A 57,671-nucleotide genomic window follows, 5' to 3' on the forward strand; every position below is an offset into this window, starting at 1 on the left:
GGTCGACGACGTGCTGACCACGGGCGCAACGGTCAACGCCGCCTCGCGCGCCCTGCTCCGGGCCGGCGCCAGCGCCGTCGACGTGCTGACCTTCGCGCGGGTCGTGACGGATGGCCGGGAAGTCACTACATGAGGGGCATCGCAACCTAGAGACGCCTCCTCATGCCGCCGGTCACGATCTACACCACCTCCTGGTGCCCTTACTGCAAGGCCGCCAAGGCCCTGCTGACGCGCAAGGGCGCGGCCTTCACCGAGATCGATGTCGACGGCAAGCCGGAGTTGCGCCAGACCATGACCGCCCGCGCCGGCGGACGCACCTCGGTGCCGCAGATCTTCATCGGCGAGCAGCATGTCGGCGGCTCGGACGACATCCACGCGCTCGACGCCCGCGGCGAACTCGACAAGCTCCTCGCCGCATGACGCTCTCGGCAGACCCGATTGCTTTGGCGGCTCCATGCCACCATCTATGACGACATGATCCGCTACGCCCTCATCTGCGACAACGCCCACCAATTCGAGAGCTGGTTCGCCTCCTCGGCCGGCTTCGAGGATCAGGTCAAGCGCGGCTTCGTCACCTGTCCTGTCTGCAACAGTGCAAAGGTCGAGCGCGCGATCATGGCACCCAATGTCGCCCGCAGCGATCTCGGCCCGAAGGCGCCGCAGCCGGCGCCGGAAGCGTCCGCCCCCGCGGCAGCGGCGCCTGCACCGGTCGCGCTGATGAGCGAGAAGGAGAAGGCGTTCCGCGAGATGGTGACCGCACTGCACCGCCATGTCAGCGAGAATGCCGAGCATGTCGGTAAACGCTTCGCGGACGAGGCGCTGAAGATCCATCACGGCGAGGCTGAAGAGCGCGCGATCTATGGTGAGGCGACGCCGGACGATGCGCAGATGCTGCACGAGGAGGGCGTCGATTTCCTGCCGCTGCCGCGCCTGCCGGGCTCCGGGAACTGACACGCGCCCTCGCCGGTTCTGATCACGAAACCGCGCTTGCATCGACTTTTGCCGGTGCCGACATGACGGTCTTGATAGCTTTTGCGAGGTCGCCCGGACGAAAATTTTCGGCGCGGCGTCTTAGCCTTTTCCGTTTTGGAACAAGGCGCTATCAGCCCGGCATCTCCCTCAGGGAGGCGCAGATAAGTCGCCTATGCGCCCTGCCCTCTTCCGTCCCGGATTAACTTTCTGTTAAGGAATTCGCGGTTCCTTGCCGGCAATCCCGGTTTGCCGCCTTCGGCGATCATGGGTCCGGAACTCTGGAGGTTGCCGCATGAAGCGGACCGCGATCGCTGCGCATGGTCTTTTCTCCGGTGAGAAATCCCGGCATGGCAGCAAGGCGATCCCGCTACTGATTGCGCTGGCAGCCCCGGCGCTCGGCGCCTGCAGCCTGTCTCCGGTCGAGACGGCCGCGACCTCCGCCGCCGCCGCTCCCGCCGTGAAGGAGCCCGCCAAGGCCCGCCGGCACGCGGTCGCGCTGGCCAAGGCCGATCCGCGCGAGAAGGAATGCCTCGTCCGCGCGATGTATTTTGAATCGAATCGCTCGAGCGAATCGGGCTTGCTCGGCGTCGGCACGGTCGTGATGAACCGGGTCGAATCGGCGAAATATCCCGAGACGATCTGCGGCGTCGTCGGCGCTCCCCGCCAGTTCGCCGCCGGCGTGCTGACCCGTCCGATGACGGACAACGTCTTGCCGAAGGTCGAAGCCATCGCGGAGGACATCCTCAATGGCCGCCGCAACGACGCGGTCGGCGCGGCCAAGCATTTCCACATGGCCGGCCTGCGCTTCGGCTACAAGAACATGCATTACGTAACAGTAGCCGGCGGCAACGCCTTCTACGTGAAGGGCGAGCGTCCGGAGCGCCGCCGCATCGAGGAGCCGGCGATCCAGCTCGCCTCGGCTTCCACCACCATCCCGCTCACGACGGCGTCCTCGTCGGCAACAACGGCGACCTCCTTCGCCTCGGCCCCGCTCGCCTTCGCGCCCGAGGCGCCTGCGCCGAAATTACCCGCGCTCGAGAGCCCGATCGCCACGCTGATCAAGAACGCGCCGCTGCCGCCCGGCCGCCCGCTCGATCTCGACCTGCCGAAGGCTTCCGCCCGCGCCTTCGTGGCGCCGCCCAGGGACGACCGCCGCGTGGCGCTGCTGTCGACGGCGGATATCCGCGGCAGCCTCTCCTCGCGTTCGCGCTGAGGGCCTCCGAGGCCACGGAATCAGTCAACGCGCTTCGTCCCAAGATGCAGCCTGAGCGGGGGGCCAGCCCAAAAGGACCTTCGTCAGCCTAACGTCGCACGGGACATCGCAGAAGCTCTGGCGTTATCTTCGCCGCAGTGCAACATTCAGATTGCTCTGCAATACGGGGAAGCGCCATGACCGCGACGGAACGAGGCGGCCGGGAAACGGCCCAGCGCGACAAGCCATGGATATTCCGCACCTATGCGGGCCATTCCGACGCGGCGGAATCCAACAAGCTCTACCGGACCAATCTCGCCAAGGGCCAGACCGGGCTCTCCGTCGCCTTCGATCTGCCGACCCAGACCGGCTACGATCCCGATCATGTCCTGGCGCGCGGCGAGGTCGGCAAGGTCGGCGTGCCGATCTCCCATCTCGGCGACATGCGGGCGCTGTTCGACCAGATCCCGCTGGCGCAGATGAACACCTCGATGACGATCAATGCGACGGCAGCCTGGCTGCTCTCGCTCTACATCGCCGTCGCCGACGAGCAGGGCGCCGATCGCAAGCTTCTGCAGGGCACGACCCAGAACGACCTCGTCAAGGAATACCTGTCGCGCGGCACCTATGTCTTCCCGCCGCGCCCCTCGATGCAGCTCACCACCGACATCGTCGTGTTCACGGCCAGAGAATTGCCGAAATGGAACCCGACCAATGTCTGCTCCTATCATCTTCAGGAGGCCGGGGCCTCGCCGGTGCAGGAACTCTCCTTCGCGCTGGCGACGGCGATCGCCCTGCTCGATTCGATCCGCGTCCGGCCGGAAGTCTCCGCCGAGGAGTTCCCCGGCACGGTCGGCCGCATCTCCTTCTTCGTGAATGCCGGAATGCGCTTCGTCACCGAGCTCTGCAAGATGCGGGCTTTCGTCGAGCTCTGGGACGAGATCACGCTCGGTCGCTATGGCATCGCCGACGAGGCGATGCGGCGCTTCCGCTACGGCGTGCAGGTCAATTCGCTGGGGCTGACCGAGCCGCAACCGGAGAACAATGTCTACCGCATCCTGATCGAGATGCTGGCGGTGACGCTGTCGAAGAAGGCGCGCGCACGCGCCGTGCAGCTCCCCGCCTGGAACGAGGCACTGGGTCTCCCCCGTCCCTTTGACCAGCAATGGTCGCTGCGCATGCAGCAGGTGCTGGCCTATGAGACCGACCTGCTCGAATTCGGCGACATTTTCGACGGCTCGACCGTGGTTGATGCCAAGGTGGCGGCGCTCAAGGCCGCCGCGCTGGAGGAGCTCGCGAAGATCGACGACATGGGCGGCGCACTCGCCGCCGTCGAGAGCGGCTACATGAAGCAGGCGCTGGTCGAGAACGGCGCACGCCGCATCGAGGCGATCGAGCGCGGCGAGCAGGTCGTCGTCGGCGTCAACAAGTTCACCAACAGCGAGCCCTCCCCGCTTTCGGCGGGCGACGGCGCCGTCGTCACGGTGCCGGATTCAGTCGAGATCGAGGCCATCGCCCGGCTGAAGGCCTGGCGCTCGGCCCGCGACGCGAAGGCGGTAGAGGCGGCGCTCGCCGCGCTCGCCATCAGCGCACGCGAGAATCGCAACGTCATGCCGGCCTCTATCGCCTGCGCCAAGGCCGGCGTCACCACCGGCGAATGGGCGCAGACTCTGCGCGAGATTTTTGGCGAGTACCGCGCGCCGACCGGTGTCGACACGGCGAAGCTGGGTGACGCGACCGGCCTCGCCACGGCGAAGGCGGCGGTCGAGAAGGCCACAGAGCGCCTCGGCCGCGCTCCCCGGTTCCTCGTCGGCAAGCCCGGCCTTGACGGGCACTCCAACGGTGCCGAGCAGATCGCCGTGCGCGCCCGCGATGCCGGGATGAGCGTCAGCTATGGCGGCATCCGCCAGACGCCGGAAGAGATCGTCAGGGAGGCCCGCGAGCAGCAGGCCGACATCGTCGGCCTCTCGATCCTCTCCGGCTCGCATCTGCCGCTGGTGCGCGACGTCACCGCCCGCCTGCGTGTCGCCGGCATGGACGTGCCGGTCGTGGTCGGCGGCATCATCCCGCCCGACGACGAGAATGCGCTGCGCAACATGGGCGTGGCACGGGTCTATACGCCCAAGGATTTCGCGCTGGACGGAATCATCGCCGATGTCGCTGGGCTGGCGGCGAAAAGCAGCTAACCGCGGTCATCCCGCACGCGCTGCGGCGAATGACGTTGCTGCGCAGACGCGGGATGGCGTCCTTAGACCATCCCCACGCTCTTGAGCTGCTGATACGCCTTCAGGATCTCCTGAAGCGTGCCCTCACGCGAGCGATCACCGCCATTTGCATCCGGATGGAAACGCTTCACCAATTCCTTGTAGCGCGCCTTGATCGCAACGGAATCGGCAGTTTCGTCGAGGCCGAGCGCGTCCAGCGCCTTGCGCGCCACGATGCCAACGCGTGATTCCGGTTGGGCCGCCTGCTGCTTGTTGCGCGCGCCGAAGAGATTGAAGGCATCGTGCATGTCGGCGCCGGCTTCGCCATTGGCCTTGCGTCCACGCTGCGCCATCCGCGCCGCCTTGGAATTGACACCGAGCTTCCAGGTCGGCCGGTGGCCGATCTCCTCCTGCTTCTGATAGGCGGCCAGCGCCTCGTCATCCATGCCGGCGAAATAATTGTAGGTCGCGTTATAGGCCTTCACATGATCCATGCAGAACAGGAAGAACTGACCCTCGCGGCCACGGCCCTTGGGTGCCCGGAACTCGCCACCGCGCACGCAACCCGAATGATCGCAGCGCGGCGCATCGCTTTCCAGCGGGGCTTCCGCCTCGGAAGCCCCGATTCTGATGCTGTCGAAAAGGCGTGAGTTGATGTTCATCGTCGACGGGTTATGAGACGCAGAGAGTGGGCCGGCAAGTGCGATGCGATGCACCGCCGAACCGACAGAACAATCATGGCAACGGTGGCGCGATCATGACCTCGATCAGTGAAAGAATCACGCAAAAGCTGACCGCGGCCTTTGCGCCACAGGCGCTGAGGGTCATCGATGAATCGCACCAGCATCAGGGTCATGGCGGCTGGCGCGAAGGCGGCGAGACTCACTTCAGGGTCGATATCGTGTCGGAAGCCTTCCTCGGCAAGTCCCGGCTCGAACGCCACCGCCTCGTCAACGCTGCGCTGGCGCAGGAACTGGCAGACCGGGTGCATGCCCTGACGATCGCTGCAAAGGCGCCCGGAGAGGGCTGAACTATGGCGGCGCGGAAGCGGCGGCCTTCGGCTCTCCCGGTGCTGCGACGTAGATGGCCAGCGCCACGGCGAGCGTGACCCCCATGAAGGCAAACAGCCAGCCGAAGGTCGCCTGCGCGCCGTAGCCATGCCCGTCGAGAGCGTTCACCAAGCGGCCCGATAGCCATTGCATCACGCCCGCCCCGCCCATGAAGACGAAATTCATGAAGGTGACGCCGCGGCCGATCTCCTGCGGCGTCATGAAAACGCGCGCATGCGCCATCACCACGGCATAGGTGACGCCGAACAGGCCGATGACGATAAGCAGGCCGACCGCAAGGCGGGACGATGCTTCCCCCCACAGAGCCAGTGCGAAGCAGGCGAGAACGACGGCCACGGCACAGGCGATGACCGTAGGTTTGGCGCCGATCCGCCGGTAAAGCGGCAGCACCAGCAGAGCCCCCACCGCGATGATGCCTCCCATGGCCATCGCCGCATAGCTCGTCGCCGCAAGATCGAAGCCGTGCACCCTCTGGAGATAGGGCGCGATCCACAAGCCGCGAATCGAGATCGTCACGCCGTAGCTGACGAAGGTGAAGGGGAAGATCAGCCAGAGCGGCCGCTTCACCACGATCTGCTTGATCCCGCCCAGCAGCGAGACATGCTGTTGTGGCGCGTCGGGCAGCGGCGGCGGGTCTTTCAGCAGCAGCAGCACCAGCAAGGCGATGAACGCCACGATCCCGGACAGGCCGAACACGGTCGCGCGCCAGCCATAGGCTGCGAGGAAATAGGCGAGCGGCGCACCGCTCAACGGATCTCCGATCGACCCGAACCCGATCAGGAAGGACGACATCGTCGCGAAATGCCGGGGCGAATAGAGCCGCGCGGCTAGATAGAAGCCGGACATCAGGATCGGTGCGCAACCGATGCCGATCAGCGCGAGCGCCGTCAGGGCGGATAGATAGCCGCGCGACAGGCCGAAGATCATCGTCCCGGCGAAGGCGACCAGCAGGAAACCGGCCAGCGTCCGTCGCGGCCCGATCCGGTCGAGCGCATAGCCGACCGGGAATTGCGAGAGCGCGAATGCGATCAGCCAGGCTGCCTGCAGGCTGCCGAGCTGGCCCTGGTCGAGGCCGAGATCCCGCGTCAGGTCACCCGAGATCACCGCCAGGAAGGCGCGGAAGAACTGGCTCAGGATATAGGCCAGCAGCAGGACGACGAAGCTCGTCACGAAGCGTCGCTTTCGCTGAGATCATCGCGCGGCCTGTCGGACGCGATATCGATGATCTATCACATTGTCATCGCATCGGATCTGTCCGAAAAGCGGCTTTCGCTTCTCGGTCCGGCGCTATAGCGGCCTGCGCTTCGGCAAGACCCAGTTCGCAAGACAGGATCCTGGACGTTATCCGCCCTGGAAGCCCGCCTCACTTGATCCGTTCGAGCACGGAAACGTAGTTGGCGACCGCCGCTCCGCCCATGTTGAAGATGCCGCCGAGGCGTGGGCTGTCGAGCTGCATGCCTTCCGGCGCCTCGCCGGTGAGCTGCATGGCCGAGAGCACATGCATGGATACGCCGGTGGCACCGATCGGATGGCCCTTGGCCTTGAGGCCGCCGGAGACGTTGACCGGCAGCTTGCCGTCCTTCTGGGTCCAGCCTTCCTTGATCGCACGGGCGCCGTCGCCTTCCTTGGTCAGGCCCATCGCCTCGTATTCGATCAGCTCGGCGATGGTGAAACAGTCATGTGTCTCGACGAAGGAGAGATCGTCGAGCGTCACGTTCGCCTTGGCCAGGGCCTTCTTCCAGGCGAGCGCGCCGCCCTCGAACTTCAGGATGTCGCGCTTCGACATCGGCAGGAAATCCTGGACATGGGCCATGCCACGGAAGCCGACGGCGCGGCGCATCCTGAGCGCGGTCTCCTCGTCGGCCAGCACCAGCGCGGCGGCGCCGTCCGAGACCAGCGAGCAATCGGTGCGCTTCAGCGGCCCGGCGACATAGGGGTTCTTCTCGCTCTCCTCGCGGCAGAAGGCGTAGCCCAGATCCTTGCGCATCTGCGCATAGGGGTTCGCGACGCCGTTCTTGTGGTTCTTCGCCGCGATCATCGCGAGCGCGTCGGACTGGTCGCCATGGCGCTGGAAATAGCCGGCCGCGATCTTGCCGAAGACGCCAGCGAAACCGCCCTGCACCTCACCATCCTCAGGCAGGTAGGAAGCCTTCAGCAGGTTCTTGCCGATCTCGGGGCCAGGCGTCTTGGTCATCTGTTCGACGCCGACGACGAGCACGACCTTGGCGTCGCCCGCACGGATCGCCCGCACGCCCTGATGCACCGCCGCCGTGCCGGTCGCACAGGCGTTCTCGACGCGGGTCGTCGGCTTGAAGCGCAGCGCGGGATCGGCCTGTAGCACCAGCGATGCCGTGAAATCCTGCGCCGAGAAGCCGGCATTGTAGTGGCCGAGCACGATCTCGTCGACCTCGGCGGCGGTGATGCCGGCATCGACCAGGGCGTCGGTCGCCGCCCGCACGATCAGGCTTTCGACGGTCTCGGCATCCTGCTTGCCGAACGGTGTATGGGCCCAGCCGACGATCGCAGCGCTCATGGCGAAATCTCCCTTACTGTGCAGCTACACGTTATCTTGGCAGCCTCGCGCCGCCGGGCAAGCCGGTATCCGCGCATGGTGGCCGTGCATGGATCGGCTCGCGACGCCTTTATCCTCAGAACTAGCCGGCCCCCTGCCTCATCGCAACGCCAGTGAGAGCAGCAGCCCGACCCCGCCGACGATCATCGCCATACCCAGCATTTCGCGCCGGCTCGTGCCCTCCGCGAAGAGTTTCCGCGAGGCGATCTGCGCCAATGGCACCTCGATCAACGCGAGCGTCCGGACATTGGCCGCAGTGGTCAGCGAAAAGCCGATGAACCAGAACTGCGAGGCGGCAGCGCCAAGGAAACCGGCCGAGAGCGAGCGGCGCCAGCTCTTCAGGCTGAGGATCAGCGCCTGCCGGTCGGCAACGAGCATGTAGACCACCAGCAACAGGGTCTGGAGCCCGAGACCGAGCACGAGGATCGTGGAGGCGCGGATCAGGAACTCGCCCTCCGGCAGGGCCTGGATGCCGCCGCGGAAGCCGATCGCCGAAAGCGCGAAGAAGGCGCCGGAGACGATGCCGAGCACGGCCGGCCGCAAGCCCGCACGGGTCAATTTTTCGCCGGGCTTCCACGACACCACGATCACGCCTGCCGTTGCGATCGCGATCGCCAGGAACTTCATCGGCGTCAGCGCGTCGCCGAGCAGCAGCGCGCCGAACAGCGCAACCTGCACCGGCTCGGTCTTGGTATAGGCGGTGGTGACCGCGAAAGAGCGCTCGCGCATCGCCGCCAGCATCAGGGCGGTCGCGGCGATCTGCGTCAGCGCGCCCCAGAGCGTATAGCCGAGAGAAACCATGCCGATTGCAGGCGGTAGGCGCTGCAGGCCGAGGCAGGCGAGCGCCAGGAACAGCATCGCGAAGGGCAGGCCGAACAGAAAACGCACCTGCGTTGCGCCGACGACGCCGATGATGTCGGTGAGCGAGCGCTGCGCCAGGTTGCGCGCGGTCTGCAGAAGCGAGGCGGCGATGGTCGCCGGAATCCAGAGAAGGCCGAACACGCGACAAAGCCTCGGAAAAGCGAAGGAACCCGACGCTTGTGGACCGGCCGCCGCAGCTAGGCAAATCGCTCCGCAAGGGGTAGGTATGCATTCACGGGCGGGCGATTGTGGCGGCCGTCTCGAAATTGCCGCATGCGTCGCGTTGAACCCTGCGCCATCGCTATCGGCAAGATGCTATCCGCCCGCTTCGAGCAAGACAGGTTCAGACCCGCCCGATGATCGCTACCCGCCTCGCAGCCGCCCTTGTCCTCGGTACCGCCTTGATCGGACCGGCCTATGCCGGCACCAGCCTCGTGGTCGATGCCTCCAGCGGCGCCGTCCTGTCGAGCGAGAACGCGAACCAGGCCTGGCGCCCGGCCTCCACGACCAAGATGATGACGATCTATCTCGCGCTGAAGGCAGTGCGGGAAGGGCGCCTTGGGCTGGAAACCGCGATCCCCGTCTCGAAGCTTGCCGCCAGCCAGCCGCGCGTGAAGGTCTATGCCCGGCCGGGTTCGGAGATCACGCTCGACAACGCACTGCGCATCATGATGGTGAAATCGGCCAACGACATCGCCTATGTCGTGGCCGAGGGTGTCGGCGGCGACGTCCCGACTTTTGTCGCCATGATGAATGCGGAGGCGCAGCGCCTCGGCATGCGCGACACCCGTTTCGTCAATCCCAATGGCTGGGACCATCCCGACCAGCAGACCAGTGCCCGCGACCTCGCCGTGCTCGCTATGGCGCTGATGCATGATTTCTCGCAGTATTCCGACTACTGGGGCACCTCGGCCGTGCAGCTCGGCAAGCAGGTGATGCACAACACCAACGGGCTGGTCGGCCGCTATTCCGGCATCGGTGGCATGAAGACTGGCTTCACCTGTGCGTCCGGATTCAACGTGGTCGCAACTGCGAGCCGCGGCGGCCGCACGCTCATCGCCGTCGTTCTGGGCTCGACCTCGGGCACCGACCGCACTGTCAAGGCGGCCCAGCTCCTCGACGAGGGCTTCGCCGCTTTGGGCGGCACTGGCTACGGCGTCGCTTCAATGCCGCCGAGCGGCACCCGCGCGCCCAATATCTGCGACGAAGTCCGCAACCGCGGCGGCGGCGTCGCTCTCGCCGATGATGCCGACATCTCCGGCCCGATCGCCGCCGGGGCTTCCGCAGGCGACGCCAACTCGCCCGATGGCGGCCGCTTCGCCATCTTCAATACCCAGTCGGCCCCGCAATCCTCCGGTTCGGTCGCGACCCGTTCGCCGCGCGGACGCGTCGTGCTCGGCCCTCGCGCCGAGACTGTCCCGGTGCAGGTGTCCTTCGGCCGCAGCGCCGGCTCGGCTTCTGCCCCGCTCGCGGCCAACGCGACGGCGCAGCCGAGCTCGCGCGTCGCCCGCAGCACTCCCACCATCGAGCCGGAAGCGCCCGTGGCCGCCGGCCTCGTCGTGCCCCCGACCCGTCGGACCGCGTCCAGCAATGGCGCGATCCCCCGCGGCACCACCGCCTTCGCGCCGGCAACTGCGCCGATCCAACCGTCGACAGACGCCTTTGGTGACGGCCCGCTGCGCCTGCAGGGCTCCGTGCAGCCCGGTGCGGCCAATGCGGCAAGCTTGCGCCCCGGAGCAGCTGCCGGCATCAAGCCGGCTACGCGCAACGCCGGCCCCGAGAAGGCGCAGGCGGCCAAGACGCGACCGGCGAAGGCCCAGCCTCTCAAGACTCCGCCGGCTCGCACCCAGCCGGCCAAGCCCAGGCCCTCACAGGCTGCCGTGAAGCCGCCTGCGGCCAAGCCGGCTGCCGGCGCCAAGGCCAAGCCCGCCAACGGCGCCTGAGGCCGGATTGGACCTGAGGCGCCTTGACCGGGGTCGAACGAAAGAACGCCAGGGCCTTCTCCTGGCGCTTGCCTCGGCCGCTGCTTTCGGCACCAATATCGTCAGCGCCCAGATCGCCGGCCAGGCCGGCCTGAGCGGGCCGCTCCTCGTCTTCTACCGCGTCCTGCTGATGCTGGCCCTCGCCGGTGGCGTGGCTCTCGCCTGGCGCGCCTCGCTCGCCCTGAAGCGCGACGAGCGGCTGCCTGTCCTGGTTTTCGGCCTTGCGACGGCGCTGGTCGGGATCGGCTATCTCTCCTCGGTGGCCTTCGTCCCCGTCTCGGTCGCGGCCGTCGTGTTCTACACCTTCCCGATCCTGATCGTGCTGGCCGAACCGGTGCTGACCGCAGCTCCCTTCCGCGTCGACAGGCTCGCGGTCGCGCTCGCCGCCTTTCTCGGTATCGCCCTCGTGGTGGGACCCGATCTGCACGGTCTCGATCCGCGCGGTCTGGCGCTCGCGATGCTCGCGAGCATCAGCGCGGCCGCGCAGTTCTTTGCCGCCGCGCGCTGTGCGGACACGCCGACCTTGCCCAAGCTGTTCTGGTCGCATGTCGTCATCCTGCCGGTAACAGCGCTGGTGCTGCTCGCCACCGGCGGCTTTCTGCCACCGCAAACCTTCCTGCTCGCGCCCATCGCCGTCGCCATCACCTATGGTGGGTATGTCGTCGGCTTCCTCTTCCAGATTCTGGCGCTCGCCCGCGTCGCGCCCGGCCCAGCCGGCCTCGCCTTCTGCGCCGAGCCCGTCTTCGCCGTGATCATCGCCGCCTTCGTCCTCGCCGAGCGACTGGGCGCGCTGCAATATGCCGGTTGTGCCCTTGTCATCGCCGCAATCGCCATTAATGTAATATTAGAACAAACGAGGCGGAGCACCGTGCCTGCCTAGATCATCCCGCGCCGTTCAGGCACGGAAAAGGTGGTCGACCCCTTTGATAGGCCATCGGCGGGATCCGATGCCCTAGAGGCTCTGCGAACATGTCCGGCGACCCTGCCCGCCCCCTCCCCGTTCCGCTGACCCTGCTCACCGGCTTCCTCGGCGCCGGCAAGACCACCTTGCTGAATCGCCTGCTCAAGGACCCGTCGCTGGCCGGCACACTCGTACTCGTCAACGAGTTCGGAGAAATCGGCCTCGACCACCTGATGATCGAAGGCGTCGAGGAGAACATGATTCTCCTCGAATCCGGCTGCCTGTGCTGCACCATCCGCGACGATCTCATCGTCACGCTGGAGGATCTGCTGCGCCGCCGCGACAACGACCGCATCACGCCCTTTTCGCGCCTGGTCATCGAGACGACCGGCCTTGCCGATCCCGCCCCGATCCTCAACGTCCTGATCAACCACCCCTATCTCGCCATGCGCTTCCGACTCGACGGGGTCGTGACACTGGTCGATGCGGTCAACGGGATGGCGACGCTCGATTCCCATGAGGAGGCCCGCCGCCAGGTCGTTGCCGCCGACCGGCTCGTGCTGACCAAGGCCGAGCTCGCCACGCCCGAAACCGCCGCCGCCCTGCGGCAACGGCTCGATAGCCTCAATCCGGGAATTGCCATCCTGCAGCCGGACGCTCCTGCCGCCGACCTGATCGGCGCCGGCCTCTACGATCTCGCGAAGCAACCGCACGCACTGCGCCACTGGCTGGCCGAGGACGCGCTGCCCTGCCACGGTGACCACGACCACCACCATGGTCACGATCATCACCATGCCCATGACCAGAACCCGCATGACGTCAACCGCCACGACGCCTCGATCCGCGCCTTCGTCCTCGCCGCCGAACAGCCGATCGCCCGCACCACCTTCGACCTGTTCTGGACGCTGCTGCGCTCCATCCACGGCCCACGCCTGCTACGATTGAAGGGGCTGGTGGACATTGCCGGAGAGCCCGGCCGGCCACTGCTCGTTCACGCCGTCCAGCAGATCCTGCACCCCCCCATCCAGCTCGATAGCTGGCCGGATGCCGACCACCGCTCCCGCCTCGTCCTGATCGTCAAGGATATCGAGGAGGACACCGTACGCAAGCTCTGGTCGGCTTTCCTCGGGCAGATGTCCGCACAACCGCAGACCGCCTGAACCTCGGCCCGTTTCTTGAACCCGGCCCTGCGAGCTGGCAGGCGCGCCCGCGCGCCTGGCCATTCCGGTACAGCCATGTGCCGGAGCGATCCAGAAAGGTACGGGCAGATGAGCACGATGACGGCTCTGGCGACGACCGACGGCATTGCAGCCATGGCTCGGCCACCCCTGCCGCTCCCTCGTCCGGATGCAGCGATCTACAGCGAGCTTCGCCCGCTGGGCGCCTGCGATTCCATCCGCCCGGAATGGGCCGATCTCGCAAGCCGCGCGCTTGAGACCAATCCCTGTCTCGAGCCGGGCTTCGCGCTGGCTGCCGCGCAACACCTCGTCTCGTTCCACGATACCGAACTGATGCTGCTCTGGCAGGGCGACCCGGGCTCGGAAAGGCGGCGCCTCGTCGGGCTGGTTCCCTGCCGAACGAGACGCCGGCTCTTCGCCTTCGATACGCTGGAAGGTTTCGCCGATCCGCGCTTGCTGAACGGTACGCCGCTGCTGGACCGCACCTTCGCTGCCCCCGCGCTTGCCGCCTTCCTGCGCGGTTGGCACAGGCATAGCCATCCCTACGAAGCGTTTTCCCTGTCTGGAATCGATCCGGCCGGCGCATTCGCCACGACCCTTGCCCGCGTCGCCGACAGCCATGGCGTCGCGCTCGACTGGAAACCTCTCGTCGGGCGCCGGCTCGAACTGCCTCCCACCGCTCGCATCGCCACCTCCGACGAAACCCTGCGAGACAAGGGCCGCCTGGTCCTCGCCGAGGCCATGAACCAGGCCGACCGGCGCGACGCCGTCGAGATACTGCTCGCAATCGAGGCGTCCGGCGCGCGCGGCCGGGCAGGCAAGGCGACATTGCAGGACACTCGCGAGGTTGGCTTCCTGCGCAGCATGAGCCGCGATCTCGGAAGGCAGAGGCTCTGCCGCATCGCAGTTCTGGTGTTGGACGAGCGGCCGATCGCTGCCGCGCTCACGCTCGGCAAGGGCGCGACCTGCTGGCTCTATCACGGCGTCGGCGACGAGGCCTTCGCCGCGCTGGAGCCCTTGCCGATGTTGCTCGCCATGATGCGCAAGCAGCAACCCTCCCGGCAGATCCTGCTGCCCGGCGGTCTGCCCTTGTTCGGCGCTCGCAACGAGGCCTTCGGCACGATCAGCCTGACCCGGCGCCGGGCGCGAGGAACGCGCCGGCCGGCCGACCTTGCCGCCCGCATGCGCGAGAAGCTCGCGCACTCGCTGTTCAGGCTTCGGCCCGCAGCAGCCGACGGATGATCTTGCCGGTCGTCGTCAACGGCAGCTCGTCGCGAAAGGCGATCTCGCGCGGATATTCATGGGCGGACAGCCGGGACCGCACGAAGCCCTGCAGCTCCGAAACGAGCGCCTTCGAACCGTAGTGCCCGGGCTTCAGCACGACGAAGGCCTTGACGATCTCGGTGCGGAGGGGATCGGGCTTGCCGACGACCGCTGCCAGCGACACCGCCGGGTGGCGCAGCAGGCAATCCTCGATCTCGCCCGGCCCGATGCGATAACCCGAGGAGGTGATGACGTCATCGTCGCGGCCGATGAAACGGACATAACCGTCCTCGTCCGCGACGCCTTCATCGCCCGTCGTCATCCAGTCGCCGACGAATTTGGCTGCCGTCGCCTGCGGGTTACGCCAGTATTCCAGGAACATCACCGGGTCGGGCCGGCGCACGGCGATCTGCCCTTCCTCGCCGGCCGCGCAGACCGCGCCACCCGGCCGGATGATCGCGACCTCATGGCCCGGCACCGCCTTGCCGATCGCGCCGGGACGGCTGACGCCGATCGCAGCACACGACGCCAGCACCAGATTGCATTCGGTCTGTCCATAGGCCTCGTTGATGGTCAGCCCAAGCGCCTCGCGTCCCCATTCCAGCGTCTCGGCACCGAGCGCCTCGCCCGCAGCAGCGACCGCCCGCAGGTTGAGCTTCCAGCGCCCCTGCGGGCTGCCGGCGCCGCGCATCATCCGGAGCGCCGTCGGCGGCACGAAGGCGTTGCGGATGCCGAGATCCTGGATCAGCCGATAGGCTTCCTCCGACTCGAACCGCGTCACCGGCCGCGCCACCACCGCGACGCCGAAATGCAGCGCCGGCAACAGCATGTTGAGCAGGCCACCGGCCCAGGCCCAATCGGCCGGCGTCCAGGCCAGATCACCCGGCCGCGGCAAGAACTCGTGCGGCATCTGCACGCCCGGCAGATGGCCGGGCAGGACACGGTGGCCATGCAGCGCGCCCTTCGGATTGCCGGTCGTGCCCGAGGTGTAGATCATCAGCGCCGGATCGTCCGGCGTGGTCTCCACCGGACTGAAATCCGCGCTCCCCTCCGCCAGCAATGCATCCCAGCCCTCCGCCGCGCCGTCGGCGCCATCGATGGAGATACGCAGCGCGAGCTCCGGCAGCGGCTGATCGATCTGGGCGAGCTTTCCCAGTCCGCCGGCATTGCTCACCACGGCCTTCGCGCCGGAATCGATCAGGCGATAAGCCAGCGCATCCACGCCGAAGAGGGCAGCCAGGGGCACAGCGATGGCGCCGAGCTTGTAGGCCGCAAGATGCGCCGTCAGGACCGCCCGCCCCTGTGGCAGCAGGATGGCGATGCGGTCGCCGCGGCCGACGCCACGTGCCTGCAAGGCATTGGCCAATCGATTGGAGTGCTCGCGCAGCCAGCCGAAGCTGACTGGCGTCACCTGCCAGTCCGTGGAGACCTCTATGATCGCCGGGCGCTCAGGCTCGACCGCGGCCCAACGGTCGCAGACATCGACGGCGATGTTGTAGCGTTCCGGGATGGACCAGCGGAACCGCTCGCGCATCGCGGTGTAATCAGGCAGGTCTGGCAGGATCAAAATAACTGTCCGGTGGGAGGCGCGGCACGATAGGCAGGCCGCCTCCCCCTGTCACGCGTGTCTTGCGTATCCTCTCTCAGCGTAAGGATGCGCTCAGAACATGCGTTCGCCTGCCGGCGGCAGATAGGCATCCGTAAAAGCATCGCCCGCCCGCACCTTGTCGCGGAAGCTCCCCGCCAGAGCGAGCTGATCCAGCGCCTGCACCCAGCGCGCGCGGTCGACCCCACCCAGACCATGCGCGCGTACATAGGGCGTCAGGATGTTGCGTTCGATGACGGCGGCGAGCTTGTCGCGCTCCACCTCGATCTGAGCGCTCTCGTTGCGGCGCAGAACACCTTGCGCGGCGACACCCGGATTGACGACGGTATCGCGGATACCACGCATGACGGCGCGCACGAGCCCCCGCACCGCTTCGGGCTTGGCGTCAGCGAACTTTCCGGAGACGACCACCACGCTGCCATAGAGCACGATGCCGTGATCGGCCATTTCCATCAGCACGATATCATCGGCCGGTACGCCGCGCGCTCTCAGCGAGACGGCGGTGGGAGGGCCGAACGCGAAGAGGGCATCGATCTCCCCTGAGGCGAGCATCGGCTCACGAACCGGCAGGCCAATGGTCTCGATCCGGATCTTGCCGTCGTCGATCTTGTTGAAGCTCTTGAAGATGGGCCATTGCGCGAAACTGGCATCGATGCTCGCCGTGCCGAGCTTGCGGCCTTCCAGGCTCGTTGGCGCGGTCGTGATCCCCCGGCTCTTGCGGCCGACCAAGGCATAGCCCGGCCGGTCATGGACGATCATCACCGCCTTGAGATCGGCGCTCGGATTCTCGTCGCGGAAGCGAATGAGCGCATTGAGATCACCAAAGCCGGCATCCTGCTCACCGGCTGCCAGGCGCTGCAACATGGCGCGTGTGCCATTCCCGGGCTCGATCACGGCATCGAGCCCTTCGGTGCCGAAATAGCCCTTGTCCTGCGCCACCAGAAACGGCGCGGTCAGCGCATCGAACCGCCGATCCAGCGCGAAGCGGACGGGGGTGTTACCCTCGGCCTGAGCCGCCGCGCCCCCGGCGAGGCAGGCAACCGCGGCTCCTGCCGCCAATTGTCCGAACCCGCGCCGGGATGGCACCGAGAGACGAGAGGGCGAAACGATCGGCATGTCTAGCCTCCGGCGCCTTGCTGGCTTCAGCACGGGATGATCGTGCGTCCAGTCTTCCTGACATCATAAGATGTTGAAATGCCGTCAACACGATGGAAGTTCCGTTACGTTTTCGGGCCAGCGCCGGTCCTGCCCCCTTCCGATGGAAGCCCACACCAATTTTGCAGCGGATGGGTCTCAATCCCTCCTGCAAACGAAGGAGGGCCGAAAAGCCTCTCTTCCTGCCGCTTCGCTTGCCGAAGGAAGAAGGCTCAGGCGGCACGATAGCGCGCCAGCCAATGCGCATAGGGCGCCGGCAGCGTCGCCCAGGCCGGGTTCTCGACGCCGAGCGCCTGCGCTGCGGCATAGGGCCAATGCGGATCGGCCAGCAACGGCCGGCCCAGCGTCACCAGATCGACCTTGCCTTCACGGACCAATGCGTCGGCTTGCTCGGGCCTGCTGATGTACCAGCTCGTCGAGGCCGGCAGGCCGGTCTCACGGCGCACCCGCTCGACGACGGGCGCGAGAAAAGCCGGTCCCCACGGAATCTTCGCTTCGTTGGTCGAGAAGCCGACGCTGACGTCGATGAAGTCGAGCCCCTCGTCCTTCAGGCGCCTCACCAGTTCGATCGCCTCGCCGAGCGTCTCCTCGTCGCGCCCGTCATACTCGATCACGCCGAGGCGGGCAGAGAGCGGCCGGTTTTCGGGCCAGACCTTGCGGACGGCAGCCAGCGTCTCGATCAGGAAGCGACTGCGGTTCTCGAAGCTGCCGCCATAGGCGTCGTCGCGCTTGTTGGCATGCGGCGAGAGGAAGTTCTGCGCGAGATAGCCATGGGCGAAATGCAGCTTCAGCCACTCGATGCCAATATCGCGGGCGCGCTCCGCCGCCGCGGCGAAATCGCCGCGTACACGCGCGATATCAGCGGGGGTCATCGCACGCGGCATACGCCCGAGCCCACCGCCATGCGCCACGGCGGAGGGCGCGATCGTCTCCCAGCCCCGCTCGTCATTGGCCGGGATATGATCGTCGCCTTCCCAAGGCAGGTTGGCGCTGGCCTTGCGTCCGGCATGGCCGATCTGGATGCCCGTGACCGCGCCGGCCTTATGCATCTCTGCGACGATCGGCGCCAGCGCTTGCGCCTGTTCGTCATTCCAGAGCCCGAGGCAACCCGGCGTGATCCGCCCTTCCGGCGAGACGCCGGTCGCCTCGATCACCACGAGCCCGGTGCCCCCGCGCGCGATCCCCGCGAGATGTGCCCGGTGCCATTCGTTGGCAACGCCGTTCTGCGCCATGTACTGGCACATCGGCGAGGCGACGATACGATTGCGAAGGGTGACGTCCTTCAGACTGAAGGGTTCGAACAGGCCAGGCATGATGCGGCTCCGCGCAGGTGGATTCCTATTGTTCGATAGTTCGATATTTTTCGAATTTTGGCAAGTTCAAAACCCTGTGATAGGTTGCCAGCCATGCGTCATGCCCGTCTGCCCGCCTCCGAACACATCGCGCTCGAGGACGTCTTCCACGCGCTGAGCGACCCGTTCCGGCTCGGAGTCGTCCGCCGGCTTGCCGTCGAGGGCGAGCAGAGCTGTCAGGCGCTGGAGGGCGACCGGCCGAAATCCAGCGTCTCGCATCATTTTCGCGTGCTGCGCGAGGCTGGATTGATCCGCACCCGCAACGAGGGCGTGACGCGGATGAATGCACTGCGCCGCGACGACATCGAGCAGCGCTTTCCCGGCCTGCTCGACTGCGTGATGTCCAGAGCGAACGATTGATCGTCTGGCGGTTCCGCTTGGCGCAGCATCGCCCTATGCTCGCGCCATGAGCCTTCCTTACCGCCCCAATGTCGGCATCGCCCTGTTCAATGCGCAGGGCCTGGTCTTCGCCGGCCGCTCGCATAGTGCCGGCCCCGAGATCGTCCTGCCCGGCCTCGAATGGCAGATGCCGCAAGGCGGCATAGACCCGAACGAGGACATCGTCGCTGCCGCCCGTCGCGAGCTGGAGGAGGAAACCGGCGTCACGCAGGCCGATCTTCTGGCCGTGACCGATAACTGGTGGAGCTACGATTTCCCGGCCTATGACGGTCCCTGGCACAAGCTCGCCGCCTTCCGCGGCCAGCGCCAGCGCTGGGTCGCCTTCCGCTTCACCGGCAGCGAAGAGGCCATGAATATCGGCAAGCCCAATGGCGACGAGCCACCGGAATTCAGCGAATGGCGCTGGCGCCCCCTCGCCGAAATGCCGGAACTGGTCGTCCCGTTCAAGCGGCCGGTCTACGAGAAGGTAGCCCAGGCCTTTGTCGCTTTCGCGACACCCTGACGACCAAGCTCCGGAAACGAAAAGGGCCGCTCGCGCGGCCCTTTCGCGTTCCGAAACTGATGGCGGATCAGGCTGCCTTGCGCTGCTCGAAGACGTGCTTGAACTCGCGCAACTGTACCAGCGTCTCCTGCAGGCGCTTCTTGTCCTCGTCCGAATGCGAGCCGGCGAGACGGGTCTCGGCCGTCAGGATCTCGGCATCGAGCACGGCGGTGTCGACGTCCTCGATGAAGCGGCCCTGCTCGGCCAGAATCGTCGTCGACGTCTGGTTGACCTCGACGAGGCCGCCATTGACGAAGAATTCCTTGCCGTTCTGATCCGTCGTCTGGACGAAGACGATGCCGGCCTTGAGCGTCGCGACGAACGGCGCATGGCCCGCGAGCACGGTCACCTCGCCCTCGACCGAGGGGATGATAACGCTGACGACATCGCCCGAGAACAGGATGCGCTCCGGCGAGACGAGTTCAAACTTGAAGGTGGCCATCGCCTGTCTTTTCCTCCGACGTCACCCCGATCGCCGGACAGCGTCGGGGGCCATGCCAGATTTCTTAACAATCCATGCCGGGCATGGTTCCGGGCGGCCGGAGCCGCCCGAAAGGAAGGATGCGCGAAACTTACGCGGCCTCGGCGGCCAGGCGCTGGGCCTTCTCGACAGCTTCTTCGATCGAGCCGACCATGTAGAAAGCCGCCTCAGGCAGGTGATCGTACTTGCCCTCGACCAGGCCCTTGAAGCCCTTGATCGTGTCTTCGAGCGAGACGAGCTTGCCGGGCGAGCCGGTGAAGACTTCCGCGACATGGAACGGCTGCGACAGGAAGCGCTCGATCTTGCGGGCGCGGGCGACCGTCATCTTGTCGTCTTCCGAGAGCTCGTCCATGCCCAGGATCGCGATGATGTCCTGCAGCGCCTTGTAGCGCTGAAGCACCTGCTGAACCTGACGGGCGACGGCGTAATGCTCCTCGCCGACGATGTCGGCCGAGAGCATGCGCGAGGTCGAGTCGAGCGGGTCCACCGCCGGGTAGATGCCCTTTTCCGCGATCGAGCGCGAAAGCACGGTCGTGGCGTCAAGGTGAGCGAACGAGGTCGCCGGCGCCGGGTCGGTCAGGTCGTCCGCCGGCACGTAGATCGCCTGCACCGAGGTGATCGAGCCCTTGGTCGTGGTGGTGATGCGCTCCTGCAGATTGCCCATGTCGGTGGCGAGCGTCGGCTGATAGCCCACCGCCGAAGGAATGCGGCCGAGCAGCGCCGAGACTTCCGAGCCCGCCTGCGTGAAGCGGAAAATATTATCCACGAAGAACAGCACGTCCTGGCCCTGGTCGCGGAAGTTTTCGGCGACGGTCAGGCCCGAGAGGGCGACGCGCATGCGGGCGCCCGGGGGCTCGTTCATCTGGCCGTACACGAGGGCGCATTTGGAGCCGGCGGTCGAGCCGTTGTTCTCCTTCGGGTCCTTGTTGACGTTCGACTCGATCATCTCGTGATAGAGGTCGTTGCCTTCACGAGTGCGCTCGCCGACGCCCGCGAACACCGAGTAGCCGCCATGGGCCTTCGCGACGTTGTTGATCAGCTCCATGATCAGCACGGTCTTGCCCACGCCGGCGCCGCCGAACAGGCCGATCTTGCCGCCCTTGGCGTAGGGAGCCAGCAGGTCGACGACCTTGATGCCGGTGACGAGGATCTGAGCCTCGGTCGACTGCTCCGAGTAGGCCGGGGCCGGCTGGTGGATGCCGCGGGTGGCGGTGGTCAGGATCGGGCCCGCTTCGTCGACCGGCTCGCCGATGACGTTCATGATACGGCCGAGGCACTCCTCGCCGACCGGCACCGCGATCGGGGCGCCGGTATCGGTCACGGACTGGCCGCGAACCAGACCTTCGGTCGAGTCCATCGCGATGGTGCGGACGGTGTTCTCGCCGAGATGCTGGGCGACCTCGAGGACGAGGCGGTTGCCGAGGTTGTCGGTTTCGAGCGCGTTCAGGATCTCCGGCAGAGCGCCGTCGAACTGCACGTCGACGACGGCGCCGATGACCTGAGCAACGCGGCCGGTGCCGGTGTTGGCGGGCTTTTCGGCGGTCTTCTTGGTGGTCTTGGTAGCGGCTTTGGCCATGGTGGAACCTCGGGACTAGCGCATTCGGATGTAGCGGCTGCCGGCGGCTCGCGCCACCGGCGAAGATTAGGCGGTTAGAGCGCTTCCGCGCCGGAAATGATCTCGATCAGTTCCTTCGTGATCATCGCCTGACGCGAGCGGTTGTAGAGCTGCGTCTGCTTCTTGATCATCTCGCCGGCGTTGCGCGTGGCGGAATCCATCGCCGACATGCGCGCGCCCTGCTCGGAAGCAGCATTCTCGAGCAGCCCACGCAGAATCTGGACGGTCAGGTTGCGCGGCAGCAGCGCTTCCAGGATCTCGCCTTCGTCCGGCTCGTAATCGTAGACGGCATCGCTCTGCTTCGTCCCTTCCGGGATTTCGGCCGGAATGATGCGCTGCGCCGTCGGGATCTGGGCGATCACCGAGCGGAACTTCGAGAAGAACAGCGTCGCGACGTCGAACTCGCCATTGCCGAAGCGGGTGAGCACGTTCTGAGCGACGGTCTCGGCATTGACGAAACCAACCTGCTTGAACTCGCGCAGGTCGATGAACTCGATGATCTCAGACGCGAACTGGCGGCGCAGGATATCGTAGCCCTTCTTGCCGACGCAGATGATCTTGACCGTCTTGCCCTCGGCTTTCAGCGCATTGGCCTTGTCGCGGGCGAGGCGCGCGATCGAGGAGTTGAAGGCGCCGCACAGGCCGCGCTCGGCGGTCAGCACCAGCAGCAGATGCACCTTGTCCGAGCCCGTGCCCGCAATCAGGCGCGGCGCGCTCGAACCGGACACGCCGGAAGCGAGGTTCGCCAGCACCGTCTCCATGCGCTCGGCATAGGGGCGCGCGGCCTCGGCGGCCGACTGCGCCCGGCGCAGCTTCGCGGCCGCGACCATCTGCATGGCCTTGGTGATCTTCTGCGTCGCCTTCACCGAGGCGATGCGGTTGCGTAGGTCCTTAAGGGACGGCATCCGATCTTGATCCCCTACTCGTCAGCCGCGACGGACGCGGCAACGAAGCAATCCAGAGAAGCAGCGCGGCTGAGCGTTGGGCTCGGCCGCGCCGGCAATGACGATCAGGCGAAGGACTTCGCGAAGCCCGCGACGATGTCCTTGAGCTTGGCGGCGTTGGCGTCCGACAGGTCCTTCGACGAGCCGATCTCGTTGAGCATGTCCGCATGCTTGCCGCGCACCAGCGAGAGCAGACCTTCCTCGAAGGCCCGAACCTTGGTGACCGGCAGCGCGTCGAGATAGCCGTTCACGCCGGCATAGATCACGACGACCTGCTCTTCCATCTTCAGCGGCGAGAACTGCGGCTGCTTCAGGAGCTCGGTCAGGCGGGCGCCGCGGTTGAGCAGACGCTGCGTGACCGCGTCGAGGTCCGAACCGAACTGGGCGAATGCGGCCATCTCGCGATACTGGGCGAGCTCGCCCTTGATCTTGCCCGCGACCTTCTTGGTGGCCTTCGTCTGCGCCGAGGAGCCGACGCGCGACACCGAGAGGCCGACGTTCACGGCCGGGCGGATGCCCTGGTAGAACAGGTCAGTCTCCAGGAAGATCTGACCGTCGGTGATCGAAATCACGTTGGTCGGGATGTAGGCTGACACGTCGTTCGCCTGCGTCTCGATGACCGGCAGCGCCGTCAGCGAGCCAAGGCCGGCGGCCTCACCCATCTTCGCCGCGCGCTCGAGCAGGCGGGAGTGGAGATAGAACACGTCGCCCGGATACGCTTCGCGGCCCGGCGGGCGGCGCAGCAGCAGCGACATCTGACGGTAGGCGACAGCCTGCTTGGAGAGGTCGTCATAGATGATGACGGCATGCATGCCGTTGTCGCGGAAGAACTCGCCCATGGCGCAGCCGGCGAAGGGCGCCAGGAACTGCATCGGGGCGGCGTCCGAGGCGGTGGCCGCGACGACGATCGAGTACTCGAGAGCGCCGCGCTCTTCCAGGACCTTCACGAACTGGGCAACGGTCGAGCGCTTCTGGCCGACGGCGACGTAGACGCAGTAGAGCTTCTGGCTCTCGGGAGCGTCGGCGCCGTTCAGCGACTTCTGGTTCAGGATGGTGTCGAGCGCCACGGCGGTCTTGCCGGTCTGGCGGTCGCCGATGATGAGCTCGCGCTGGCCGCGGCCGATCGGGATCAGGGCGTCGATCGCCTTGAGGCCGGTCGCCATCGGCTCGTGCACCGACTTGCGCGGGATGATGCCGGGCGCCTTGACGTCGACGCGGGCGCGCTTGGCAGCCTTGATCGGGCCCTTGCCGTCGATCGGATTGCCGAGGGCGTCGACGACGCGGCCGAGCAGCTCCTTGCCGACGGGGACGTCGACGATGGCGCCGGTGCGCTTGACGGTCTGGCCTTCCTTGATGTCGCGGTCGGAACCGAAGATCACGACGCCGACATTGTCGCTCTCGAGGTTCAGCGCCATGCCGCGCACACCGGTCTCGAACTCGACCATCTCACCGGCCTGAACCTTGTCGAGGCCGTAGACGCGGGCGATGCCGTCACCGACGGAGAGAACCTGACCGACTTCGGTGACCGAAGCTTCCGAGCCGAAGTTCGAAATCTGGGCCTTCAGGATGGCGGAGATTTCAGCGGGGCGGATGTCCATCAGCCGACCTCTTTCATGGCAAGACGAATTGAATTGAGTTTGGTTTTCAGCGAGGCATCGACCATGCGGGAGCCCATCTTGACGATGAGCCCGCCGATCAGGGTCGGGTCAATCTTGATCGAAACGTCGACATCCTTGCCGGCGACGCCCTTCAGCGCCGCGCGGATCTCGTCGACGCGCTTGACCGTGGGCTCCTCGGCCACCGTCACCTCGGCGGAGACGATGCCCTTGGCCTCGGCGACCAGACGCTTGTAGCCGGCGATCATGCCCGGCAGCGCGAAGAGACGGCGCTTGCTGGCGACGAGGCCGATGAAATTGGCGGCGATGCCGGTGATGCCGGCCTTCTCGAGCACAGCCTTGATCGCCGCGACCTGCTCCTCGGCCGTAAAGGCCGGGCTCTCGATCAGGCGCGTCAGGTCCGCGCTCTCGGCGAGCAGACCGTTGAAGGCATCCAGAGCGGTCGCGACGGCGTCGATCGCACCCGCTTCCTCAGCCAGCTCGAACAGAGCGGTGGCATAGCGCTGAGCTACGCCCGACACCAATGTCCCCTGCGATCCGCCTTCAGCCACGCTTTCCGTCTCTCGTTTCAAGGAACCACACCGGCGACCTTCGGAACGAAGGTGGAGTGCATGGTCCCGGCGCTGCGAGTATCATAGGCGCAAAGTCGGCAAGACGACTTCGCGACCGAAATGTGGCGGTGCACTAGCATGCGGTTCCGGGCCGCGCAATCGCTGATTGGCCTTCATAAGCGGCGACTTTGCCGCGCCTTTCAGCTCTTCAAAGGAAGCTTTGCGGATCGACGTCGACCGCGACCCGGACAGAACCCTTGGGCCGGGGCGCCCGTTTCAGCCAGCCGCGCAGGTAATCCTGCAGGTTGATTTCGCGCGCCGTCTTGACGATCAGACGCATGCGATGGCGCCCGCGCAACACCGCCAGAGGCGCTTCCGCCGGCCCCAGCACCACGATTCCGTCATTTGCCTCGGCGCAGCGCGCCAAAGCCCGCGCATGGCTTTCGGCCTCGGCCTGGCTGTTGGCCGAGACGATCAGCGCCGCCAGCCGCCCGAACGGCGGCAGGCCGGCCGCCTCCCGCGAGGCCTCCTCTGCGGCATAAAACCGCTCCGGGTCGCCCGAGACCAGGGCTTTGAGCACGGGATGCTCGGGGTCATGCGTCTGAAGCAGGGCGCGGCCTGGCTTTTCGCCCCGCCCCGCGCGACCCGTGACCTGACGCAGCGCCTGGAAGGTCCGTTCGGCCGCCCGCGGATCACCGGATGTCAGGCCGAGATCGGCGTCGATCACGCCGACCAGCGTCATACCCGGGAAATTATGGCCCTTCGCGACGAGCTGGGTGCCGATGACGATGTCGAATTCGCCTTCGGCCACGGCCATCAGCTCCGTCTTCAGCCTTTCCGTGCCGCCTGGAAAATCGCTGGAGAGCACGATCGAACGCGCCTGTGGAAAAAGCGTCGCGACCTCCTCGGCGAGACGCTCCACCCCCGGCCCGCAGGCGACGAGGCTCTCCGGCTTGTGGCAGGCCGGGCACTCATGCGGCCGGCGCTCGACATGGCCGCAGTGGTGGCAAACCAGCGCCCGCCGGAAGCGATGGTCGACCAGCCACGCCGAACAGTTCGGGCATTGGAAGCGATGCCCGCAATCGCGACAGAGCGTCAGCGGGGCATAGCCGCGCCGGTTGAGGAAGAGCAGCGACTGTTCCTTCGCCTCCAGATTGGCCTCGACCGCCTTGATCAGCGCGCCTGAGAGCCAGCGTCCTCGCTCCGGCTTGTCGCGGCGCAGGTCGACGAGGCCGAGAACAGGCAATTCGCGCCCACCGAAGCGTTCGGGCAGCTTGAGATGCGTGTAGCGTCCGCGCTCGGCATTGACGCGGGACTCCAGCGAGGGCGTCGCCGACGCCAGCACGACCGGCGCATTCTCGATTCGGCCCCGCACCACCGCCATGTCCCGGGCATGATAGGAAACGCCGTCCTCCTGCTTGTAGGCGCTCTCATGCTCCTCATCGACGACGATCAGGCCGAGATCGCTATAGGGCAGGAACAGGGCCGAGCGCGCACCTGCCACGACCCTGGCCTCGCCTGATGCGATCGCCGCCTGCAGGCGCTCGCGCTTGCGGCCGGTCACGGCCGAATGCCACAGGCCTGGCCTGACGCCGAAACGCGCTTCGAACCGGTCGATGAATTGGGCGGTCAGCGCGATCTCCGGCATCAGGATCAGGCTCTGGCGTCCGAGCCTGATCGCCTCCGCCACCGCCTCGAAATAGACTTCGGTCTTGCCGGAGCCGGTGACGCCCTCGAGCAGCGAGACACCGAAGGCCTTCGCCTGCACCGACTTGACCAGCGCCCGAGCGACCTCGCCCTGCCCGTCCGAGAGTTCCGGCACGGCATGGTCGGGATCAGGCCGGGCCGCGATTGCCTCACGCGGCAGAGGCTCGACGATGAAGGTGCCGGCATCGACGAGGGAATCGATCACCGCCGCGCTGACCGAGGCCGCTTCTGCCAGCGCCGATTTGCCGATCAGCAATCCGCCCTCGGCAGCCGCGATCGCCCGCGCCCGCGCCGGGGTCATCCGTGCGGGAGGCGGACCGGCGAGCCTGACCCCGAGCTTCGGCCGCTCGGGCGTGTCGTCCGGTTGCCGGCGCAGCGCCAGCGCCAGCACGGAGCCCTTGGGCGCCAGCGTGTACCAGGCCACCCAGTCGACGAGCTTACGCAAGGCTGGATCGAGCGGCGGCATGTCGTATTTGCCGGTGACCTTCTTGAGATTGCCGCCGCGCCCGCTGCCGACATCCCAGACAACGCCGACGGTCTCGCGCGGGCCGAGCGGCACCTGCACGACATCGCCGGGCTTGAGCACGAGCCCGGCCGGCACGGCATAGCTATAGGCCTGGTCGAGCCCGAGCGGGATCAGCACGTCGACCGTGCCGCCTTCGATCATGTCCGCCGTCTCATCCATCGCGCCAGTGTCTAGCATCGATTCGGCTGGTGTTAAGGCAGGAGCGTCATGCTGCCGCGATGAGCGATTTCGACTCCTTCCGGCGCGACTGGCTTTCGCATCTCGCGGCCGAGCGGCGCCTCTCGCCGAAGACACTGGAGGCCTATTCCCGCGACCTCGGCCAGTTCCATGCTTTCCTGACGGGACATCTCGGCGGCGCCCCCACCCTTTCCGACATCGCCGCGCTGAAGCCCGTCGACCTGCGTGCCTTCCTCGGACAGCGTCGGCGCGACGGCGTCGGCAACCGCACCCTGATGCGCCAGCTCGCGGCGCTCCGCTCTTTTGCCCGTTTCGGGGAGCGCCGGGGCACGCTCACGGCCGCCGCCTTCGCCGCAACGCGCGGACCAAGGCTCGGCAAGTCGCTGCCGCGCCCGCTCGAACCCAGCGCTGCCCGCGCTGTCACCCAGGCCGATACCCGCGCCGGCGAGGAGCGCGAGCAATGGATACTTGCCCGCGATGCCGCGGTGCTCGGCCTGCTCTACGGTAGCGGGTTGCGCATTTCGGAGGCGCTCTCGCTCGCCCGCACTCAGGCGCCGCTTCAGGCGGGCGATACGCTGACCGTCATCGGCAAGGGCAGCAAGACGCGGATGGTGCCGGTTCTGCCCGTAGTGATCACGGCGATCGCCGAATACCTCAAGCTCTGCCCCTGGCGCCTGCCGCCGGAAGGGCCGCTTTTCGTCGGTGCCAAGGGCGGGCCGCTCTCGCCGCGCATCATCCAGCTTGCGGTCGAGGGCTTGCGCGGGGCGCTCGGCCTGCCCTCCTCGGCGACACCGCATGCCCTCCGCCATTCCTTCGCGACGCATCTGCTCGGACGCGGCGGCGACCTGCGTGCGATACAGGAACTGCTTGGCCATGCCTCGCTCTCGACGACGCAGATCTACACCCGCATCGATTCGGCCCGCCTGATGGCGGCCTATGACGCCGCCCATCCGCGCGCCGGACGCTGATGTCCTCTTGCTGCCCCAACGGAAAGCCTTAAACAGCGCCGCCACCATGGCCCTGCGAGGTGATTCGTGTCAGGCTCCGTCGAAACATCCCAGGGCAGCAACAAGCGCGTCGCACTGCTGATCGCGCTGCTCGCGCTAACCCTCGCCTTCTCCGAGATCGGCGGCAAGAATGCCGAGCAGGAAGCCGTCGCCAAGAATATCGAGGCCTCCAATCTCTGGGCCTTCTTCCAGGCCAAGACGATCCGCGGCACGACAGTCCGCACCGCGGCCGAAGCGATGGAGACCGAGCTGGCCGGCGTCACCGAGGAAGCCGCCCGGCAGCGCTTGGCCAAGCGCATCGAGAGCTGGAAGCAGACCGTCATGCGCTACGATTCCGAGCCCGAGACCAACGAGGGTCGCAAGGAGCTCGCCGCCCGCGCAAAGACGGCCGAAGCCCAGCGCGACATCGCCGCCGCCCGCGACGACAAGTTCGATATCGCCTCGGGCCTGATCCAGATCGCCATCGTGATCTCGTCAGCCGCGATCATCACCGGCGTCGGCCTGCTCGCCGTCACCGGCGGGCTGCTCGGCCTCGCCGGCATCGCGCTGATGGCGCTCGCCCAGTTCGCGCCGACCGCCTTGTTCTGAAGGCTCTACCGGCTGCGACGCAGGCGCGGGTCAACCGCGTCGCGCAGGCCATCGCCGAGCAGGTTGAAGCCCAGTACGGTCAGCGCGATCGCGACCCCCGGAAAGATCGCAAGCCAGGGCTGCGCCGCCATGAAGGTCTGGGCCTCGTTGAGCATCCGCCCCCAGGACGGGTTCGGCGGCTGCGTGCCCAGCCCGAGATAGGACAGTCCGGCCTCGGCCAGCACCGCGAGCGCGAACTGGATCGTAGCCTGCACCACCAGGATGCCGGCAATGTTGGGCAGGACATGGCGCAAGACGATCTGCCGGTTGCTCAAGCCCGCCGCCCGCGCCGCCTGGATGAAATCCTGCGCCCAGATCTGCAAAGCTGCCCCACGCGAAAGACGCGCGAAATAAGGCAGGTTCAGAACGGCAATCGCGACGATCGCGTTGAGCATGCCCGGCCCCGCGATCGCGGTCATCATGATCGCGGTCAGCACGGCCGGGAAGGCATGGGTGAAATCGGCCGTGCGCATGATCGCATGATCAAGGATGCCGTCGCGCCGCACCGACGCGGCGAGCCCCAGCACCGTCCCGGCGATCATGCCGATGCCGACCGCGCCCAGCCCCACAGCGAGCGAATTGCGTGCGCCGACCATGATCATCGAGAAGACGTCGCGGCCGAACTGGTCGGTGCCGAACCAGTTCGTAGCTGAAGGCCCCTTGAGCCGGTTCAGGATCATCATCTGCGTCGGCTGGTAGGGCGTCCAGGCATAGGAGAGGAGCGCGGCGACGATAACGAGCGCCGCCAGCACCGCCCCGATCACGAAGGATGGCGCGAGCCACCAGTGCCGCTTGCCGCCCGGCGCCTTGTCCTCGACCGCGCTCATGACTGCCTCAAGCGTGGGTCGATCAGCCCGTAGAGCAGTTCGACCGCGAAATTGATCAGGATCGCCAAGCCCGCGAAGAGCATGACGAGGTCCTTGACCACGATCAGGTCGTGCTGGGCGATGGCCTGGAACACCAGCCGCCCCAATCCCGGCAGGGCGAAGACGTTCTCGATGATGATGGCGCCTGCGATCAGCACCGAGAATTGAAGGCCGAGGATCGTGACCACCGGGATCAGCGCGTTGCGCAGGGCGTGCCGGCGCATCGTCGTGCCTTCGCTCAGCCCCTTGGCGCGGGCGGTACGGACGAAATCCTCCTGCAGTGTGTCGAGCATCGAGGAGCGCGTCACTCGCGCGATGATCGCGGCCTGCGGCAGCGCGAGCGCCAATGCCGGCATCAGGAGGGCTTTCAGCGACACGCCTATTCCCGCTTGCCAGCCCGGAAAGCCACCGGCCGGCAGCCAGCCGAGCCCGACCGCGAAGACGAGCACGAGCAGGAGGCCGAACCAGAAATTCGGGATGGCGAGCCCGGCCTGCGCGAAGGCCATCACGCCGGCATCGGCCAGCCGGCCATGGCGCGAGGCGGCGAGCATGCCAAGCGGGATGCCGATCGCCATCGCCAAGGCGATCGCCATCAGCGCGAGCGGCAAGGTCACCGCCATGCGCTCGGCGATGAGCTGCAGCACCGGCACGCGATAGGTATAGCTCTGGCCGAGATCGCCGGAGACGAGCCCGCCAAGCCAGATGAAGAAGCGCAGCACCGCCGGCTTGTCGAGCCCCATCTCCGCCCTGAGCGCGGCGAGCGCCTCCGGCGCCGCATTGAGGCCGAGCGTCACCGCCGCCGGATCGCCCGGCAGGATTTCGAGCACGACGAAGATCACCAGCGCCGCGGCGAGCAGCGTCAGCGCCAGCGCGGCGAGCCGACGCAGGATATAGCCGATCATGATGGCCTGCCGGTCGCCGGCGGCGTCACCGCCAGCGCAGCTCCGCCAGCGGCGTCACCGGCAGCGGCCAGTCGGTCCACATGCCCTCCAGCGCGGCGTTCGCCACCGTGATCTTCGGCAGGATGAACAGGAAGCCGTTGACCGCGTCCTGAGCCAGCTTGCGCTGTGCCTGCTTGTAGAGCTCGTTGCGCTCGGCTTCCGGCAGGGTCACCGCGATCTTGGCGATCAACTCCTTGAAGGCGGGATCCTTGTACTGGAAGTAGTAGCCGTCGCGGGCGTAGATATCGATGTCGAGCGGCTCGGTATGAGCGATGATGCTGAGATCGTAATCCTTGTTGCGGAACACACGCTCCAGCCATTGCGGGAATTCCAGCGGCTCGATCGCCGCGTTGATGCCGACCTGCGAGAGCAGCGCGGCCACGATTTCGCCGGAGCGGCGGGCATAGGAGGGCGGCGGCAGCTTCAGCGTGCAGTTGAAACCGTTCGGGAAGCCGGCCTCTTTGAGCAGCGCCTTGGCCTTGGCGGGGTCATAAGGATAGGTCGCGGTCAGATCGACATAGGCCGGGTGCAGCGGCGAGAAATGGCTGCCGATCAGGTTGACGTCGAAGCCGTAGACACCGAGAGCGATGGCCTTGCGGTCGAGCGCGTGGGCAATGGCCTGCCGGACCTTCAGATTATCGAAGGGCGGCTTGGCGTTGTTGGTGGCGAGCACCGTCTCGCCTTCGGTGCCGCCGATCGTGACCTTGAGCTTGGCATCGGCCTTGAGCTGCGGCACGGCCTCCGGCGCCGAGAGATTGGTATGGGCATCGACATCGCCGGCCCGGAGCGCCGCGACCTGCGCCTGCGGATCGGATATGAAGCGGAAGACCGCCTTGGCCAGCGCCGGCTTCTCTCCCCAATAGCTGTCGTTACGGGCGAGTTCGAGCCGGTCGCCACGGTTCCAGCGCACGAACTTGAACGGGCCGGTGCCGACCGGATTGGTCTTGTTGTTGGCGGCCGTGGCCGGCGCCACGATCACCGCATCGCCCCAGGCGAGGCCGAAGAGGAAATTCGCAGTCGGCTGCTTGAGCTTGATCACCACGGTCGCCGGGTCCGGCGTCGTGATCTCGGCGATCGGCGTGAAGAGCTGGCGCTGGGCATTGGTCGAATCCGGCGCGACCGCGCGCTCGAACGAGAACTTCACCTGCTCCGCGGTGAAAGGGGTGTCGTCGTGGAATTTGGCGCCCTGCCGCAGCTTGAAGCGATAGGTGATATTGTCATCGGCAATCTGCCAGCTCTCAGCGAGGCAGGGCTGAAGCTTGCCGGTCCGGTCGATCTTGACCAGGCCCTCGAAGATGTTCTGCAACGTCACCTCACGGATCGCCTGCGCGGCGCCGGACGTCGGGTCCAGTGTCGGCGGCTCCAGCGTCTGGGCGATGGTGACGCTGTCCTTCGCCTGGGCCAGCGCGACGAAGGGAAGCTGCGCTGCCAGCGCCGCCAGTCCCGCCCCCGCCAAAAGTTCACGCCGCGTCGTCATGTCCATCGCTCCGGTGCCGTTGCGGCGCGAAGATGACGCGGGAAACCCGGCGAACGCAAGCCCGCTTCCAACGCAATCCCCGTCGGGCATGAAACGGCATCTGGCGCACTAGTATACCAGGCGATTGACCCCTGCCGCAGCCGGCTTTAGAGATCGGGACGACCGATGGAGATGCCCATGCTGCTGCACGACGATCGCCTCTTTCCCGCCGATCCGGTGACGCGCGGCATCGCGCGCCGGCTCTTCGCCACGGTCCGCAACCTGCCGATCATCTCGCCGCACGGCCATACCGATCCGCGCTGGTATGCCGAGGACAATGCCTTTCCCGATCCGGCCACCCTTTTCGTCAAGCCGGATCACTACATCTTCCGCATGCTCTATTCGCAGGGCGTGCGCCTCGAAGAGCTCGGCATCAACAGAAAGGACGGCGGCGAGGTCGAGACCGATCCGCGCAGAATCTGGAGGCTCTTCGCCGATCACTGGCATCTCTTCCGGGGCACGCCGACGCGGCTCTGGTTCGAACACGCGACCTCGACCGTCTTCGGCATCAACGAGCGCCTGACGCCGGAGAACGCCGACAAGATCTACGACAGGATCGCTGCGAAGCTGGAAGAACCGGAATTGCGCCCACGCGCCCTGTTCGAGCGCTTCAACATCGAAGCCATCAGTACGACCGAGGGCGCGCTCGACGATCTGCGCTGGCACGACATGGTCCGCGAGTCCGGCTGGGGCGGCAAGGTCGTCACCGCCTATCGGCCCGACAGCGTCGTCGACCCGGAGTTCGAGGGCTTCGCCAGCAATCTCGAAAAATTCGGCGAACTGACCGGTGAGGATATCGGCTCCTGGACCGGCTATCTCGCCGCCCATCGCAAGCGGCGTGCCTATTTCAAGGAGCGTGGCGCCACCTCCTCCGATCATGGCCATGCCACGGCCCGCACCGCCAATCTCTCGGATGCGGAGGCCGAGAAGCTCTACGCCAAGATCCTGAAGGGCAAGGTTTCGGCCAAGGATGCCGATCTCTTCCGCGGCCAGATGCTGACTGAGATGGCGAAGATGAGCCTCGATGACGGGCTCGTCCTCCAGATCCATCCGGGCTCCCACCGCAACCACAACCCCAGCCTGTTCGAGCATTTCGGCCGCGACATGGGCGCCGACATCCCGACCCAGACGAGTTACGTTGAGGCGCTGAAGCCGCTGCTCGACGCCGTCGGCAACGAGCGCAACCTCACCGTCATCGCCTTCACCCTCGACGAGACCGTCTATTCGCGCGAGCTCGCCCCGCTCGCAGGCCATTATCCGGCGCTCAGGCTCGGGCCGGGCTGGTGGTTCCTCGATGCGCCCGAGGCGATGCTGCGCTTCCGAGAACTCACGACCGAGACCGCCGGATTCTACAACACCGTCGGCTTCAACGACGACACCCGCGCCTATCTCTCGATCCCGGCCCGCCACGATGTCGCCCGCCGCGTCGACTGCGCCTATCTCGCCAAGCTCGTCGCCGAGCACCGGCTGGAAGAGGACGAGGCGGCCGAAGTCGCCTATGACCTCGCCTATCGCCTCGCCAAGGAGGCCTACAAGCTGTGACCCGCCTCTCCGTTTCCAGCCTCACCAGCCTGCCGGCCTCGGTCCGCCGCCCGGCCTATGACCGCGCGGCGCTCAAGCCCGGTATCGTCCATCTCGGCCTCGGCGCCTTCGCCCGCGGCCATCTCGCCGAATATACCGAGGACGCGCTGGAGAAGCGTTTCAGTGCCTGGGGCATTGTCGGCGCCAGCCTCCAGCGCCCCGACCAGCGCGACCGGCTGAAGCCGCAGGACGGGCTCTATACCCTGCTCAAGCTCGCCCCGACCGGGCCGGAGTTGCGCGTCATCGGCTCGGTGCTCGACGTCCTCGTCGCGCCCGAAAACCCCTCGGCACTCATCGCGCGGCTGGCAGCACCCGAGACCCGCATCGTCTCGCTCACCGTCACCGAGAAAGGCTATTGCCACGACCCGGCAACCGGCCGCCTCAAGGCCGATCATCCCGATATCGTCCACGACCTCGCCAACCCGAAGGCGCCGCGCTCTGCCGTCGGCATCCTCGTCGCCGGGTTGAAGGCGCGCCGCGATGCCGGGCTCGGGCCGTTCACCGCGCTCTGCTGCGACAACCTGCCCTCCAACGGCCATGTCCTGCGCGGTCTCGTCCGCGATTTCGCAGCGCTGACCGATGACAAGCTGGCCGCCTGGATCGAGGCCAACGGCGCCTTCCCGGCGACCATGGTCGACCGCATCGTGCCGGCGACGACCGAGGCCGATATCGCCGAAGTCACCCGGCTGACCGGGCTGGAGGACGCCGCCCCCGTCATCGGCGAGCCATTCCGGCAATGGGCGATCGAGGATGTCTTCGCCAACGGACGCCCGGACTGGCACGAAGTCGGTGCCCAGATGGTCTCCGAGGTCGCGCCCTTCGAATTCATGAAGCTGCGCATGCTGAACGGCGCACATTCCTCGCTGGCCTATCTCGGCTATCTCGCCGGCCATGAGACAGTGGCGGAAGCCAGCGGCGATCCCGTCCTGGCCCGCTTCCTTGGCGGTCTCTGGTCCGAGATCATCCCGACCGTGCCGGCGCCGCAGGGCGTCGTGCTGGCGGATTACGCGAAGGCCCTGCTCGTCCGCTTCCAGAACCCCGCTATCCGCCACCGCACCTGGCAGATCGCCATGGACGGCTCGCAGAAGCTGCCCCAACGCCTGCTCGGCACTATTCGCGAGCGGCTGAAGGCCGGCGGCGGAATCGACCATCTCGCGCTCGGCGTCGCCGCCTGGATGCGCTACGTCACCGGCACCGACGAGAAGGGCGGCGCCATCGACGTCCGCGATCCACTGGCCGCCGAACTCAAGCGCCGCACGGAAGCCGCCGGAGGGGATGCCGCGGTGCTGGTCCGGGCGCTCACCGGCATCGAGGCGATATTTGGAAGCGACCTGCCAGTCGACAGCCGGTTCACAAAGCCGGTGACCGCTCACCTCGCCTCGCTCCTCGACAAGGGCGCGAAGGCGGCGGCGGCCAGTCTCGGGTGAGTTTGCACCGTCATGCTCGGGGCAATGCCGAGCATGACGGCTAGGCCTTGATCCGCGCCGGTATCCGAAGCCACATAGGCGCGATGCTTCGCGCGCTCGTCCTCGCCTTCTCCCTCCTCACCACCGCCACGGCCCTGGCACAGGAGCCGCCGCGCATCGCCATTCCCAATCTCTGGGACCCGCGCATCCGGCTCGACCGGCCGGAGCCCGGCCCGCCGCGCGTCGTGCGCTTCCTCGCCGATGACGATTACCCGCCCTTCCATTTCGCCGCGCCGGACGGTGCACTGACGGGCTTCTCCGTCGAACTCTCCCGTGCCGTCTGCGACAAGCTGGCCTGGACCTGCACAATCCAGCCGCGACGCTTCGATACGCTGGCCGACTCGCTGGCCGAGGGCCGAGGTGACGTGCTGGCCGCTGCGATGAACCTGACTCCGGCCCTGCGCGAGCGCTTTGCGGCCAGCCATCTCTATTTTCGGGCCCCGGCGCGGTTCATCACCACACGTGGCAACGCCCGCGCAGCGCTCGACGGAACCGCTCTGCAGGGGCGACGCGTCGCGGTCGTCTCCGGCACGGCCCATCAGGCCTTCCTCGACCAGCTCATGCCTTTCGTGCAGCGCCGCGAGAGCGCCAATCTCAACGCGGCGATCGCAGCGCTCCGCAGCGGCGAGGCGGAGTATGTCTTCGGCGACGGCGTCTCTCTGTCGCTGGCGCTCGCCGGCAGCGGCGGCGAGTTCGCCTTCTCGGGCGGGCCCTATCTCGAAAGCCGCTATTTCGGCGAAGGTGTCGCCTTCCTGCTGCGCAAGGACGACCCCGCCCTGAAGCGCGCCATCGACTACGCGCTGCAGGGTCTCTGGGACGACGGGACTTACGCCCGCCTCTATCTGCGCTTCTTCCCGGTCAGCCCGTACTGAGGCACGGAATCCCGCCGTCGTTCCAGGCCTTTGCGCAGCAATGAGCTCGGAATGACGATGAGATAATGGCCTTACGGCGCGTTGCTGGCCAGTGCCTGCTTCGCCACGGCGGCGAGCCAACCGGACGCCGCTGGCAGGATCGCGTCGTTGAAATCGTATCGGTCGTTGTGCAAGGCACCGCCGTCGACCACAGGGCCATTGCCCATCCAGATATAGCAGCCTGGGCGCTTCTCGAGGAAATAGGCGAAATCCTCGCCCGTCGTGCTCGCCTTCATGTCGCGCCGGACGGGCAGCCCCGCGGCCTCTCCGGCAGCGGCAGCCATGTCCTCTTCCGCTGCCGTGTTGATCGTGGCGACGCCATAGTTGTATTCGACGGCCGCCGTCATCTCGAAGGTCGCCGCGATGTTCTCGGCAATCCCCTTGAGCCGGGTCAGCAAACGCTCGCGCACCGCCGGCACGAAGGTACGGAACGTACCCTCGATGAAGACATTGGTCGGAATCTGGTTGGAGGCAAGGCCGCCATGCACCTGGCCGATCGAAACCACGGCCGATTCCATCGGGTCAACATTGCGCGAGACGATCGTCTGCAACGCCACGATGAGATGGCCCATCTCCACGCTCGGGTCATGGCTCTGCTCGGGCAGGGCCGCATGGCCGGCCTTGCCGGTCAGCGTGATCTTGAAGCGTCCTGCCTCGGACATCACTGGCCCGCGGTGCACGGCGACGGTACCAGCCTCAAGCCCCGGCCAGTTATGCAGCGCGAAGACGCGCTCCATCGGGAAACGCTCCAGAACGCCGTCGGCGAGCATGGCGAGCGCGCCGCCCGTCCCCTCCTCCGCCGGCTGGAAGACGAACTGCACCGTGCCGCTCCAGCCCTCGTCGGCCTTGAGCAAGGCCGCCGCGCCGAGCAGCGAAGTGGTGTGCCCGTCATGGCCGCAGGCATGCATCACATTCGGTGTCTTCGACTTGTAGGGAACGTCGTTGACCTCCTGGATCGGCAGCGCGTCCATGTCGGCGCGCAGGCCCACCGTGCGCTCGGACGAGCCGCGCGTCAGCGTCGCGACCACGCCATGGCCGCCGACATTCGCGACGAAGGGCACGCCGAGCTCGGTCAGCTTCTCCTGCACGAAGGCGCTGGTCATCTTCTCGTGGCGCCCGAGTTCGGGATGGGCGTGAAGATGTCGTCGCCAGGCGGTCAGCTTGTCGAGCAGGTCGCGGTCCAAGGCGGCATCCTTTCAAGACGTAGTCAAACTGGAAAAAGGCGAGTGCGACCCTATACCGCCACAGCAGACCGGCAAGGCGCTTTGCGCGAGGGCCGCACCCTCGTTTGCCGCATTTCAAGCGCTCTCGCGCATTGACGGCGACCTTCGCAATCTGCGAAAGCCCGCAAACGACAGTTCGCAGATTGCGAACTCGCAGCCCGCCAGACGTGGAGAGGATACCCGCCCAAATGCCCGCCTTCGACGCAGCCCTCGTTGACGCCGCCCAGCGTTCGGCCGCCTGGCCGTTCGAGGAGGCGCGCAAGCTCGTGGCCCGCATCGAGAAATCCGGCAAGAAATCGGTGATCTTCGAAACCGGCTACGGCCCCTCGGGTCTGCCGCATATCGGCACCTTCGGCGAGGTCGCGCGCACCTCGATGGTCCGCCACGCCTTCCAGGTGCTGACCGGCAACACGATCCCGACCCGGCTCGTCGCCTTCTCCGACGACATGGACGGCTTGCGCAAGGTGCCGGACAACGTGCCGAACAAGGAGCTGCTCGCTGCCAATCTCGGCAAGCCGCTGACCGAGGTGCCTGACCCGTTCGGCACGCATGATTCGTTCGGCCGGCACAACAATGCGCGGCTCTGCGCCTTCCTCGACAGCTTCGGCTTCGACTACGAGTTCAAGTCCTCGACCGACTCGTACCGCGCCGGCGAGTTCGACGCGACGCTGCTCAAGATGCTCGCCCGCTACGACGCCATGATGAAGATCATGCTGCCGACGCTGCGCGAGGAGCGGGCCGCGACCTATTCGCCCTTCTTGCCGATCCATCCGAGGACGCGCGTCGTCATGCAGGTGCCGATCGACGAGGTCGATGTCGAGGCCGGCACCATCGCCTGGACCGATCCGCAGACGAAGGAGCGCTTCGTATCCCCGGTCACTGGCGGCCATGTGAAGCTCCAGTGGAAGCCGGACTGGGCGATGCGCTGGGTCGCGCTCGGCGTCGATTACGAGATGGCCGGCAAGGACCTGATCGACTCCGTCAAGGTCTCCTCGCAGATCGCCCGCGCGCTCGACGGCACCCCGCCGGAGGGCTTCAACTACGAGCTCTTCCTGGACGAGCAGGGCCAGAAAATCTCGAAGTCGAAGGGCAACGGCCTGACGATCGAGGAATGGCTGACCTATGGCCCGCCGGAGAGCCTCGCGCTCTACATGTTCCAGCGCCCGCGCGAGGCCAAGAAGCTGCATTTCGACGTGATCCCGCGCGCGGTCGACGAGTATCTCCAGTTCCTCGGCGGTTACGAGAAGCAGGATTGGAAGAACCGGCTCGGCAATCCGGTCTGGCACATCCATGCCGGCAACCCGCCTTCGCCGGAGGTTATCGCCTCGGGCGAGGGCGATAACGCGGTTCGCACGCAGGTCACCTTCGGCCTGCTGATGAACCTCGTCGCCGTCGCGAATTCCGAGGACAAGGCTGTGCTCTGGGGCTTCCTCCAGCGCTATGCGCCGGGCATGTCGCCGGAAACCCATCCGCGCCTCGATGCGCTGGTCGGCTATGCGATCGCCTATTTCCGCGACTTCGTGAAGCCGGCGAAAAGCTATCGCCCAGCCGACGAGGTCGAGCGCGACGCCTTCACCAAGCTCGACGCTGCCTTGGCCGCTCTGCCGGCCGATCCGACGCCCGAGATGGTGCAGGACACCGCTCTGGACGTGGCCCGCGCCATCCCGCGTTACCAGAACCTCACAGCCAAGAACGCGACGCCGGAGCGACCGGGCGTGTCCGGCGACTGGTGGAAGGCGATCTATCAGGTGATGTTCGGCGAGGATCAGGGCCCGCGCTTCGGCTCCTTCGCCGCGATCTATGGCCTGCCCAACACCCGCGCCCTGATCGCCAAGGCGCTGGCCGGCGATCTCGTGCGCGAACACGCCACTTTTCTTGCCGCGCGCAAAGCCGGCTGACGCGCTGACGGAGCCTGCCATGACCATTCCCGACGACGCGCTCGCGGCGCTGACGGAGGTGGTCGGCTCCGGCGGCCTGCGCAGCGGCGAGGCCATCCCCGCCCGCAACCGCAAGGACGCTTCGAAGACGACAGAGGGCCTCCCGGCCCTCCTCGTCATGCCCAGGACGACCGAGGAGGTCGCCGGGGTGCTCGCGATCTGCTCGCGGCACGCGCTCCCCGTCGTCGTCCAGGGCGGCATGACGGGCCTGGCCGGCGGCGCCGCACCGCAGGCCGGCGAGATCGCCCTCTCGCTGGAAAAGATGAACGGCGTCGAGGAAATCGACCCGGTGGCGCGGACGATGACCGTGCTGGCCGGCACGCCGCTCGCGATCGTGCAGGAGAAAGCCGCGGCTGCCGGCTTCCTCTATGGCGTCGATCTCGGCGCGCGCGGGACCTGCACCATCGGCGGCAATGTCGCCACCAATGCCGGCGGCGTGCAGGTGCTGCGCTACGGCATGACCCGCCGCAACGTGCTCGGGCTCGAAGCCGTGATGGCCGACGGCCGCATCGTCAGCCACCTCGCGAAGGTGGTGAAGAACAATGCCGGCTATGACTGGACGCAGCTCTTCATCGGCAGCGAGGGCACGCTCGGCGTCGTCACCCGCGTGCTGCTGGCGCTGCAGCCGGCGGTGGCCGGCACGCAGACCGCGCTCTGCGCCGCCGGCAGCGTCGCCAAGGCGCTCGCGGTGCTCAACCGCCTCGAAGCCCGGCTCGGCGGCGGCCTGCTCGCCTTCGAGGCGATGTGGCCGGAATACATGAAGGCGGCCACCGAACAGGGCGGCTTGCCCATTCCCTTTGCCGGCGAGCCTGAAGTCACGCTCGTCGTCGAGGCAGCGATGGGTCCGGGCAGCACGGGCGAGGAGACTTTCGCGGAGGCGCTTGCCGAGATGGCGGAGGAAGGCCTGCTGGACGATGCGCTGATCGCGCAGTCCGGCCGTGACCGGCAGCGCTTCTGGGCCTATCGCGAGGCCAACTACGAGTTTTACCGCGACCTGCCACCCGGCATCCATTTCGACGTCAGTATTCCCCTGGGAGTCATGGAGGATGCCGTCTCACTGCTGCGCCAGCGGGTGAAGGTTCGCAGCAGCACGGCCTTTGCGATCGTCTACGGCCATCTGGCCGACAGCAACCTGCATCTCTCGATTCTCGACGAGACCGGCGATCTCTCGGGCTTTGCCGAGATCGTCTACGAATTGGTCCGCGAGAAGCAGGGCAGCATCTCGGCCGAACACGGTGTCGGCGTGCTGAAGCGGGCCTATCTCGGCATGAGTCGCTCGGATGCCGAATTGGCGCTGATGACGACGCTGAAGCGAACGCTCGACCCGGGCAACATCCTGAACCGCGGGCGCATCCTGCCGGCCTGACAGGTGGCGCTCGGCTATGGCGCCGGGACGGCGCCTCTGCCAGACTCGGAACCGTGACGGATCATGGAGGCGCGGGACATGGTCGACGAGATGACGCCTGACCAGGCGATCGAGCGGGCCATCCGCTCGCGCCGCGCCATCCGAGCCTTCCTGCCCGCCCCGGTAGAACCCGCACTCCTCCGCCGGCTGATCGACCTCGCCGCGCAGGCGCCTTCCGGCACCAATATGCAGCCCTGGAAACTCCGGGTGATCGGGCCGCAGACGCGGGCTCGCCTCGAAGGCGCGCTTCTCGCCGCGCTCGAAACCGGCGGGCGCCCGGGCGTTGAGGAATACCGCTATTATCCCGCGCAGTTCCGCGAGCCCTATCTGGCGCGGCGCCGCAAGGTCGGATGGGACCTTTACAGCCTGCTCGGCGTGGTGAGGGGCGATACCGAAGGCATGAAGCGCCAGACTGCCGCGAACCTGCGCTTCTTCGATGCCCCTGTCGCGCTGATGCTGACCATCGATCGCGATCTGGAGATCGGCTCCTGGCTCGATCTCGGCATGTTCATCCAGACCCTGCTGATCGCGGCGCAAGGCCATGGCCTCGATTCCTGCCCGCAGGCGATCTTCGCGCAGTTTCACCCAATCGTGCGGCACGAGCTTGCGATCCCCCAGGATGAGGTCGTGGTCTGCGGCATCGCCATCGGCAAGGCCGATCCTGACGCGCCCGCCAACCGCCTGGCGCCCGAGCGCGAGCCGGTCGAGAGCTTCACGAGCTGGCTGGATTAAGGTGGGTCAGACGCGGGCCTACGCCGCCGCGTCCCTCCCGAACAGCTTCACCACCGGCCCGACCAGCCAGTGCATCGCGATAACGGTGAGGCCGCCGACGATCACCCCGAACATGGCCGCCAGAACTGCCCCCGCCAGCCATTCGCCAGCGCCCGCCAGAACCGAGGGTAGCGCTCGCCCTGCGGCAGCCGCGAGATCATGCAACCCATGGCCGAGACTGCTGAAGCCGTATTCTTCCAACCCATGGATGATGATGCCGCCGCCGACCCAGAGCATCGCCACCGTGCCGACCACGCCGAGCAGGTTCAGGAGATGCGGCATGGCGACGACAAGACCACGCCCCAATGGCTGCGTCAGCCGGGACAGCGCGCGGTCGAACCCACCCGCCTCCGCCGGTTCCGGCCGGCGCAATCCAAGCAGGCTCGCCACCGGTCGCTGGTTGGCGGCGAGCGCCATCCCGACATCGTCCGCCTTCACGATCAGCGCGACGACGCCATAGACCGCCACGGTGATACCGATGCCGACGATGGCGAGGACCGCTGCCTTCATCCAGAAGGACTGGTCCGACACCCCGGCGAGCGTGATCGCCATGATCTCAGCCGAGAGGATGAAATCCGTCTTGATCGCGCCGGCGATCTTCTGCCGTTCGAGCGCGGCCGGATCGCCGGCAGCCTCGTCGGCCTTGCCCTCGCCATGGGCGCGATGCGGCAGCACCAGCTCAAGCAGCTTCTCGGCGCCCTCGAAGCAGAGGAAGACGCCGCCCGCCATCAGGAGCGGCGTGATCGCCCAGGGCGCGAACAACGCCAGCACAAGCGCGCCCGGCAGCAGGATGAGCAACTTGTTGCGCAGCGAACCCAGCGCGATCCGCCAGATGATCGGCAATTCGCGCGCCGCCGCGAAGCCGACGGCATAGCGCGGCGTCACCGCCGTATCGTCGATGACGACGCCCGCAGCCTTGGCTCCTGCCTTGCCGGCCTGTGCAACGACATCATCGACGGAGGATGCCGCGATCTTGGCGATGCCGGCGATGTCATCCAACAGCGCAAACAGCCCCGAAGCCAAACGGCTCTCCTCGAAACATGATCGTATCAGGGGAGGATAGAGCGCTTTTCGCTCATCACAATGACAGCGCGCCGCGTCACGCCCTCAGGTCGGCGAAACCCTTGCCTTCGGCTGCGAGGCGCATGAGCAGTGGCGCCGGCTCCAGCGCCTTGTCGCCGATCTCGGCGGCCTGCGCCTCCAGCCGCTTCACGATGACGTCAAGCCCGACGCTGTCGGCCCAGAACATCGGTCCGCCGCGCCAGGCCGGCCAGTTATAGCCGTTGATCCAGACGATATCGATGTCGCCCGGCCGCGCCGCGATGCCCGCTTCCAGGATGCGAGCGCCCTCGTTCACCATCGGGTCGAGCAGGCGGGCGAGGATCTCCTCCTGCGTGAAAGAGCGCCGCGTCACGCCCTGCTCCGCCGAGATGCGCGCGATCAGCGCCTCGACCTCGGGGCAGCGCTGCCCGGCGCGCGCGCCCTGCGGGTAAATATAGTAGCCGCGCCCTGTCTTCTGGCCGAACCAGCCGGCCTCGCAGATCGCATCCGCCACGGCGGCCTTCAGCCCCCGCGCCTTGCGCGAGCGCCAGCCGATATCGTTGCCGGCGAGATCGGCCATGGCGAAGGGCCCCATCTTGAAACCGAAGCCAACCAGTGCGGCGTCGACCTCATGCGGCAGGGCGCCTGCGACGAGCAAACGTTCGGCGGCACGGGTGCGCTGCTCCAGCATGCGGTTGCCGACGAAGCCGAAACCGTTGCCGACCACGACCGGCACCTTGCCGAGCCTGCGGCCAAGCGCAACGGCTGTCGCAATCGCATCATCGGCCGAGCCTTTCGGCCGCACGATCTCCAGGAGCTTCATGACATTGGCCGGGCTGAAGAAATGCATGCCGATCACGTCCTGCGGGCGCTTCGTCGCGGCCGCGATCGTGGGTACGTCGAGATAGGAGGTGTTGCTGGCGAGGATCGCGCCGGGCTTCGCCACCTTGTCTAGCTCGCCGAAGATCTGCTGCTTGACGCCCATCTCCTCGAAGGCCGCCTCGACCACGATATCGGCTCCCGCCGCAGCCGCGAGGCCGACGGCCGGCTTGATCAGAGCCATGCGAGCAGCCTTCGCTTCCGGCGTCAGCGAGCCCCGCGAAACCGAAATGTCGTAGATCGCGCCGATGCGGTTGACGCCATTGTCGAGCGCAGCCTTGGCGGTCTCGATCAAGGTTACCGGGATGCCGGCATTGGCGAAGCACATCGCGATCCCGCCGCCCATCGTGCCGGCACCGATCACGGCGGCGCTGGCGATCTCTCGCGGCTTCACCTCCGGCCCGATGCCCGGAACCTTCGCGACCTCGCGCTCGGCAAAGAAGACATGGCGCAGCGCCTTGGAGCGCTCATCGACGAGCAGCGACAGGAAGAGCTTGCGCTCGACGGCCGCTCCTTCGGCGAAAGGCAGCGCGAAGCTCGCGCGTACGGCCTCGACCAACGCCGGGACGTTCGGCATGCCCTCGGCCTTCTTCAGGGCATCCTTGGCCAGGGCCTCGAAAGCCTCGCGATCAAGCTCGGTCAATTCGCCCGTTGCCTGGCTCGTGACCGGGCGGCGCCCCTCGGCCGCCAGCGCTTCGGCAAGATGAACCGCGGCTGCAACGGCATCGCTGGAGACGATCTCGTCAAGCAAACCGTATTCGAGTGCCTTGCCGGCCGAGATCGGTTCGCCCGAGAGCATCATCGGGAAGGCTTTGGCCGCCCCGATCAGACGAGGCAGGCGCTGCGTGCCGCCGGCACCGGGAATGATCCCGAGCTTGATCTCGGGCAGGCCGAGCCTGGCCGCAGGCAGCGCGACGCGTCCATGGCAGGCGAGCGCGACCTCGAGCCCGCCACCGAGCGCCACGCCCTGAATTGCCGCCACGACCGGCTTTGCCGAGCCCTCGATCGCGTCGAGCACATCCGGCAGGCTGGGCGGGGCCGGAGGCTTGCCGAATTCGCTGATATCCGCACCGGCGATGAAAGCCTTGCCGACGGAGGCGATCACGATCGCAACAACCGAGGCATCCGCATTCGCCTGCTTGATCGCGGCTGCGAGACCTTCGCGGACGGCGGCGCCCAATGCATTGACCGGCGGGTTGTCGATCGTGGCGATCGCGACCTTGCCACGAACCTCAAGCTGAACCTTCGTCATCGACATCTCCGCAATCCCTGTCTTGCGCCCGACTCGCAAGCCGAGGCAGCGAAGGCGTCTGGGCGGGCAAGGGAGAATCCGGACCGCGCGATGTCAAGCGCCGGGCGACGACGAAAGGTGCATCCGGCCTCGCTTGACCCCCGGCGAAGGCCCATGCGATCCCGGCACCACAATCAGGAGCGGACCGATGAGCGAAGTGCTGAGCGAAACCGTCGCGGCCGGCGTGGTGCAAATCACCATGAACCGCCCGGAACGCAAGAACGCACTCGACCGGGCGAGCTATGCCGGGTTGATCGCTGCAATCGCCGCCGCCGAGGCCGATGCCTCGGTGCGCGCCATCCTGCTGACCGGCGCCGGCGGCACCTTCACCAGCGGCAACGACATCAAGGATTTCGCCATGGCCGCAGCGGCCGGAGAAGGCCCGCGCGTCGCCATCGATTTCCTCGAGACGATCTCGACCGCGAAGAAGCCGATCGTCGCTGCAGTCGAGGGCTTCGCGGTCGGCATAGGCACGACGATGCTGCTGCATTGCGACCTCGCCTTCGCCGCCCGCTCCGCCACCTTCCGCCTGCCGTTCGTCACCCTCGGCCTCTGCCCCGAAGGCGGGTCGAGCTACCTGCTGCCGCTGGTCGCGGGCTCGAAGAAAGCCGCCGAACTCCTGATGCTGGGCGAGGCCTTCACTGCCGAGACGGCGGCCGGGGCCGGCCTCGTCAACGCCGTCACTGAGGATGGCACGGCGCTGGAGGCTGGCCTCGCCAAGGCCAAGGCGCTGGCGGCGCTGCCACCGGAATCGCTGGCTCTGACCAAGATGCTGCTGAAGCGCGGCTCGGCCCACGCCGTGGCCGAAACCATCGCGGCCGAGGCGCGCCATTTCGGCGAGCGCCTGAAGTCGCCGGAGGCGATGGCCGCCTTCATGGCCTTCCTGAAGAAGTGAGCCGTGGCGGCCCTCAGGCCGCCACCACCCTGCCCCGCCCCCTCAGCCGGTCACGTGTCCAGGAGAAGACCGGCCAGAGCAGCGCTGCGAAGGTCATCGCCGCCAGCACCGACGAGACCGGCCGGTCGAAGAAGGGCAGGACCGATCCGTCGGACTTGATCAGCGAGGTCACGAAGTTCTGCTCCACCATCGTGCCCATGACGATGCCGAGCACCATCGCCGCGACCGGATAGCCGTTCTTCTCCATCACGAAGCCGAACACGCCGAAGAAGGCGACGCACCAGACCGCGAACAGGTTGTTGCCGGCCGTGGCGAAGGCGCCGACCGCGCAGAAGATCATGATCACCGGCATCACCGCCGAACGCGGCGCACCGACGACCTTGCTCGCCAGCCGGATCATGATGATGCCGAAGGGGATCATGATGATGTTGCCGAGGATGAAGATGATGTAGAGCGCGTACATGCTCTCCGCCTGGCTGGTGAACAGCGTCGGCCCGGGGTTCAGCCCCTTCATGTAGAGCACGCCGATGGCGATCGCGGTGATGGTGTCGCCGGGAATGCCGAAGAGCAGCGCCGGCACCCAGCCCGAGGCGAGCGAGGCGTTGTTGGAGGCGCCGGCCTCGATCAGCCCTTCCGGATGGCCAGTGCCGAACTTCTCCGGCGTCTTCGAGAAGCGCTTGGCCATGGCGTAGCTGACCCAGGCCGCCATGTCGGCACCCGCGCCCGGCAGCACGCCGATGATAATGCCGACGATGTTCCCGCGCGTCTGCTGCTTCGGATATTCCTTGGTGAGCTTCCACTGCCCCTTCAGGATCGAGCCCAGCTTGCGGTTCTCGATCTTCGGCGGATCGCGCTCGGTCAGCGAGCGCATCACCTCGGCCAGTGCGAAGACGCCGACCAGCGCCGGAATGACCTCGATGCCACCCAGCAGATCGGTCGAGCCGAAGGTGAAGCGCGGCACGCCGCCGGGATTGTCGATGCCGACGCAGGTGATCAGCAGGCCGAGCAGCATCGCCGCGATCGCCTTGATCGGCGAGGAGCGCGCCACCAGGGTCGAGCACATCAGGCCGAGCATGGCGAGCCAGAAATTCTCGTAGGTCGAGAAGGACAACGCCATTTCGGCCAGCAGCGGCGCGATCAGCATCAGCGAGAGCGTGCCGGCGATGCCGCCCAGCGCCGAGAACCACAGGCAGATGCCGAGCGCCGTCTCCGCCTGGCCCTTGCGCGTCATCGCATAGGCTTCGTCGGTATAGGCGGCCGAGGCTGGCGTGCCGGGGATGCGCAGCAGGCAGCCCGGAATGTCGCCGGAGAAGATCGCCATGGCGGAGGCCGTGATGATCGTCGCGATCGCCGCAATCGGCGAGAGGTAGAAGGTGACCGGGACGAGCAGCGCCGTCGCCATCGTCGCGGAAAGGCCGGGCAGCGCCCCCACGGTCAATCCGTAGAAGGCCGACGCGACCACGGCGATCATCACGTCGAATTGGAAAACCAGCCCGAAGGCCTTGATGACGGTGTCCATCGTCAGGCCTCGCTCACCACGGGAAGGGCAGGATGCCGCCGGGCAAAGGCACGCGCAGCAGCTTCAGGAAGATCAGGTTGATCACGAAGGGCGCGATGATCGCGAGCGGCACCGCAAGCTTCGGCTTCGCGCCGAAAGCGAGACTGCAGAGCAGCACCATGACCGCCGCCGTCGGCAGGAAGCCGAGCGTTTCCGAGGCAAGCGCATAGAAGGCGAGCAGGGCCGGCGGCAACAGAGCCAGCCAGTTGCGCCAGGCCGCCATCGGCTCGAGTTCCTCGGGCCGGGCATGGCTCACGACATCGGCCTCGGCGACCTCCTCGAAATGGCGGCCGATCCCGAAGACGATCAGGCTGCCGCAGATGACGAGCCCCGCACCGACGACCATCGGAAAGGCTGACGGACCGACCTGCTGGCCGGGCACCGGGGGCAGTTTCGATCCATAGAAGAAGGCGACGGCTCCAAGCGCGGCAATCGCTGAGCCGGAAATGCGGTCGGATAGTTGCAAGAGGCAACCTCCCCTGGTCGATCAGGTCACGGTGAGACGAAAACGCCGGGAGCTTTCTGCTCCCGGCGCTGAACGTTTCCAGCCATTCAGCCCTTGGCGAGGCCCGCTGCCTTCATCGCCGAGGCCATGGAGGCGTCGCTCGCGGCCATGAAGTCGGCGAAGCCTTTCCCGTCGGCGAACTTCATGCCGAAGCCGCGGGAGTTCATGAAGTCCTGGTAGTCCTTCGAGTCGAAGGCCTTCTTCAGCGCCGCCGTCAGCTTCGCGGCGATCTCGGGCGGCAGGCCCTTCGGCGCGCCGATACCGCGCCAGGCACCGATCGAGTAGTTGATGCCCAGCGTCTCGTTGAGCGTCGGCACGTCCTTGAACTGGGGATTGCGGGCGCTCGCCATGATCGCCAGCGATTTGGCCTTGCCCGCATCGATCATCGCACGGGCCTCCGGCACCGAACAGGTCACGATTTCGATGCCACCGGCCGCCAGATCCTGCATGCCGGGCGCAGCACCGTTCGACGGCACCCAGGCGACGTGATCGGGCTTCAGCCCCATGGCGACGAGCCAGCCGATCAGGGCGAGATGCCAGATGCCGCCCTGGCCGGTGCCGGACGCCTTGAGCTTGCCGGGAGGCGCCGCCTTGATTGCATCGGCCAGCGCCTTGATGTCCTTATAGGGGCCGGAGGTCGAGACCTGCACGCCCGGAGGGTCCTCGTTCATCAGCGCGAGCGAGGTGTAGCTCGTCGATTTCAGGTCGGTCAGGCCCTGATGGTGCATCATGGCGATCTCGACCGTCAGCATGCCGATATTGTAGCCGTCCGGCGCCGCCGTCGCGATGGCCGAATGGCCGACCACGCCGGAACCGCCGGTGCGGTTCACCACGTTGACCGGCTGTCCGAGATCCTTCTCCAGAAGCTGCGCGACGATGCGCGCCGTCGCGTCCGTGCCACCGCCGGCCCCCCACGGGCAAATCATGGTGATCGGCCGCGAGGGATAATTCGCCTGCGCGATGGCCGGCGCCGCGATCAGGCTCGCGGCGCCGGCAGCAGCCGCGCCCTTGAGCACAGTTCGCCTGTCGATGAAATCGGTCATTCCCCAGTTCCTCCGCTAAATCGATTTAATGATCGGGCGCTCCTCGTCGGTAACGGGGCTCCCTTGATATGACGGATATTATCAGAACCGATCGCGCAGCCAGTGACAACCACTCATTTTGGCGGGTATGTCAGTCATCCAGATCAGCCTGCCTCGTCATGGCGAGCGCAGCAAAGCAATTCAGGGGACGGGGCGAAAGATCTCACCCCGTCCCCTGGATTGCTTCGTCTCTTCGCTCCTCGCAATGACGGCTTGGCTACAGCCCGCAGACGATGGGCTGGACCGCGCCGGAGACGCGCTCCACCACCGCGCCGGTGCTGAGTTCCGAACCGGCCGCAGCCGCCGGCAGCGAGGCGCCCGCCTTGCCGAGCATCCCCTGGATCGCAGCACCATCGGCGAAGGCGTAGCTGCGCTGCGGCGCGACGCCGGCGATCAGTATCTTGTCGGAAGGATTATCTGTGACGATCCCGACGAGCCGCCCCTGCCGGTCGAAGGCCGGAGCGCCCGCCTGACCCGGCTGGAGCGGCGCGATGAGAGCCGGCTTGCCGCCGGTATGCGTGCTCTGTCCGGGCAGCGCTACGGCAGCCCGTTTGCCGGCATCGTTGCCGAAGGCGATCAGCACCAGTGCCTCGGACGCACCCGCTACCTCGCCGCGCAGGCTGGGAGCCTTCACGGCGCCAGCGCCATCCAGATCGAGCAACACGAGCCCGCTCGCATCATCCTTCAGGCGCAGTTTTGCGTTGCGATTGCCGACGCGCAGGCTGCGGCAGCCATCGACCGCTGCCGTCGCGCTGAGCGCCGCCCGCTCGTCGAGCGCGAGCGCCACACCATAGCGCTCGTTGCTGCGGGTTGCAGGTGCGAGCAGCGATGACAATCCGGGCGGCGGGCTCGCAGCCTGCCCGGCGACCGCCGAGGGCTGGGCCGGAACCGCCCCCGTCGGGAAGGGCTCGAAGCTCGCAGCGATCGCGATGACCAGCTTGTCTACGCTCGGCGCCAACGCCTTGTCGTAGCCGATCGAGAAGCCGCGCAATCCCTGAGGCCCGGCCGAAAGTCGGCGATAAAAACGCCCGCCAGGCGTTTCGCCGGTGACCACGAAGAAATCCGGCCGCAGCAGTTTGTAGGTAATCTTGCGCGGGCTGTTCGGGTTGATGGCGATCGCCTTCTCGAACAGCACCGCGAGATCATCGCCCGGAGGCGAGGCGGACGTATCGAGCGTGATCTTCTGGTCGGCGCTCTGCCAGCGGCTGCCGCCGGACGGCGTCACGTCGCGCTTCGGCAGCAGCTTCATCGGGATACCGATCTGCACACCGGTCTTGTCGTCGGCCAGGACCTTGAACCCGGTCGCATCGCGCGCCGCCTGCGCCGCTCTCGCGAGTGCTGCCCGCTCCGCCGGAGCAAGCAGGCCGTCGGCCGCACCGCGCCCGCCCTTGAACGCATTGATCGCGCGGAAGGTCAGCGGTCCATAGGAGCCGGAGACTGCACCGTTGAACTGCCCGGCCCAGATCAGATCGCTCTGGATCGCCTTGCGCTCGGCCTCGGGCAGAGCCTCGAAGCCTGCCTGCGCCGCCGCCATCAGCGGGTTCGGAGCCTGTGCCTGCGCGAAACCAAGCGGCGTCGACAGCAGCGCAAGCGTCAGCGCCAAACGACGGAGCAGCGTGATTTGCGAGGGGCGGAGAGGAAAGCACGGCATGGATCTCGTCCTTGAGAGCGGGCGAAGCGGCTGCATTGAGCGTCAGAACGCGCCACGCCGCAACCATGGCGGATGCATCCCGTAACGGCACCCCTTGCCCTTGTACGACCTGCATTCGCATGACTTGAACGCGCGCGGTACGGTGATAGCCTGCCGGCCCCGTCTCACGCCGTCATCGGCCTGAAGCCATGTCCGCCGATCCTGGCCGGGCCGACCGACGAAGAGGACCGACGATGACCCTGCTTTCCCGTCTCGCGCTCGCCCTCTCGCTCACGCTGGCGGCTGCCCCCGCCTTCGCCCAGAAGGCCTATGTCCGCAACGACCTGCTCGCCGATGGGCAGCGGCTGGAAGAGCGCCTGAAGCGCGAGGTCGCAACCGGCAATCGCTCGGCGGCGGATGCCATTCGTGCCGGCGAGACCGCGCTCGGACGCGGCGATGCCCGCTCCGCCCTGCCCCAGGCCAATGCCGCGATCGTCGCCGATTCCAGCAATGCCGCCGGCTGGCGCCTGATGGCGCGTGCCGCCAATGCGATTGAACCGCGCGACTATCGCGAGCGCTGGGAATTGCGCGAGCGCGCGGTCGCCGCCGCCTATCTCGCCTATCAGCGCTCGACCAACCGCAATGACGAGGCGGCCTCGCTCGGCGTGCTCGCCCGCACCTTCGAGAAGAACGAATTGTGGCGCCCGGCGCTGACCACCTACCGGCTCAGCCTCGACCTCGCCGCCAATGCCGCCTTGCAGAGTTCCTATGAGAGCCTGCGCGAAAAACGCGGCTTCCGCCTGATTTCCAACAAGACCGATTCCGACGCCGCTTCGCCGCGCGCCTGTTTCGAGTTCTCGGAAGCGCTCGCCCGCGGCCGCGTCGATTTCGCTCCCTATGTCGCGATTTCAGGCGGCAAGGGCGATTTCGCCGTCAGCGCCGAGGACCGACAGATCTGCGTCGACGGCCTCAAGCATGGCGAGCGCTATGCCATCGTCATCCGCCAGGGCGTGCCTTCGGCCATCCCCGACGAGAGCCTGCTGAAATCAGCCGATTACGAGATCTATGTCCGCGACCGCACGCCCTCCGTGCGCTTCACCGGCAAGAACTACGTGCTGCCGCGCACCGGCCAGCAGGGCATTCCGGTCGTCTCGGTCAATTCCGGCAAGCTCGATCTCGAGGTCATGCGGATCGGCGACCGCAACCTGATCAACTCCGTCCATTCCGAGGACTTCCTCAGCCAGATCGGCTCCTATTCCGCCCGGCAGATTTCCAGCGACAAGGGCCAGACCGTCTGGACCGGCACGATGGACGTGAAGTCCGAGCTGAACCAGGACGTGATCACCGCCTTCCCCGTCACGGAAGCGGTCGGCAGCCTGAAGCCCGGCGTCTACGTGATGTTCGCCAAGCCCTCGGGCGGGCCCGCCGCGGCAGCGCCCAGCGACGACGGCGAGTCCTATGACGACGGCTCGACGCGCGCGACGCAGTGGTTCGTCGTCTCCGATCTCGGCCTGACCTCCTTCACCGGCCCGGACGGCGTGCATGTGCTCGCCCGCTCGCTGGCCGACGCCAAACCGATCGCCAATGCGGAACTGCGCCTGATCGCGCGCAACAACGAGGTGCTCGGCACCGCCAAGACCGACGGCAACGGCTATGCCCGCTTCGATGCCGGATTGGGCAAGGGCCAGGGCGGCAATGCGCCCGGGCTCGTCACCGCTTCGCTCGCCGAGGATTACGGCTTCCTCGACCTCAAGCAGACTGCCTTCGACCTCTCCGATCGCGGCGTGAAGGGCCGCGTCGCCCCCGCTGGGCTCGACGCCTATCTCTACACCGAGCGTGGCGTCTATCGCTCCGGCGAAACCGTCTATCTGACGTCGCTCCTGCGCGATGCCAAGGGCGCGGCCGTTACCGGCCTGCCACTGACCATCGTGGTCAAGCGCCCTGACGGCGTCGAGTATCGCCGCCGGCAGGTCGAGGACCAGGGCGCGGGCGGCCGCGCCCATTCGATCCAGCTCGTCTCCGGTTCCGCGACCGGCACCTGGCGGGTCCTCGCCTATTCCGACCCGAAGGGCCAGGCGATCGGCGAGACCTCCTTCCTCGTCGAGGACTACGTCCCCGAACGGCTGGAGCTGACGCTGACGCCCAAGGCATCGCTGCTCCAGGCCGGCCAGCCGGCCGAGCTCGACGTCAACGCGCGCTATCTCTACGGCGCCCCGGGCTCCGAGCTCGACGTCACCGGCTCGATGACCATCCGCGCGGCCGATGCCAGCGCCATCCCCGGCTTCAAGGACTATCAGGTCGGCCTCACCGACGAGGCTTTCGAGCCGGTCCAGAGCGAATTCGAGGAGAGCACCACGACCGACGCCGCCGGCAAGGCGACGATCTCCAACCCGGTCCAGCAGGCGGACACCAATCGTCCGCTCGAGGTCGAGATGACCGTGCGCGTCGGCGAGCCCGGCGGGCGCGCCATCGCCCGCTCCGTCACATTGCCGGTCGTGCCCAAGGGCGCCGCCATTGGCGTGAAGAAACTGTTCCGCGACGGCGATCTCGGCAACGGCCAGACGGCAACTTTCGAAGTGATCATGGCGACCGGCGACGGCAAGCGCCTTGCCCGGCCCGGCGTGAAATGGGTGCTATCGAAGGTGCGCCGCAACTACCAGTGGTTCTTCCAGGACGGCCGCTGGAACTATGAGGGCGTGAAGACCACCCGCCGCGTCGCCGATGGCGAGATCGCAGTGGCCGAAGCTGCCGGCGGGAAGATCGCGGCCCCCGTCGAATGGGGCAATTACCGGCTCGACGTGACCTCCGACGGCAACGAAGCGGCCGAGACCTCGGTCTCCTTCAGCGTCGGCTACGAAAGCGACAAGACGGCCGATACGCCTGATGTGCTCGACGTCGCGCTCGACAAGGCGTCCTATGCCGATGGCGAGAGCCTGCAGGTCCGCCTGTCGCCGCGCTTCGCCGGCAAGGCGACGCTCGCCGTCATCACCGACAAGGTCGCGGATATCCGCACCATCGACATCGCCGAGGGCGGCACCAGCGCCAGCATTCCGGTCAAGGCGGAATGGGGCGCCAGCGCCTATCTCGTCGTGCTTGCGCATCGTCCCATGGATGCCGCCGCCAAGCGCCTGCCCGGCCGCGCCATCGGCCTCTCCTGGTTCCAGATCGGCAAAGAGACGCGCACGCTGGCGCTCGATCTCGGCGCGCCCAAGCTGGTGCGCCCGCTCACGACGCTGTCGCTCCCGGTCAAGGTCACCGGGATGAAGGCAGGCGAAGAGGCCTATGTCACGCTGGCCGCCGTCGATATCGGCATCCTCAACCTCACCCGCTACGAGAGCCCGGACCCAAGCAAGTTCTTCTTCGGTCAGCGCCAGCTCGGCCATGACCTGCGCGATCTCTATGGGCTTCTGATCGACGGCATGCAGGGTACGCGCGGTGCGATCCGCACGGGCGGCGACGCCGCGCCCCAGATGGACGGCGAGAAGCCGACGCAGGAGCCGCTCGCCCGCTATTCCGGCGTGGTCAAGGTCGCGAACGACGGCACGGCGAAGATCGATTTCGACCTGCCCGCCTTCAATGGCTCGGTCCGCGTCATGGGTGTCGCCTGGTCCGCCGGCCGCACCGGCCAGGCCAGCGCCGACGTGATCGTGCGCGATCAGATCGTCGCGCAGGCGACGCTGCCGCGCTTCCTCGCCATCGGCGACCAGTCGCGCTTCCATCTCCAGGTCGACAATGTCGAGGGTCCCGCCGGCGCCTATACCGTCGATCTCGACGTGAAGGGCCCGGTCCTGGTCGCGGCCGACGCCACCCGCCGCACCATGCAGATCGGCGCCGGCGCCAAGACGCAGATGACGATCCCCGTCACTGCCGCCGGCCTCGGCCGCGCCGAGTTCGACGTGCGCGTCTCCGGCCCGAACGGCATCGGCACGGTGCAGAACCTCGCCGTGCGCGTGCAGCCTTCGGCCGCGACGATCGCGCGCCGTATCGTCCGTGCCATCCCCGGCAATGGCGGGGCGATCACCGTCTCCTCCGACTTGCTGGCCGATCTCGTGCCGAATTCCGGCCAGGTCTCGGTGACGGTCTCGCCCTTCGGCTCGCTCGACGTACCCGCCCTGCTCAAAGCGCTCGATCGCTATCCCTATGGCTGCACCGAACAGACTGTCTCGCGCGCCTTGCCGCTGCTCGCGGTCAACCAGCTCGCCTCGCTGGAGCAGCTCGCGCTCGACGACAAGGCCGACGAGCGCGTCGTCAACGCGATCGAACGCGTGCTGGCCCGTCAGGGCGGCAACGGCTCCTTCGGCCTCTGGGGCGTCGGAGGCGACGATCTCTGGCTCGATGCCTTCGTCACGGACTTCCTGACACGGGCCCGCGAGAGGCAGTTCGCCGTGCCGCAGATCGCCTTCAATATCGCGCTCGACCGCCTGCGCAATCAGGTCGTCAACACCGGCGAGATCAACAAGGAGGAGGCGGCCGGCATCGCCTATGCGCTCTATGTGCTCGCCCGTAACGGCCGGCCGGTGATGGGCGACCTGCGCTATCTCGCCGACAACAAGCTCGGCGATTTCGCGACGCCGCTCGCCCGCGCCCAGATCGGCGCCGCGCTCTCGGCACTGGGCGATCGCGGCCGCGGCCGCGCCGCCTTCGGCAGCGCACTGGGCCTGCTCCAGCAGACGAGCGACGACGGCCTCTCGCGGCCCGACTACGGCTCCCGCCTGCGCGACGGCGCCGGTGTGCTCGCCCTGATCGCCGAGTCCAATGGCGAACGCGCCGATATCAGCCGTGCCGTCTCGATCGTCGACACCACGCGCAACAGCGCCCGCTACAATTACACCTCGACTCAGGAACAGATGTGGATGGTGCTGGCGGCGCAGGCCATGGCGAAGGATGCCGAGGGCATGACGCTGACGGTTGACGGCACGGCCCGCAAGGGCGCTCTCTACCGCACGATTCCCGCCGAGGCACTCGAGGCGAAATCCCTGACTATCACCAATCCCGGTGCCGGCAATGCTCAGGCGGTCATCACCGTCGCGGGCATCCCAACCGCGCCGGAGCCGGCGCTGAACCAGGGCTTCGGGCTGGAGCGCGTCATCTACACGATGAAGGGCGAGAAGGCCGATCCGGCGCGCCTGCGCCAGAACGAGCGCTATGTCGTGGCGCTGACGGTAACGGAAGCCGCGCCGCGCTATGGCCGCCTGCTGCTGGTCGATCCGGTTCCGGCCGGTCTCGAGATCGAAAATGCCAACCTGACGGAAGGTGCCTCGGTCGCAGGGCTCGACTGGCTCAAACAGGAGGTCTACCCGGTCCATACCGAGTCGCGCGACGACCGCTACGTCGCGGCCTTCGAGCGCCAAGGCTCCAAGAACGACAAGCTCTCCTACACCGTCGCCTATATCGCGCGAGCGGTCTCGCCCGGCCGCTATGTCTCGCCCGCCGCCGTGATCGAGGACATGTACCGGCCGGATCGTTTCGGCCGCACCGGCTTCGGCGCGGTGGAGATCTCCTCGGCGCGGTGATGGGCGAGGGCAGGCAAACAGGGCCGTCATTCTCGGGCGCAGCGCAGCGCGGACCCGAGAATCCCGATCGGGAGATGCTCGGGTCAAGCCCGAGCATGACGGCGCGCCCTGGCCGCTTTCGCAAGCTGAAGATCGTGGCAGCTGCCGTGGGCATCTCGGCAATCACCGCCAGCGTCGGCCTCGTACTCTATGCCCGCTCCCTGCCGCCGCTCGATCTCTCCGCCGCGACCGATCGCTCGACCGTCGTGCTCGACCGCGAAGGCAAGCTGTTGCGCCCCTTCCTCACGGCTGACGGACGCTGGAAGCTCCCCGTCACGAGCGACGATGTCGATCCGCGCTATCTCGCCATGCTCAAGGCCTTCGAGGACAAGCGCTTCGACGGCCATCACGGCATTGACGCGCTGGGCATGCTGCGCGCCGCCGGGCAGATGCTCAGGAACGGCCGCATCGTCTCCGGCGGCTCGACCCTGACCATGCAGGTCGCGCGCCTGCTCGAACCGCGCGAGGAGCGCACGCTTGCCGCCAAACTCCGTCAGGTCGTGCGCGCCATCGAACTAGAGCGCCGCTTCGACAAGGCCCGTATCCTCGAGCTCTACCTCACGCTCGCCCCGTTCGGCGGCAATCTCGAAGGCGTGCGCGCTGCAAGCTTCGCCTGGTTCGGCAAGGAGCCGAAAAGGCTCTCCACCGCCGAGGCCGCGCTGCTCGTCGCCCTCCCGCAATCGCCCGAGATGCGCCGGCCGGACCGCTTCGTCGAAGCCGCCCGCAAGGCGCGCGGGCGCGTGCTGGAACGGGTCGAGCAGGCGGGTCTCGCCACACGTGACGAGGTCGCCGCCGCCCGCAACGAGCCGATCCCGATGGCACGCCGCCCCTTCCCGAACCTGAGCCCGCATATAGCCGAGCAGGCCGTGGCGGAGGCCCCGGCCGAGCGCGTCCAGAAGCTATCGCTCGATGCGCGCCTGCAGGCAGCGCTCGAAGGGCTCGCCCGCGAGCGCAGCCTCGGCCTCGCGCCCCAGGTCTCGATCGCGATCCTCGCCGTCGACAACGAGACCGGCGAGATCCGCGCCTCCGTCGGCGGCGTCGACTATTTCGCGGCGGAACGCGCCGGCGCGCTCGACCTGACGCGGGCGCTGCGCTCGCCGGGCTCGGCGCTGAAACCCTTCATCTACGCGCTGGCCTTCGACAACGGCATCGCCCACCCCGAGACGATGCTGGAGGACCGGCCAGCGCGCTACGGCATTTATATCCCCGAGAATTTCGACATGACCTTTCAGGGCATGGTCAGCGCGCGCAGGGCGCTCCAGCTCTCGCTCAACGTGCCTGCCGTCGAGCTGCTCTCGTCGCTTGGCCCCCAGCGCTTCCTCTCGCGTCTGCGCGATGCCGGCGTCGCCATTGCCATGCCGAAGGACAGCGGCGCGCCCGGCCTTGCCGTTGGCCTCGGCGGTCTCGGCATCACCTTGCAGGACCTGACGCGCGCCTATGTCGGCCTCGCCCGCGGCGGCGAGATGCTGCCGCTGCGCTTCCGTCAGCAGGTAGGGCAGACGGGCCCTGCTCCGCGCCTCGTCGACCCCGTCGCAGCCTGGTATGTCGCCGACACCTTGCTCGGCGCACCGCCGCCGCTCAATGCCGTGCCCGGCCGCATCGCCTACAAGACCGGCACCTCCTACGGCTATCGCGACGCCTGGGCCGTCGGCTTCGATCGCAAGCATACGATCGGCGTCTGGGTCGGACGCGCCGATAACGGTGCGGTGCCCGGCCTCGTCGGACGCACTGTCGCAGCCCCCATCCTGTTCGACGCCTTCGCCCGGCTCGGCATCGATCCGCGCCCCTTCCCGCAGCCAGCGGACGCGATCGTCGCCAGCACGGGCCATCTGCCGCCGCCGCTCCGGCATCTCCGGCAGGACGTCCCCAAGACCGTGACCGCAATGACGACGCCTGCGCTCAAGCTCGCCTTCCCGCCGGACGGTGCCCGCATCGACCTTTCCGCCGCTGCGCTCGATGGCAATGCCCGGCTCAACCTCAAGGCCGCCGGCGGCTCGCCGCCCTATACCTGGCTGGTCGACGGCACGCCGGTGACCGAGCCGCAACGCCGCCGCGAGACGCAATGGCAGCCGCCCGGCAAGGGCTTCATGCGGATCTCGGTAATCGACGCAACCGGGGCGAG

General features: G+C 67.1%; 46 protein-coding genes (2 of these 46 only partly in view). 23 read left to right on the forward strand and 23 right to left on the reverse strand.

All coding sequences use genetic code 11. From position 1 onward, the window contains the following. The 5 genes from J0I42_RS10140 to J0I42_RS10160 form a co-directional block, all read left to right on the forward strand. Window positions 1-133, forward strand: the final stretch of a protein-coding gene (locus tag J0I42_RS10140) for a ComF family protein (RefSeq protein WP_291654699.1). It extends 749 nt beyond the left edge of the window; only the last 133 of its 882 coding nucleotides appear in the window; its start codon lies beyond the left edge, outside the window; the stop codon is at window positions 131-133. 29 nt (window positions 134-162) lie between these two features. Beyond that, a complete protein-coding gene (grxC, locus tag J0I42_RS10145) occupies window positions 163-420 on the forward strand; it encodes a glutaredoxin 3 (RefSeq protein WP_291654700.1) in 258 nt (85 codons plus the stop codon). Window positions 421-474: 54 nt separating this feature from the next. Continuing rightward, window positions 475-951 (forward strand): DUF1178 family protein, encoded by a 477-nt coding sequence (locus J0I42_RS10150; RefSeq protein ID WP_291654748.1) that lies wholly within the window; start codon window positions 475-477, stop codon window positions 949-951. Window positions 952-1,264: 313 nt separating this feature from the next. Further along, window positions 1,265-2,185 (forward strand): cell wall hydrolase, encoded by a 921-nt coding sequence (locus J0I42_RS10155; protein WP_291654701.1) that lies wholly within the window; start codon window positions 1,265-1,267, stop codon window positions 2,183-2,185. A gap of 176 nt (window positions 2,186-2,361) precedes the next feature. Beyond that, window positions 2,362-4,350, forward strand: a complete 1,989-nt coding sequence (locus J0I42_RS10160; protein WP_291654702.1) for a protein meaA — start codon at window positions 2,362-2,364, stop codon at window positions 4,348-4,350. A 62-nt stretch (window positions 4,351-4,412) separates the two neighbouring features. Here J0I42_RS10160 and J0I42_RS10165 read toward each other — a convergent pair whose 3' ends face one another. Further along, window positions 4,413-5,030 (reverse strand): DnaJ domain-containing protein, encoded by a 618-nt coding sequence (locus J0I42_RS10165; protein WP_291654703.1) that lies wholly within the window; start codon window positions 5,028-5,030, stop codon window positions 4,413-4,415. A 95-nt stretch (window positions 5,031-5,125) separates the two neighbouring features. On the opposite strand from J0I42_RS10165, the gene J0I42_RS10170 reads away from it, so the two are divergent. After that, window positions 5,126-5,398, forward strand: a complete 273-nt coding sequence (locus J0I42_RS10170) for a BolA family protein (RefSeq protein ID WP_291654704.1) — start codon at window positions 5,126-5,128, stop codon at window positions 5,396-5,398. Window position 5,399: 1 nt separating this feature from the next. On the opposite strand, the gene J0I42_RS10175 is transcribed toward J0I42_RS10170, so the two are convergent. The 3 genes from J0I42_RS10175 to J0I42_RS10185 form a co-directional block, all read right to left on the reverse strand. Beyond that, entirely contained in the window at window positions 5,400-6,608 is a 1,209-nt protein-coding gene (locus J0I42_RS10175) for an MFS transporter (RefSeq protein WP_291654705.1), read from the reverse strand. Window positions 6,609-6,801: 193 nt separating this feature from the next. Continuing rightward, a complete protein-coding gene (locus tag J0I42_RS10180) occupies window positions 6,802-7,971 on the reverse strand; it encodes an acetyl-CoA acetyltransferase (RefSeq protein ID WP_291654706.1) in 1,170 nt (389 codons plus the stop codon). Between the two features lie 138 nt (window positions 7,972-8,109). Next, window positions 8,110-9,012: a DMT family transporter gene (locus tag J0I42_RS10185; RefSeq protein WP_291654707.1), complete on the reverse strand. Its 903-nt coding sequence runs from the start codon at window positions 9,010-9,012 to the stop codon at window positions 8,110-8,112. A gap of 215 nt (window positions 9,013-9,227) precedes the next feature. Between J0I42_RS10185 and J0I42_RS10190 the strand changes: the two genes are divergently transcribed. The 4 genes from J0I42_RS10190 to J0I42_RS10205 all read left to right on the forward strand — a co-directional run bounded on the left by J0I42_RS10190 (window position 9,228) and on the right by J0I42_RS10205 (window position 14,174). Beyond that, window positions 9,228-10,814, forward strand: coding sequence for a serine hydrolase (locus J0I42_RS10190; RefSeq protein ID WP_291654708.1), 1,587 nt, complete (start codon window positions 9,228-9,230; stop codon window positions 10,812-10,814). Between the two features lie 7 nt (window positions 10,815-10,821). Next, a complete protein-coding gene (locus tag J0I42_RS10195) occupies window positions 10,822-11,733 on the forward strand; it encodes a DMT family transporter (protein ID WP_291654709.1) in 912 nt (303 codons plus the stop codon). 89 nt (window positions 11,734-11,822) lie between these two features. Then, a complete protein-coding gene (locus tag J0I42_RS10200) occupies window positions 11,823-12,914 on the forward strand; it encodes a CobW family GTP-binding protein (RefSeq protein ID WP_291654710.1) in 1,092 nt (363 codons plus the stop codon). A gap of 108 nt (window positions 12,915-13,022) precedes the next feature. After that, window positions 13,023-14,174: a GNAT family N-acetyltransferase gene (locus J0I42_RS10205; RefSeq protein WP_291654711.1), complete on the forward strand. Its 1,152-nt coding sequence runs from the start codon at window positions 13,023-13,025 to the stop codon at window positions 14,172-14,174. Here the strand turns inward: J0I42_RS10205 and J0I42_RS10210 are convergent. The 3 genes from J0I42_RS10210 to J0I42_RS10220 all read right to left on the reverse strand — a co-directional run bounded on the left by J0I42_RS10210 (window position 14,143) and on the right by J0I42_RS10220 (window position 18,269). Next, on the reverse strand, window positions 14,143-15,759 hold the full coding sequence (locus J0I42_RS10210) for an AMP-binding protein (RefSeq protein WP_465247670.1): 1,617 nt from the start codon (window positions 15,757-15,759) through the stop codon (window positions 14,143-14,145). The genes J0I42_RS10205 and J0I42_RS10210 overlap by 32 nt on opposite strands. A 96-nt stretch (window positions 15,760-15,855) precedes the next feature. After that, window positions 15,856-16,917, reverse strand: coding sequence for an ABC transporter substrate-binding protein (locus tag J0I42_RS10215; RefSeq protein WP_291654712.1), 1,062 nt, complete (start codon window positions 16,915-16,917; stop codon window positions 15,856-15,858). A gap of 251 nt (window positions 16,918-17,168) precedes the next feature. Beyond that, window positions 17,169-18,269: an NADH:flavin oxidoreductase/NADH oxidase gene (locus J0I42_RS10220; protein WP_291654713.1), complete on the reverse strand. Its 1,101-nt coding sequence runs from the start codon at window positions 18,267-18,269 to the stop codon at window positions 17,169-17,171. A 93-nt stretch (window positions 18,270-18,362) separates the two neighbouring features. On the opposite strand from J0I42_RS10220, the gene J0I42_RS10225 reads away from it, so the two are divergent. Both J0I42_RS10225 and J0I42_RS10230 read left to right on the forward strand, forming a co-directional pair. Further along, window positions 18,363-18,668: an ArsR/SmtB family transcription factor gene (locus J0I42_RS10225; protein WP_291654714.1), complete on the forward strand. Its 306-nt coding sequence runs from the start codon at window positions 18,363-18,365 to the stop codon at window positions 18,666-18,668. Between the two features lie 46 nt (window positions 18,669-18,714). Further along, window positions 18,715-19,209: an RNA pyrophosphohydrolase gene (locus J0I42_RS10230; protein ID WP_291654715.1), complete on the forward strand. Its 495-nt coding sequence runs from the start codon at window positions 18,715-18,717 to the stop codon at window positions 19,207-19,209. A 67-nt stretch (window positions 19,210-19,276) separates the two neighbouring features. Here J0I42_RS10230 and J0I42_RS10235 read toward each other — a convergent pair whose 3' ends face one another. The 6 genes from J0I42_RS10235 to J0I42_RS10260 form a co-directional block, all read right to left on the reverse strand. Beyond that, entirely contained in the window at window positions 19,277-19,690 is a 414-nt protein-coding gene (locus tag J0I42_RS10235) for a F0F1 ATP synthase subunit epsilon (protein WP_291654716.1), read from the reverse strand. Between the two features lie 130 nt (window positions 19,691-19,820). Beyond that, on the reverse strand, window positions 19,821-21,305 hold the full coding sequence (gene atpD, locus J0I42_RS10240; protein WP_291654717.1) for a F0F1 ATP synthase subunit beta: 1,485 nt from the start codon (window positions 21,303-21,305) through the stop codon (window positions 19,821-19,823). Between the two features lie 74 nt (window positions 21,306-21,379). Then, on the reverse strand, window positions 21,380-22,249 hold the full coding sequence (locus tag J0I42_RS10245; RefSeq protein WP_291654718.1) for a F0F1 ATP synthase subunit gamma: 870 nt from the start codon (window positions 22,247-22,249) through the stop codon (window positions 21,380-21,382). Between the two features lie 104 nt (window positions 22,250-22,353). Further along, complete coding sequence (gene atpA / locus J0I42_RS10250) at window positions 22,354-23,886, reverse strand: F0F1 ATP synthase subunit alpha (protein WP_291654719.1); 1,533 nt, start codon at window positions 23,884-23,886, stop codon at window positions 22,354-22,356. Then, window positions 23,886-24,455, reverse strand: coding sequence for a F0F1 ATP synthase subunit delta (locus tag J0I42_RS10255; protein WP_291654720.1), 570 nt, complete (start codon window positions 24,453-24,455; stop codon window positions 23,886-23,888). The genes atpA and J0I42_RS10255 overlap by 1 nt, the downstream gene beginning before the upstream one ends. Before the next feature lie 208 nt (window positions 24,456-24,663). Then, the gene (locus J0I42_RS10260; protein ID WP_291654721.1) at window positions 24,664-26,847 is read right to left on the reverse strand and encodes a primosomal protein N'; all 2,184 of its coding nucleotides are present in this window, start codon (window positions 26,845-26,847) and stop codon (window positions 24,664-24,666) included. 59 nt (window positions 26,848-26,906) lie between these two features. Between J0I42_RS10260 and J0I42_RS10265 the strand changes: the two genes are divergently transcribed. Both J0I42_RS10265 and J0I42_RS10270 read left to right on the forward strand, forming a co-directional pair. Further along, window positions 26,907-27,833, forward strand: coding sequence for a tyrosine recombinase XerC (locus J0I42_RS10265; RefSeq protein WP_291654722.1), 927 nt, complete (start codon window positions 26,907-26,909; stop codon window positions 27,831-27,833). Window positions 27,834-27,899: 66 nt separating this feature from the next. Next, window positions 27,900-28,460 (forward strand): DUF4337 domain-containing protein, encoded by a 561-nt coding sequence (locus tag J0I42_RS10270; protein WP_291654723.1) that lies wholly within the window; start codon window positions 27,900-27,902, stop codon window positions 28,458-28,460. Window positions 28,461-28,465: 5 nt separating this feature from the next. Here J0I42_RS10270 and J0I42_RS10275 read toward each other — a convergent pair whose 3' ends face one another. Genes J0I42_RS10275 through J0I42_RS10285 form a run of 3 tightly spaced genes read right to left on the reverse strand, consistent with a single transcriptional unit; the run spans window position 28,466 to window position 31,783 of the window. Then, window positions 28,466-29,326 carry an ABC transporter permease gene (locus J0I42_RS10275; protein WP_291654724.1) on the reverse strand — a complete coding sequence of 287 codons (861 nt, stop codon included), beginning with the start codon at window positions 29,324-29,326 and terminating at the stop codon, window positions 28,466-28,468. Then, window positions 29,323-30,267: an ABC transporter permease gene (locus J0I42_RS10280; protein WP_291654725.1), complete on the reverse strand. Its 945-nt coding sequence runs from the start codon at window positions 30,265-30,267 to the stop codon at window positions 29,323-29,325. The genes J0I42_RS10275 and J0I42_RS10280 overlap by 4 nt, the downstream gene beginning before the upstream one ends. 25 nt (window positions 30,268-30,292) lie before the next feature. Continuing rightward, window positions 30,293-31,783: an ABC transporter substrate-binding protein gene (locus J0I42_RS10285; RefSeq protein WP_291654726.1), complete on the reverse strand. Its 1,491-nt coding sequence runs from the start codon at window positions 31,781-31,783 to the stop codon at window positions 30,293-30,295. A 177-nt stretch (window positions 31,784-31,960) separates the two neighbouring features. Between J0I42_RS10285 and uxaC the strand changes: the two genes are divergently transcribed. From uxaC to J0I42_RS10300, 3 genes are all read left to right on the forward strand, one after another. After that, entirely contained in the window at window positions 31,961-33,364 is a 1,404-nt protein-coding gene (uxaC, locus tag J0I42_RS10290) for a glucuronate isomerase (protein ID WP_291654727.1), read from the forward strand. Next, entirely contained in the window at window positions 33,361-34,830 is a 1,470-nt protein-coding gene (locus tag J0I42_RS10295; RefSeq protein WP_291654728.1) for a mannitol dehydrogenase family protein, read from the forward strand. The genes uxaC and J0I42_RS10295 overlap by 4 nt, the downstream gene beginning before the upstream one ends. Window positions 34,831-34,913: 83 nt before the next feature. After that, complete coding sequence (locus tag J0I42_RS10300) at window positions 34,914-35,741, forward strand: transporter substrate-binding domain-containing protein (RefSeq protein ID WP_291654729.1); 828 nt, start codon at window positions 34,914-34,916, stop codon at window positions 35,739-35,741. Window positions 35,742-35,812: 71 nt separating this feature from the next. Here the strand turns inward: J0I42_RS10300 and J0I42_RS10305 are convergent, their stop codons facing one another. Then, window positions 35,813-36,964, reverse strand: a complete 1,152-nt coding sequence (locus J0I42_RS10305) for an amidohydrolase (RefSeq protein ID WP_291654730.1) — start codon at window positions 36,962-36,964, stop codon at window positions 35,813-35,815. Window positions 36,965-37,191: 227 nt separating this feature from the next. Between J0I42_RS10305 and J0I42_RS10310 the strand changes: the two genes are divergently transcribed. The 3 genes from J0I42_RS10310 to J0I42_RS10320 all read left to right on the forward strand — a co-directional run bounded on the left by J0I42_RS10310 (window position 37,192) and on the right by J0I42_RS10320 (window position 41,077). Then, window positions 37,192-38,901 carry a lysine--tRNA ligase gene (locus J0I42_RS10310; RefSeq protein WP_291654731.1) on the forward strand — a complete coding sequence of 570 codons (1,710 nt, stop codon included), beginning with the start codon at window positions 37,192-37,194 and terminating at the stop codon, window positions 38,899-38,901. Window positions 38,902-38,920: 19 nt separating this feature from the next. Further along, window positions 38,921-40,306 carry an FAD-binding oxidoreductase gene (locus J0I42_RS10315; protein ID WP_291654732.1) on the forward strand — a complete coding sequence of 462 codons (1,386 nt, stop codon included), beginning with the start codon at window positions 38,921-38,923 and terminating at the stop codon, window positions 40,304-40,306. Between the two features lie 78 nt (window positions 40,307-40,384). Then, entirely contained in the window at window positions 40,385-41,077 is a 693-nt protein-coding gene (locus J0I42_RS10320; protein WP_291654733.1) for a nitroreductase, read from the forward strand. Between the two features lie 18 nt (window positions 41,078-41,095). Here the strand turns inward: J0I42_RS10320 and J0I42_RS10325 are convergent, their stop codons facing one another. Both J0I42_RS10325 and J0I42_RS10330 read right to left on the reverse strand, forming a co-directional pair. Then, on the reverse strand, window positions 41,096-42,139 hold the full coding sequence (locus tag J0I42_RS10325) for a DUF808 domain-containing protein (protein ID WP_291654734.1): 1,044 nt from the start codon (window positions 42,137-42,139) through the stop codon (window positions 41,096-41,098). Window positions 42,140-42,215: 76 nt separating this feature from the next. Beyond that, window positions 42,216-44,288, reverse strand: coding sequence for a 3-hydroxyacyl-CoA dehydrogenase NAD-binding domain-containing protein (locus tag J0I42_RS10330; protein ID WP_291654735.1), 2,073 nt, complete (start codon window positions 44,286-44,288; stop codon window positions 42,216-42,218). Window positions 44,289-44,475: 187 nt separating this feature from the next. Here J0I42_RS10330 and J0I42_RS10335 point away from each other — a divergent pair, with 187 nt between their 5' ends. Next, window positions 44,476-45,222, forward strand: a complete 747-nt coding sequence (locus J0I42_RS10335) for an enoyl-CoA hydratase-related protein (RefSeq protein ID WP_291654736.1) — start codon at window positions 44,476-44,478, stop codon at window positions 45,220-45,222. Between the two features lie 13 nt (window positions 45,223-45,235). Here the strand turns inward: J0I42_RS10335 and J0I42_RS10340 are convergent, their stop codons facing one another. From J0I42_RS10340 to J0I42_RS10355, 4 genes are all read right to left on the reverse strand, one after another. After that, window positions 45,236-46,741: a tripartite tricarboxylate transporter permease gene (locus J0I42_RS10340; RefSeq protein ID WP_291654737.1), complete on the reverse strand. Its 1,506-nt coding sequence runs from the start codon at window positions 46,739-46,741 to the stop codon at window positions 45,236-45,238. Window positions 46,742-46,754: 13 nt separating this feature from the next. Further along, complete coding sequence (locus J0I42_RS10345; protein WP_291654738.1) at window positions 46,755-47,246, reverse strand: tripartite tricarboxylate transporter TctB family protein; 492 nt, start codon at window positions 47,244-47,246, stop codon at window positions 46,755-46,757. Window positions 47,247-47,332: 86 nt separating this feature from the next. Next, window positions 47,333-48,328 (reverse strand): tripartite tricarboxylate transporter substrate binding protein, encoded by a 996-nt coding sequence (locus J0I42_RS10350; RefSeq protein ID WP_291654739.1) that lies wholly within the window; start codon window positions 48,326-48,328, stop codon window positions 47,333-47,335. A 256-nt stretch (window positions 48,329-48,584) separates the two neighbouring features. Beyond that, window positions 48,585-50,018: a serine protease family protein gene (locus J0I42_RS10355; RefSeq protein WP_291654740.1), complete on the reverse strand. Its 1,434-nt coding sequence runs from the start codon at window positions 50,016-50,018 to the stop codon at window positions 48,585-48,587. A 233-nt stretch (window positions 50,019-50,251) separates the two neighbouring features. Here J0I42_RS10355 and J0I42_RS10360 point away from each other — a divergent pair, with 233 nt between their 5' ends. Together J0I42_RS10360 and pbpC are read left to right on the forward strand one after the other, a co-directional pair. After that, window positions 50,252-55,510, forward strand: coding sequence for an alpha-2-macroglobulin family protein (locus J0I42_RS10360; protein ID WP_291654741.1), 5,259 nt, complete (start codon window positions 50,252-50,254; stop codon window positions 55,508-55,510). 95 nt (window positions 55,511-55,605) lie between these two features. Further along, window positions 55,606-57,671, forward strand: the 5' portion of a protein-coding gene (gene pbpC, locus J0I42_RS10365) for a penicillin-binding protein 1C (RefSeq protein ID WP_291654742.1). It continues 28 nt past the right edge of the window; only the first 2,066 of its 2,094 coding nucleotides appear in the window; it begins with the start codon at window positions 55,606-55,608; its stop codon lies beyond the right edge, outside the window.

It is taken from the genome of Allobosea sp., from assembly GCF_017308015.1.
Lineage (GTDB): Bacteria > Pseudomonadota > Alphaproteobacteria > Rhizobiales > Beijerinckiaceae > Allobosea.

Bases quoted from the DNA above. Each gene is read 5' to 3' on its own strand.
- J0I42_RS10220 (WP_291654713.1), bottom strand. From the start codon at position 18,269: ATGCCTGGCCTGTTCGAACCCTTCAGTCTGAAGGACGTCACCCTTCGC.
- J0I42_RS10360 (WP_291654741.1), top strand. From the start codon at position 50,252: ATGACCCTGCTTTCCCGTCTCGCGCTCGCCCTCTCGCTCACGCTGGCG.
- J0I42_RS10150 (WP_291654748.1), top strand. From the start codon at position 475: ATGATCCGCTACGCCCTCATCTGCGACAACGCCCACCAATTCGAGAGC.
- atpD (WP_291654717.1), bottom strand. From the start codon at position 21,305: ATGGCCAAAGCCGCTACCAAGACCACCAAGAAGACCGCCGAAAAGCCC.
- J0I42_RS10205 (WP_291654711.1), top strand. From the start codon at position 13,023: ATGAGCACGATGACGGCTCTGGCGACGACCGACGGCATTGCAGCCATG.
- J0I42_RS10335 (WP_291654736.1), top strand. From the start codon at position 44,476: ATGAGCGAAGTGCTGAGCGAAACCGTCGCGGCCGGCGTGGTGCAAATC.
- J0I42_RS10355 (WP_291654740.1), bottom strand. From the start codon at position 50,018: ATGCCGTGCTTTCCTCTCCGCCCCTCGCAAATCACGCTGCTCCGTCGT.
- grxC (WP_291654700.1), top strand. From the start codon at position 163: ATGCCGCCGGTCACGATCTACACCACCTCCTGGTGCCCTTACTGCAAG.
- J0I42_RS10265 (WP_291654722.1), top strand. From the start codon at position 26,907: ATGAGCGATTTCGACTCCTTCCGGCGCGACTGGCTTTCGCATCTCGCG.
- J0I42_RS10180 (WP_291654706.1), bottom strand. From the start codon at position 7,971: ATGAGCGCTGCGATCGTCGGCTGGGCCCATACACCGTTCGGCAAGCAG.
- J0I42_RS10315 (WP_291654732.1), top strand. From the start codon at position 38,921: ATGACCATTCCCGACGACGCGCTCGCGGCGCTGACGGAGGTGGTCGGC.
- J0I42_RS10350 (WP_291654739.1), bottom strand. From the start codon at position 48,328: ATGACCGATTTCATCGACAGGCGAACTGTGCTCAAGGGCGCGGCTGCT.
- J0I42_RS10215 (WP_291654712.1), bottom strand. From the start codon at position 16,917: ATGCCGATCGTTTCGCCCTCTCGTCTCTCGGTGCCATCCCGGCGCGGG.
- uxaC (WP_291654727.1), top strand. From the start codon at position 31,961: ATGCTGCTGCACGACGATCGCCTCTTTCCCGCCGATCCGGTGACGCGC.
- J0I42_RS10200 (WP_291654710.1), top strand. From the start codon at position 11,823: ATGTCCGGCGACCCTGCCCGCCCCCTCCCCGTTCCGCTGACCCTGCTC.
- J0I42_RS10225 (WP_291654714.1), top strand. From the start codon at position 18,363: ATGCGTCATGCCCGTCTGCCCGCCTCCGAACACATCGCGCTCGAGGAC.
- J0I42_RS10165 (WP_291654703.1), bottom strand. From the start codon at position 5,030: ATGAACATCAACTCACGCCTTTTCGACAGCATCAGAATCGGGGCTTCC.
- J0I42_RS10235 (WP_291654716.1), bottom strand. From the start codon at position 19,690: ATGGCCACCTTCAAGTTTGAACTCGTCTCGCCGGAGCGCATCCTGTTC.
- J0I42_RS10300 (WP_291654729.1), top strand. From the start codon at position 34,914: ATGCTTCGCGCGCTCGTCCTCGCCTTCTCCCTCCTCACCACCGCCACG.
- J0I42_RS10340 (WP_291654737.1), bottom strand. From the start codon at position 46,741: ATGGACACCGTCATCAAGGCCTTCGGGCTGGTTTTCCAATTCGACGTG.
- J0I42_RS10160 (WP_291654702.1), top strand. From the start codon at position 2,362: ATGACCGCGACGGAACGAGGCGGCCGGGAAACGGCCCAGCGCGACAAG.
- J0I42_RS10170 (WP_291654704.1), top strand. From the start codon at position 5,126: ATGACCTCGATCAGTGAAAGAATCACGCAAAAGCTGACCGCGGCCTTT.
- J0I42_RS10285 (WP_291654726.1), bottom strand. From the start codon at position 31,783: ATGACGACGCGGCGTGAACTTTTGGCGGGGGCGGGACTGGCGGCGCTG.
- J0I42_RS10275 (WP_291654724.1), bottom strand. From the start codon at position 29,326: ATGAGCGCGGTCGAGGACAAGGCGCCGGGCGGCAAGCGGCACTGGTGG.
- J0I42_RS10245 (WP_291654718.1), bottom strand. From the start codon at position 22,249: ATGCCGTCCCTTAAGGACCTACGCAACCGCATCGCCTCGGTGAAGGCG.
- J0I42_RS10280 (WP_291654725.1), bottom strand. From the start codon at position 30,267: ATGATCGGCTATATCCTGCGTCGGCTCGCCGCGCTGGCGCTGACGCTG.
- J0I42_RS10310 (WP_291654731.1), top strand. From the start codon at position 37,192: ATGCCCGCCTTCGACGCAGCCCTCGTTGACGCCGCCCAGCGTTCGGCC.
- J0I42_RS10155 (WP_291654701.1), top strand. From the start codon at position 1,265: ATGAAGCGGACCGCGATCGCTGCGCATGGTCTTTTCTCCGGTGAGAAA.
- J0I42_RS10230 (WP_291654715.1), top strand. From the start codon at position 18,715: ATGAGCCTTCCTTACCGCCCCAATGTCGGCATCGCCCTGTTCAATGCG.
- J0I42_RS10260 (WP_291654721.1), bottom strand. From the start codon at position 26,847: ATGGATGAGACGGCGGACATGATCGAAGGCGGCACGGTCGACGTGCTG.
- atpA (WP_291654719.1), bottom strand. From the start codon at position 23,886: ATGGACATCCGCCCCGCTGAAATCTCCGCCATCCTGAAGGCCCAGATT.
- J0I42_RS10320 (WP_291654733.1), top strand. From the start codon at position 40,385: ATGGTCGACGAGATGACGCCTGACCAGGCGATCGAGCGGGCCATCCGC.
- J0I42_RS10330 (WP_291654735.1), bottom strand. From the start codon at position 44,288: ATGACGAAGGTTCAGCTTGAGGTTCGTGGCAAGGTCGCGATCGCCACG.
- J0I42_RS10190 (WP_291654708.1), top strand. From the start codon at position 9,228: ATGATCGCTACCCGCCTCGCAGCCGCCCTTGTCCTCGGTACCGCCTTG.